A 57,671-nucleotide genomic window follows, 5' to 3' on the forward strand; every position below is an offset into this window, starting at 1 on the left:
GTAAACCACCTTCTGGAAAGGGAGGCCGATTCATGAAAAGTTCACGGCGCTGTCCCGCAGCGGCAACAATTTGCTGGCAAACGGAACGGAACATACGGGAGGCAATACGATGAATACTCGAAAAGCATGCGGTTTTCTTCTGTTGCTGGCACTATTCTGTCTGTTCCCGGGAAACGCTTCCGGCGCTTCCGTCACGCTGACCGGCGCCGGCGCCACCTTTCCGCTGCCGTTCTATCTGAAGGTCTTCGACCAGTACCACCTCCAGACCGGGGCTGAAATCCGTTATCAGGGCGTCGGCTCGGGCAAAGGCGTCCAGAAACTGCTGGCCCGGGAGGTGGACTTTGCCGGCACCGACATCGCTTCCTCCCGGGAAGAAGGGACGTCCGGCGACGCCTTCGTCCGGATTCCAACCTGCATCGGCGCCGTGACCATCGTTTACAATCTTCCGGGAAACCCCCGGCTCCGGTTCACGGCAGAGGTCCTGGCGGACCTGTTTCTCGGCGGGATTGCGGTCTGGAACGACCCGAGGATCGCCGCCCTCAATCCGAACGTTCCGCTCCCGGGCCTGCCGATCCAGGTGATCCACCGATCCGACGGGAGCGGGACGACGGACATCCTCAGCGAGTACCTGTCGAAAGCGAGCCGGGCATGGCGGGAGGCCATGGGTGCGGGGAAGGTCCTCCGCTGGCCCGTCGGGAGGGGTACCCGGGGGAACGCCGGCGTCGCCGGCCTGGTGAAGGAGATCTCCGGTTCCGTCGGATACGTGGAACTGATCTACGCCATGGGAAACGACATGACATTCGGACAGCTGGCGAACCGGTCGGGCCGTTTCGTCGCGCCGTCCATGGAAAGCATCGCCATGGCCGCCGAGACGGCAAAGCACACGAACGGAAACCGGTCCCTGACCGATACACCGGCTTCGGCGGGTTATCCCGTCGTCGGATACACCTGGATCGTGGTCTTCAAGGACCAGTCCAGCCGGGTCGGGATACAAAGGAAAACCGCCGAGGAACTCATCCGTCTGCTTTACTGGATAACCCATGAAGGGCAGCGGTATGCGGAGGAACTCCATTATGTTCCCCTTCCCAGAGCGGCGGTTCTGCAGGCTGAGGCGGACCTCCGGAAAATCACCTTTCAGGGCAGGCCCCTGCTCAAACGAAGACGGTAAAGCGGCCGGGTGGAGCAACCCCATCCTTCTCTTTGATCTAATTCTGAAATCTCCTCCGAGGAATGCCTTGTGAAACTGAGAAACATCCCCATTGGAATCCGTCTCGGCCTCGGCCTTGGGCTCATCGGCCTCATCCTGATCGTGCTCATCCTTCTCAGTGCCTGGATCATCAACCAGGATCACCAAACCATGGATTCGTTCGTGCAGAGGAATCACCGGCAGATCTGGTGCGCCAGCATCGTCAGCGATTCCGTCCACTCCGTCCGGGAAGCCCTGACTACGTATGTGCATTCGCGGGACGAGGGACAATGGAGCCTTCTGGGCGTTCAGCTCCTGACCGCCCGGGCTACGGCCGGCAACGCTCTGGAGGAAATCGAGAAGCTGGAAACAGCGGAACGGGGTCGGGAAATCCTTTTGCAGCTCAAGAAAAACCTGGCCCTGCTGGACCAGGAGAGCGAGCGGGTCATGAAGCTTCAGCGAAGGGGCGAAGAACGCCGCGCCCAGGCGGAGTTCCTGCGGCAGGTCCATCCGCTCCTCATTTCTCTCCACCAGCATTGCCGGGAGCTGATCACGCACCAGGAACAGCAGACGCTGCTGCAGCGGCGGGCAGTGGCGGACAAGCATGCCGACATAGAGGCTTCATTCCTTCTCTTTGCCTCCATCGCCATCGGAATCGCCGTCCTGCTGGGCGTTCACATGACCCGAAGCGTCACCGTACCGCTCCGGAACGGGGTTCACATCGCCGACCGCCTGGCGGAGGGCGATCTTTCCCTCGACATCCGGGTCGACCGGAAGGACGAGGCGGGGAAACTCCTGGAGGCCATGAAGAACATGGTGGCCCGCCTCCGGGAGACGAAGGACCTGGAGCAGCAGCTCCGCCAGTCTCAGAAACTGGAGACCGTCGGGCGGCTGGCAGGGGGAATCGCCCACGATTTCAACAATGTTCTCGGGGTCATCCTGGGAAGCGCCGAACTGATACGAACGAGCCGTCCCCTGGATGAAACCGTTGTGAGGCACAGCCGATCCATCGAAAACGCCGTCCGGAAGGCCTCGGGCTTCGTAAGGCCGCTACTCGCCTTCAGCCGGCAGCAGACTCTGAATCTGGAGACCGTAGACATTCACTCCGTCCTGGCGGAGTTTCACCAGATGGCGCAGAGAGTGATCGGCGTTCACATCGAGCTTTCCATGTCCCTCCATCCGGCCCCGCTGATGGTCCATGCCGACGTGTCCCAGCTGAACCAGGTCCTTCTCAATCTCCTGGTGAACGCCCGGGACGCCATGCCCGATGGCGGTGCGATCGTCTTTGAAACGTTTCCTCTGACCGTGGACGCCTCGATTCTTTCACCCTTTCCGGACGCCAAAGCGGCGGACTATGTCGTTCTGACCGTTTCCGATACGGGCGTCGGCATTTCCGCCGATATCCGGGAAAGAATCTTCGAGCCTTTTTTCACGACCAAGAAGGGCGGAACCGGCCTTGGTCTTTCCATTGTCTATGGAATCGTCAAACAGCATGGCGGGTTCATCGATGCCCGGAACAATCCGGGCGGCGGGACAAGCTTTCGGGTGTTCCTGCCGGCGATGCCCACCGGGGAGGAAAGCGTACTCGCATGCCCGCGCCAAGCGGCGGCAGAGCAGGGAAACGAATCCATTCTTCTGGTCGAAGATAACGAGGACCTCCGCAGGACCACAGAGGAGATCCTGACCATGCTGGGATACTCCGTCACCGTCGCCGCCGACGGGGTGGAAGGAGTGGAGGTCTTCCGCCGGGAGCAGGGGAAAATCGATCTCGTCCTGATGGACGTTATGATGCCCAGAATGGGCGGCCTGGAAGCGTACACCCGGATGAAGGAACTCCAGCCCGGATTGTCCACCCTCTTCGTGACCGGCTGCGGAGTCAGCGACCTTCCGGTCGATATCCGGGACGGCGGCTCGCTGGATTGGATCCAGAAGCCTTTCACCGTGGACGACCTTTCCTTCAGGCTCCGGGAAATCCTTCGCAGAAGGCAGATGAACGAGCCCGCGGGATTATTCGAAGATCGCCGTCAGCAGCAGATACAGGCCGGCGGATAGGACGCCCGAGATCGGGATCGTCAGAATCCAGGCCCAGATGATGTTTCCGGCGACGCCCCAGCGGACGGCGGATAATCTTTTCGTCGCTCCGACGCCCATGATTGCGCCGGTGATCGTATGGGTCGTGCTCACGGGAATTCCCGCCAGGGAGGCGCCGATGATGGACATGGCCGCGGCGGTTTCCGCACAGAAGCCGCCCATGGGCTGCAGCTTCGTGATTTTGGTCCCCATTGTCTTGACGATCCGCCAACCCCCCGACATGGTTCCCAGGGCAATGACGGTGTAGCAGGCAATGATCACCCAGTAGGGGATGTGAAACGTCGGACCGAGATAGCCGCCACTGAAAAGAACCAGCGCGATGATGCCGATGGTTTTCTGGGCGTCGTTCATGCCGTGGCTGATGCTGTAGACGGCTGCAGATACGAGCTGCAGCCTTCTGAACAGATGGTTGGACGTGCTCACGCTGCCGAAACGGGTGAGGTTCAGAACAACGACCATTAAAAAAAGTCCGAGGATCAGACCGATTACCGGAGAAAAAACGATAAAGCTTGCTGTTTTGATGATTCCTTTCCAAACAAGAACGTCGAATCCCCCCCTTGTGAGACCGGAACCGATCAGTCCTCCGATCAGGGCGTGGGAGGAACTGCTTGGCAGGCCGAACCACCAGGTCAATAAATTCCAGATGATGGCGCCTCCAAGGGCCGATATGATCAGCGTGTTGTTGACGATCGACGTGTTGATGATGCCGGTTCCGATCGTTTTCGCCACGTGTGCGTCGAACAGGAAAACGGCCACGAAATTGAAGAAGGCGGCCCAGATGACGGCCTGATGGGGCTTCAGGACCTGCGTCGATACGATGGTTGCGATCGAGTTGGCGGAATCATGAAATCCGTTAATGTAATCGAAGATCAACGCAATGATGATGATGGATATGACGATGGCCAGCGTCGGATCGATCATGTCGATTCGTTCTCATTGTCGGATTCGGGTTCGACAGGTTCGGGGGGAAGATCGTTGAGGATCGACCGGGCGTTGTAGATCCCGAAGCCGATGCCCGCCAGAACCAGGAAAATCAGGAAGGCGGAAAAGCTTTGGTATGCTTCCAGTCGTGTTTTGGCGAGTGTTTCAGCAGCATGCAGGCGGTTGTTCGCCTGAACTTTGAGCATGCCGACCATGGCATCGATTTTATCCGTCGGCTCGCGATCGATCCCCCGGACCATTTCATCCACAAGGACCGCGCTTTTCAGGTCGGAGTGCCTGTAGTGCTTCAGGGCGTCCCGATACCTGTGTCCCAGCTGCTGGTGGATGCTGATCGTTTCCGGGATCTCGGGAACGGACAGACCCATCGTTGCTGCCATGTTCAGCAATGATTGCAGATACTCGCTGACTTTCCTGTCCTCCTCGTCGAAGGCCCGCACGTGAAAGTCATAAAGGTGCGGATCGTTGCCGCGCAGGAGAAGGTTTTTCCACTCCTGGACCTGTCTTTTGAAGTGAACCTGTGCCTGCCGTCCGGCATCGACGGCTTTGATCAGCTCCTGCCCTTCCAATACGGTCGCATGAAGGCGCTGGTTGGTTTCCACGACGGCGATGAGGCCATACAAGCCGATCACGATGGTCATGACGACGAATATCCCGATCGCAATGACGACCCGCCGGCGAAGGGAAATATCCTGAAAAGAAGTATCCGGGACTTTCATGGAGATATTGCCTCTGATTTTAACCGGCTCTTGTATTTTATCCACGTTCCTTTTCATGCCTGGCAGGGGCTGTTTAAACAAAATATGTTACAGGAGGATGACAATGCGGTGAAAAAGTGATTACGTCTCCATGCCGCCATGGAATGAAGACCGCCTCTCCGTGTCCGGTTGACATGACGGGGCGTATTTGGATATGAGAGAAAACAAACGTTTACATACAAACGGCGAGAAGGAGGAGAGGAGCGGATGAAAAGATTCCTGTCGGTTGTGATCGTGCTCCTGTTGATCTCGGCGATGTCACTTCCCGTGTTCGCACGGGAAACACCCGATGACAGACCGGCGCCGGAGCCGCAAATGGAGGAGATTCCCGCCTTCATCGACGTTGTTTTCCTTCGCCCCGTCGGGCTTGTCGCCTGCGTCGCGGGACTGGCGGCGACCGTCCTGGCCCTCCCGTTCGCCCTGCCGAGCGGAAGCATGGACAAGGTCACCAAGGCCCTGATCAACGAGCCGTTCTATTTCACGTTCAAGAGACCCATCGGAGAGGGGGTGCGGCCGGCGGTCCTGGACTGAAGTAAAGACACGGATGAAATCCTGCAGCGAAGATGCGTTTCCCCTGCGCGGAAACCCGATTTTATCTTGTTCTTTTTTTACCCGGAGCTTATAAAAGCGGAAATTGTCGCCCCTATCCCGTACGAAATAATAAAAGAGGAAACCGCATGCGCATGCAGGGCCTGTTCGACTGGTTTTCCATCGAGAACAAGGGCCTGTATTACAAGCTATACGTCGTATTCGGTCTTTTCTTCCTCGTCCCGGTTTTCGGCTTCCTCTACTTTGCCGTCAAGTACGACATCCTCAACGACGAATTTATCCCCATCTATTTCATCACGCTCCTGCTCCTGTTCTTCTTCGGCTTTTTCCTGCTTCGGAAACTGGCGGATGACATCATATCCCTGTCACATCACGTGAACAAGACCCTGGCGGAGGATCTGAAGGGCAAGGCGCCGATGCCCGCTCACACGGACGAAATGAAGGGGATCATCGCCTCCTTTCATACCCTCGAGCAGGAACTCCGGCACAGCTTCCAGAAACTGGACAAGAAGAGCCAGGACATCACGACGCTGAAGGAACTGGCGGATCTGTGCTACATCACCTTCAATCCGGACGACCTGCTGCATATCACCCTCGAGAGGGCCCTCAAGCTCGTGGACGCCGACATTGGTTCCGTCCTGATCCTGGAGAGGCCACGCCGGGACGTTTTCCAGGTGGTCGCTTCCATCGGCCTCGGCGGCATGGTCAAGAAGGGAGACCGGATCTCCTACGCCGAGAGCGTCGCCAAGTACGCCGTGATCAACAGGACCCCCCTCGTGGTGGAAGATATCGAGAGCGATACCCGGTTCGGGCGGGTGTCCCGAAGACAATACGCGACGAAGTCGTTCATCTGCATGCCCCTGAAAACCATCCACGAGGTGATCGGGGTCGTCACGATTTCCCGGAGCCGGGCCGATGTGGCCTTCCGGCCGGAAGACGCGGAGCTCCTGAGTCCCCTCCTGAGCAACGCCGCGTTCACTTATGACAACATCCAGCTCATCCAGCGGAACGAAAGGCAGGACGTTCACCTGGCTTCCCTGGAGAACGTGATCAAGGCCATCAATTCCAGCCTGAAGCCGGCGGAGCTGGTGCAGATGATCCTGCACGAGGTCCACCAGGCCGTTCCGTATGACGTGGCCGTTCTCGTCATCCGGGACCGGTCTGACAAGGGAGGGCTTCTGATGAACGAAGTCCTTGCCTTTGCACCGACGAACCTCACCCCCGGGCCTCTTCCCGATATGGAGGGGTCCATCCTGGAGCGGACCCTGCGCATGGAAAACCTGGTGATCCTGCGGGGCGGGGACGTCTCGAACCACCCCCTGGACCGGCTCCTTTTCGGAGACGTCCCGGGAACTTTCTGCATCCTGGCCCCTCTGAGTGCGGAAGGAGGCTCCACCGGGGCTCTCGTACTCCAGAACGTCGCCGCGGATGCCCTCGCCAAGTTCAAGGATTACCTGGAGGCGATCACACAAGGCCTGTCCCTGGCCCTGGAGAAGCAACGGCTCATCCTGTCCGCCCTGAAGCGGAACCAGGAGCTCGACGCAATCCGGCAGATCGGCAGCGCCCTCTCCACGGCCACCTTCGACATGGAAAAAGTCTTGAACTACACGATGGACATGATCCGGGAGGCGATCAATGTAGAGGCGGGCACCCTGTTCCTCGTCGAGGGGGACGACCTTCGATTCCAGGCGGCCTTCAATATCGATCTCAAGTCCATCCCGGAGATCCGGATCAAGCTGGGGCAGGGGATCGCCGGCTACTGCGCCTCCCGGGGGGAGGCGATCATCTCCGAGGATGTCCGGAGCAACCCCCATTTTTATTCCGAGATCGACGGGCGGACGAATTTCAATACGCGGTCGGTTCTCTGCGTGCCCATGATCTCCCAGAGCCGCGTCATCGGCGTCATCGAGGTGATCAACAAGATCGGGGCGGCATTCGATGAAAGCGACAAGTCTCTGCTCCAGTCCATCGCCGCATCGGTGAGCATTGCCATCGAGAACGCCCACCTGTATCGGGAGACGCGGACCATGGCGGAGAAGGAGCGGAGCATCCGCAGCGTATTCCAGAAATATGTGCCCAAGGCCGTGGTGGACGAGATTATCCTGAGCACCGAGTCCGGGAGGTCACGCGTCGAGGAATTCAAGACGGTGACGCTGCTCAACATCGACATCCGCAACTTCTCCCTCCTCTCCCGGGACATGGGGCCCCAGAAGACGGTCGCCCTGCTGAACGACTTCTTCGCCGTCATGGGGGAGATCGTGTTCCGCCAGGGGGGAATCGTGGACAAGTATCTGGGGGACGGCTTCCTGGCCATTTTCGGAGCGCCCGTGTCCGGTCCCGCGGACGCGGAGAATGCGGTTCAGTCGGCCCTGGAGATGATGTCCCGGCTGGAAGACCTGAACGGGGAATTCCAGCGGCGCTTCTCGGCCAGCCTGGTCGTGGGCATCGCCGTCCATACGGGGGAGGTTGTCGTCGGCAACATCGGGTTCGAGAAGAAGATGGATTACACGGTCATCGGCGACGCGGTGAACGTCCTATTCCGGATCCAGGATCTCTGCCATGTCCTGCCGAATTCCATTCTTATGAGCGGGAGGACCCGCCGCTCGACCCAGTCCAATTACCAGGTCGAGGAAGTGACTCCGGCCGAGCCGACGGACGCCATGGGAAGCAACCGGGTATTCCGCCTCCTGGGGCGGCAGGAAACCGCCTGAGGCCGGGATGAAGAAGTTCCGGGGGCTGGCCTTCTCTCTGTTTTCCGCCGTCTGCTTCGCGTCCCTGGCCATCCTGGCGAAACTGGGCTACCGGGCCGGCCTGACGGACATGGCGCTCCTCCAGTACCGCTTTCTGTTCGGGGCGGCCCTCCTGTTCCTTTTCCTGCTCCTGAAGGATCCGTCCCTCCTGAAGATCCGTCCCGCGGCACTGGGAAAGGCGGCCTTTCTCGGCCTCGTTCTGTACGGCCTCCAGAGCACCTTCTTCTTCAAGGCCCTCAAGTACATCCCGGCGTCCACGACGTCACTCATCCTCTACATCTATCCGGTGACGGTGACGATCCTCTCGGCGGCCTTTCTCGGCCAGAAGGTGGGGCGGATGCTCATCCTGTCGCTTATGATCCTGTCGGCCGGCTCCTGCCTCGTTTTCTACGACGCCTTTCTCCGGGAAATGAATCTCCTGGGGCTTCTCTTCGCCTTCGGAACGACTCTGACCTTCTCCCTCTACCTGATCCTGGTGCAGGTCTTCATGAAGGGAGAGAGGCCCTTCACCGTGGCCTTCTACGTGATCGTCTTTACCGGGCTGGCTTTCCTCTTCTTCAACAACCCCTTCCAGATCCTGCGGATGAACGGAACACAGCTCCTGATCGCCGTTTCGCTCGGCTTGTTTCCCACGGCGGTGGCCATTGTATTCCAGTACCGGGCCATCGAGATGATCGGCAGCACCTACACGGCCGTCTTTTCGACCCTCGAACCGGCGGCGACGGTCGCCCTGGCCGCCGCGGTCCTGGGCGAGACGGTCGACGCCCTCCAATGGGCGGGCATGGGTCTCATCGTGGCGGGAATTGCCGCGCCCAACCTGAAGGCGATCCTGCGAGAGCGGCGCCTCAAACGGGACGTTCGGGCCGGCGGCTAAGGGAAAATCCGCATCTCCGGGGACGGAAACGGCGCGAGCAGGGACTGCAAAGCGGAGGGGGCCGGGGGAGATGGATCCAGCCAGCGGGCGGCGCCGTCCCGGTCCAGGATGACGGGCATCCGATTGTGGACGGGCCGGATCAGGTCGTTGGCCTCGGTGGTGAGAATCGTGCAGGTCGCGGCGGAAGGGTCCCCGGGCTCGGTTTTTCTGAATTCGTAGAGCCCCGCCAGGGCCATGGGGTGGTCTGTGCGCAGGCGGTACTGGACGGGACGTGCCGGCCGCACCGTCCGGTCCCACTCGAAGAACCCGTCTGCCGGGATCAGGCAGCGCCGTTTCCGGAAGGCGTCGCGGAAGCTCGGCTTGACGGCCGCCGTCTCCGAGCGGGCGTTGAAGAGGCGCCGCCCGACGGAGGGATCCCGGGCCCAGGAGGGAACGAGGCCCCAGTGGAAGAGGGCCGGCCGGAGGACCGGATCCCGGAGGATCGCCGCGACCGCCTGTCCGGGGAAACGCTCACCCGCGGGCAGGGAAAAATCGGGCGGGACCTCGAAACCGAAGTCCTCGGCGAGGGCGGCCAGGTCGGTCAGAAGAACGAATCGTCCGCACATGGTTCCGGCGGTTCAGACGAGCCTTCGGGCGGCCTCGTCGGGGGATGCGGCCGCAATCTCCAGCGACCGGGTGGTTGTTCCCGTCCGGATGCTCACCGCGACCGGACGGTCCTTCGGGGCGTCGCTGTAAAGGACGCAGAGGGATGCCGCCATGCGCAGACCCTCCTCGTTCCAGCCGGGCGACAGGGCCGTCAGGGGGCCCGGATGGCCGGCCATGCGGATGAGCGTGTACCCGTCTCCGGCGGTCCGCTCGATGGCCAGGTTGTCCCGGTGATTCCTGCCAACGACCGCCTTGATCCGCTCGTCGATCCGGAAGTGGCGCCCGTACTTGAGCATTTCCGCGTCCCGGACCGTGCAGCCGGGGATGTGCGAGAAAAGGTCCCTGAGGCGTCGGGAGAACATGGCGTCCGTCAGGAGGCATCCGCCGGCGGGGGCTTCGTAGCGGGTGATTCCCATGTCGGCGGCCATCTGCATCTGGATCTTTCGTCCCCGCCCCTGGATCGCCAGCAGCCGCTCCCGGTCGATCATGCCCTCCCGCTCCGGTGCCGTTTCCGGCAGGAGCAGGGCGCTCAGGGGACGGACGACCCGGTCGAGGTATCCCGAGTTCTTGGCCACCACGTACAGCGACTGCTTTCCCTGGGACATGGGGCGCTGCCCGAGAACCTCCCCGGTCAGGATGAGCGCCGCACCCGTCTCCTCCATGATCTCCCCGGCCTTGCGGAGCATCAGAGCATGGCAGTCGATGCACGGATTCATGTTCCTGCCGTACCCGTAACGGGGGGCCTTGACCATCTCGAGGTGTTCGTCGGCGAAGTCCACGACCCTGAGCGGAAGATCGATCTGCCGGGCCGCCTCCCGGGCCTTTCGGGCGCTGAAGAAGGGGGTTTCGAAGGTCACGCCCAGGACGTCGATGCCCTGGAGGCGGACGACCTGGACGGCCAGGATGCTGTCCAGGCCGCCGGAAAACAGGGCGACGGCGCGGACGGTCTCGGACTGCGTCAGGGAAGGGGAATAGGTCATGGGGTATGCCGAAACAGGCGGTCCTTTCGCTACGGACCTGGGGATCCGTTTGATTCGTGAAATATTCTGAAGGATTGACGTCGTATACCGGAAGCGGGGAAGGATGTCAAACATCCGCTTGGGCCGGGCCGGGCCGGGTGCGGATCCCGGAATAACGCCATTGACAAAGGGGGTTGCCCGGCTTATGGTGGCCCCATCACGCCAAGTCCGGCTGCTTTGCCGGCGGGAGGACCGATGCGGAAGCGAATCCTGTCGATCATGATGGTTCTGCTGGCTGTGCCGCTCCTGATGGGGCTGGGATCCCCGGGGGGCGCACCGGGCAAGATTCCCAAGCCGGACAAGAAGTTCGCCGCCACGTTCGTGGACCATATGGACGTCGTCACCGACTGCCGCGACGTCAGCATCGAGGGGACCACGTTTTTCGAGGGAAAACGGGGGGGCGGAATCCTCAACATCCCCTTCGAGAACATTACGTCGGTGCTGTTCCGGCTCAGCGGCGACAAGCTGATCGCCACGGTGCGGCTGACCGGCGGAAACACGATGGAGCTGACGGTGGAGAAGAAGAACCGTGCCTATGGGACGACGGATTACGGGACGTTCCAGATCCAGCTCATCGACCTGAAGAAGATGACCCTCCGCAAATTGTAGCCGGGACTTCCCGCCCATGCTGATGCTCACTCACACCTGGGTTCTCCGGGAGCTGTGCCGCCGTCTCGGGAAGTCTCCGCGGGAGAAGGACGCATATATTTTCAACGTCGCCCCGGATCTCCTGACGATCCACCCGGACATCTCCTCCGCCATGACCCATGCCGTTCCCCGTCTTGTCCCCATGCCGCCGGAAGACGCGAATGGAGCCTACGTCCAGTTCCATCTCCTGGTGGACGACATGGCCCACTACGGCCGGATCGGACTGGTTTCGCCCGGGGAATTCGATCCCGGAGCGGACGGCTATTCATACCGGCAGGGGCGATTCCTGGTCACCCTCCTGGAGGATTTCCACCGGCGGATCGGCCGGGAGGTTCCCCGGTCCGAGGCCATTTACCAGTCGCACATGATGGTCGAGATGGCCTTCGATCTGAACCTGCATCTCCGGGGAAACGGGGGCCTTCTGGATCTGTTTTTGGATTCGCTGGAGTACACGGCCGCGGAGGGGCTGGCCGGTTTTGCGGGAACGCTTTCCCGTCTGATGGGAATCGGACAGAATGTGGTCGCCGAGGCGTTGGTTCGCGGATGGAACACATACGACCGGCCGCGCATGGAAGCGTTTCTGAGCCCCGAGGGCCGGACGGCCGGCTTTATGGATAAATTTCGCCTGGATCGGGAAGATCGGGACACCTGCGAGGGCGTCTGGGCGCTGATGGAACGCGCGCTGGAGGCTACGAGAGACAGGGAAGGCTTCCTGGGATCCGTCCTGGAAGCCGTCGGGCAGACGGGGTTCCGCCTGCCCCTGTGACAGGAGGCGTCAGGAGGCCTTCTGGACGACGCCGGAGCGCAGACAGCGCGTGCAGATCTTCACGTGCTTGACGGCGCCGGTGCCTTTTTCCACGGCCCGGATCTTCTTCAGATTCGGATACCAGATCCGCTTGGTCTTGTTGTTGGCGTGACTCACGTTGTTTCCCACGACGGGTCTCTTCCCGCAGATGTCGCATACCCTGGCCATTTCCGTATTGCCTCCTGAAAGAATGGAACCGCGCTTCTAAACTATCCGCCCCGAAATAGCAAGGAAAAACTGGCGGCCCTGGAAAATGGCCGGATGCTTCGTTGCGCCGCGGCCTCGTCGGTGCGGCGTACCGGGAGTACGCCTCCCTCCTCGGTCTTTGCGCGCCTCGCCTGCGGCCATTTTGCAGGGTCGCCCGTGGGGTATTTGCCGTCGACCTCGGGAAAATGGCCGGATGCTTCGTTGCGCCGCGGCCTCGTCGGTGCGGCGTACCGGGAGTACGCCTCCCTCCTCGGTCTTTGCGCGCCTCGCCTGCGGCCATTTTGCAGGGCCGCCCGGGGGTATTGCCGTCGACCTCGGGGGAATGACGGGATGCTTCGTTGCGCTGCGGCCAGCGACGCATCAAGTGGCGGACAGATTTATGGTCCTCTATCAGGCCGGGACGTTCTTCATGGACGGCGGCTGGCCCGTGGATTCCAGGACGCGCATCCAGAGGTTCCCCGCCGGATCCACCCGCTTGCCCGATGTGACGGCCTTCAGGGGCAGGTGGACGAATTCGTCTTTCATGAGCCCCACGAGCATGCCCGTCTTGCCGGCCATGCCGGCATGGACGGCGTACTGGCCCAGGGCACCGCAGTAGATGCTGTCGCTGGCGCTGGCGGGAACGCTCCGCAGGGTATAGCTGGGGTCGATGTACTTCAGGTTGATTTCCAGGCCGGTGCTCTGGAAGTATTTCTCGATCCGTTCCTTCAGGAACAGGCCGATATCCAGGAGGCGGATGTTTCCCGAAGCGTCCGTTTCATGTTTTTCCCCGCTGTGGGGCACCAGGTCCTGACCGGCCCCCTCGGCCACGAGGATGACGCAGTGCTGCCGTTCCCGGAGGCGATGCTCGAGGGTCTTCAGAAAACCCCTTTCCCCGTCGAGGTCGAACGGAACTTCCGGGATCAGGACAAAATTGGCGTCGTTCTGGGCCAGAGCGGCCCCGACGGCGATGTGGCCCGAGAGGCGCCCCATGAGCTTCACCAGGCCGATGCCGAGGGGCGCTCCCTTGGCCTCCGCGTGGGCGCACTGGATGACCCGGACCGCCTCCGAAATGGCCGTGTCGTAACCGAAGGTCTTCTGGATCAGGTTGAGGTCGTTGTCGATCGTTTTGGGAATGCCGATGACCCCGATGTTCAGCCTCCGGCTCAGGATCTCGCACGTAATCTGTTCCGTGGCCCTCATGGTCCCGTCGCCGCCGATGCAGAACAGGATGTCCACGTTCATCCGCTTGAGGGCGTTCACCATCTCGCCCACGTCCTGGCGACCCCGGGACGACGACAGGAAGCTCCCGCCCATGGAGTGGATGTCCTTGACCACGTCCGGAGTCAGGTCCACCATGGCATGCCCGTACTTCGGGATCAGGCCCTGGAATCCGTAGCGGATCCCCTGAATGTTCCGGACGCCGTACCGGTGATGGAGTTCCATCACGACGGCGCGGATGACGTCGTTGATGCCTGGGCAGAGCCCTCCGCAGGTGACGATGGCGGCTTTCGTTTTCGACGGGTCGAAAAAGATCTGTTCCCGGGGGCCGGCGACTTCCACGGAGAGGGGCGATCCGTCCGGGGCCTTCCAGTCGGAGAATCTCACCGGATCGATATTGAAGAGGATCCGCCGGTCGTCCGGGGTGTAGTAGTTGACGATGACCGGGGAGGGAATCGTGCGTTCACCGAGGTTTTCAATGCTGAAGTTGTAGCCCGTCTCGTTCATGGAACCCTCTTCCTTCCGGATATTTCGGATGCCGCTGTCCCGGCATCGGCGTTCAGAAATTCGTGACGGGAGGATTGTGAAGAGACTCTTTCCCGCTCGCCGGATTGTCGACGACGACGACCCGCCGCCCCGCAATCCGGAGCCTGCCTTCGGCATACAGCTGAACGGCCTGCGGGTAGATTCGATGCTCCTGTCTGAGGATCCGTTCGGCCAGGCTGTCTTCCGTGTCGTCGTCCAGAACGGGGACGACCGCCTGGATGATGATGGGGCCGGTGTCGACGCCCTCGTCGGCGAAGTGGACCGTGCAGCCGGAGAACTTGACGCCGTGCAGGACCGCCTGCCGCTGGACGTGGAGCCCCGGAAAGGCCGGGAGCAGCGCCGGGTGGATGTTCATGATCCGGAAGGGGAATTCCCGGAGAAACCAGGAGGAGAGGATTCTCATGAAGCCGGCCATGACCACCAGGTCCACTTCGTTGTCATGAAGGAACGCCGCCATTTTCCGGTCGAAGGATTCCCGGTCCGGATAATCCTCGTGGCGGATCACCAGGAACGGAATCCCGTGTTTCTCGCAGCGTTTGAGCGCGAAGGCGTCCGGGTTGTTGCTGATGACGATGCGGATCCGGGCGTCCAGGGATCCCTCCTCGATGCGGTCGATGAGGGACTGCAGGTTGGAGCCGCTTCCGGAAACCAGGACGCCGATGGGCACTTTATTCATCTGGATTCACCGCCGGGTTTTCCCGCGGCGCCGGGAGGCCGGAACGGCGGCCCGGATTTCCCGGCGGAGCGTGCAAGGAGTGGGTCAGGGGGAGACCATCTCCAGCGGGGGCTGGTCGCCTTCCCGCCGGTCGATATGGCCGATCTGCCAGGCCGTCTCGCCGAGCTGCTGGAACCGGTTGAGAATCTCCGGAGCGTCCTGCCCCGGCACCACGAGGATCATGCCGATGCCCATGTTGAAGACCCGGAACATCTCCTGCTCCTCGATCCGGCCCGCTTCCTGGAGAACCCGGAACACCGGGGGGATGACCCAGGAATCCCGCCGGATCACCGCCCGGGTGGCTCCCCGGACAATGCGAGGGATGTTGTCGTAGAACCCCCCGCCGGTTACATGGACGAGTCCGTGGACGGAAAAGCTCTTGAGGACGTTCAGCACCGACTTGACATAGATCCGCGTTGGTTTCAGGAGCTCTTCGCCAACGGTTCCGTCGAGGCCCTCCAGCCGGTCGTGAACCGAAAGCCCGAGGCGGTCGAAGAAAACCTTCCGGGCCAGGGAATACCCGTTGCTGTGCAGGCCGGTCGAGGCGAGCCCCACCAGGACGTCGCCCACGCGGACGTCCGAGCCGTCGATCAGGCGGTCCTCCTCGACGGCGCCGATGCAGAACCCGGCCAAGTCATACTCTCCGTCGCCATAAAACCCGGGCATCTCGGCGGTCTCACCGCCGATGAGGGCGCATCCCGCGTCCTGGCATCCCCGGGCGATTCCTTCGACGACCTGGACGCTCACGGCCACGTCGATCCGGCCCGTGGCCAGGTAATCCAGAAAGAAGAGGGGCTCCGCGCCCTGAACGAGAACGTCGTTGACGGACATGGCCACCAGGTCGATGCCGATGGTGTCGTGCCGGTTCATCCAATGGGCGACCCGGAGCTTCGTCCCGACTCCGTCGGTGGAAGACACGAGAATCGGCTTCCGCCAGCGGGTCAGGTCCATCCGGAAGAGCGCCCCGAACCCCCCGATGCTGCTCATGACTTCCTTCCGGAACGTGTTCCGGACGATGGGCTTGATCTGTTCGACGAAAAGGTTGGCCTTGTCGATATCGACGCCGGCCTCCCGGTATGTTGCTGGATCGGTCATGTACACCCCCTGGAAATGGCGTCCTGTGTAACGTGAAACCGATGAAAAGTCAATCGGCCTGCATTCCCGCTTGTGATGGGGCCGCTCTTTTTGTTATCCACAAAAATCATGGAATCCGTGGAAGAAATTCTCAAGCGCATGGAAAGCCCGCTCCGGTTCGCCTCCCGGGAGGGGTACCGGCATCTGGCCCTCCTGCGCGACGTGGAGCCGCTCATGGCAGGCCACGTAGCGGCCCTGAAGGGGAAGGACTGGGAGGCCATATCTCCCGGACCGCCGCCGCCGCTCGATCTGCTGGATGCGTTCGGGGAGATATTCCTGGGATTCGACGTCCTGCCGGAGGAACAGAAAAAAGACCGCATGGCCCGAGCCATCCAGCTCTTCGATGAAATCCGGCGCTGGATCCCCCGGCGCACGACCGCGGTTCCCGACACGGCGCCCGCCTTGCCGGGGACGGAGGACGTCCGGGTCTCCCTGTACCAGCTGGCCACCCCCGCCCGCTATGTCCGGGGTGTCGGCCCACGGATTTCAGCCCTCCTCGAAAAAAAAGGGCTGGCGACGGTGGAAGACCTGCTTTACTTTCTGCCCCGGCGGTACGAAGACCGCCGGGAGATCCGCAAAATCGCCGCGGCGATCTTCGGACGCCGGGAGACCGTGGTGGGGAAAGTCGCCGCCGCAGGCTTCCGCCAGTACGGCCGCCGGCGGATCTTCGAGGCCGCCGTGGACGACGGGACGGGGACGCTCCTGTGCAAGTGGTTCAAAGGCGGAACGGCCTATCTCAAGCGGGTGTTTCAGGAGGGGAGCACGATCATCCTCACGGGAGAAGTCAGGGGGTTTCTGGGGGGCAAGGAGATGATCCACCCCGATTACGAGGTCCTCGATGACGAGGAGGGGGGAAACAGCCTCCACTTCCGGCGGATCGTGCCCGTTTATTCCGAGACGGAGGGGCTCTACCAGAAGGTTCTCCGGCGGATTCTCGCGGAGGTTTTGGATGAGTATGCGGCCAACCTGGTCAGCCCGATCCCGCCGTTCATTCTGCAGAGCCGCCGCCTTCCGGCGATGGCCGAAGCCGTCCGGGAAGTTCATTTTCCCGGGCCGGAGGCCGACCCGGAGGCCCTCAACAAGTTTTCCTCTCCGGCCCATCGGCGCCTGATCTATGACGAGTTCTTTTTTCTGCAGCTCGGCATGGCCCTCCGTCGGCGCGGCCAGGCTATCGAAGAAGGCATCGCCTTCCGGACCGGCGGGCCGCTTGTAAAGCGGTTTCTGACCTCGCTGCCGTTCCGGTTGACCGCCGCCCAGAAGAAGGTCCTGGGCGAGATTGCGGGGGACATGGGAAAGCCGCACCGGATGAACCGCCTGCTCCAGGGAGACGTCGGCTCCGGAAAGACCGTGGTGGCCTTCGCGGCGATCGTGGCGGCCTGCGAGAACGGCTGCCAGGCGGCCTTCATGGCCCCGACGGAAATCCTCGCCCGGCAGCACTTCCGGAACATCCTGAACTGGGCGGAGGAACTCGGCCTCAAGGTGGGGTTTCTGTCGGGCGGCCGGAAAGGAAACGAGCGGAAGGAGACCCTGGACGCGGTTGCCCGGGGAGAGGTGCAGGTCGTCGTCGGGACCCATGCACTGATCCAGGAAGGCGTAGAATACCGGCAGCTGGGGCTGGTCGTGATCGACGAGCAGCACCGGTTCGGTGTCCTCCAGCGGGCCACCCTGCGGGAGAAGGGGAGCAATCCCGACGTTCTGGTGATGACGGCCACGCCGATTCCCCGGACCCTGGCCATGACGGTCTACGGCGATCTCGACGTGTCGATCCTGGACGAGATGCCGCCGGGGAAGAAGCCCGTCGACACCCTCGTGGTGTACGAGCATCACCGGTCCCGGGTCTACGACACGATCCGCCGGGAGGTCCGCAAGGGGAACCAGGCCTTCATCGTCTACCCCCTCGTGGAGGAGTCGGAGGCCCTGGACCTCAAGGACGCCACCCGCATGGCCGAGCATCTGCAGAAGGAGATCTTTCCGGAGTTGCAGGTGGGACTCGTCACGGGCCGGATGAAGGGTTCCGAGAAGGACGCCGTCATGGCGGATTTCGCCGCCGGGAAAGTCCACATCCTGGTTTCCACGACGGTCATCGAGGTGGGGATCGACATCCCGGAGGCGTCGGTGATGGTCATCGAGCATGCCGAGCGCTTCGGCCTCTCCCAGCTCCATCAGCTTCGCGGCAGGGTTGGCCGCGGGGAGGCGGCGTCGATCTGCATCCTCCTGACGGGACACACCGGGTCCGCCGACGCCCGCCGCCGGCTCAGGGTGATGGAGGAGACCCAGGACGGATTCCGGATCGCCGAGGAAGACCTGGCGATCCGCGGCCCCGGCGAGTTTCTGGGAACCCGCCAGTCGGGCCTGCCGGACTTCCGGGTGGCCGACATCGTCCGGGACGGGAGGATCCTCGCCGAGGCCCGCGCCGACGCATTTGCAACGGCCGAGCGGGATCCCGGCCTGGAGAAGCCGGAGCATGCCCTCCTGAAGGAGGTGCTCCTGAAGCGGTGGCACGGCCGGCTCGAGCTGGCCCGGGTCGGATAAAACGGGAAGGGGACGGATTATTGTCTGTCCCCTCAGGCACGACTTTGAACAACCTGAAGGTGAGGATTGCAGATGATGGAAGCAGACTTGTTGATCTTTGACCTCGACGGCACGCTCGTGTCCTCCGGGGGAGACATCGCCGCCTCGGTGAACGCCACCCTCCGGCGCCTGGGCCTGCCGGAGAGGCCCGCCGGGGAGATTCTCCGGTTCGTCGGCGACGGGGTGCGCCTGTTGATCGAACGCAGCCTGGGCGGACTGGACGGCGGGCGTTTCGACGAGGCACTGGAGATTTTCGGCGCCCATTATAGGGAGCACATGCTGGACACGACCCGCCCGTACCCCGGCATCGAGGAGGCACTCCGCCACTTCGCGGGCAAGCGCAAGGTGATCCTGACGAACAAGCGACACGCCTTCGCCCGTCCCATCGCGGACGCCCTGGGGCTTGCGGAACATTTCGACGAGGTGATCGGTGCCGACAGTACCCCCTACACGAAGCCCGATCTCCGCCTGCTGGACCTGGTGACCCGGCGTTTCGGCGTCCTGCCGGGACGGACGGCGGTCATCGGGGACGGCGTCAACGACGTTCTCCTGGCCAGGAACGGCGGGGCCTTGAGCTGCGCTTACCTGAACGGCCTGACCCCCCGGGACTCGCTCCTGGCCCTGAATCCCGACTGTACTTACGAGGATCCGGCGGAGCTCGTGACACTGCTCCGCTGAGCACGCCGGCGGCCGATGCCGGCAAGGATGAGAGATGGACCCGTTCCTGCGCAGGATTTCCCGGACCATCGACCGCCATGCCATGATCGGGGATGGTGAGCGGGTTCTGGTGGCCGTCTCCGGCGGTGCCGACTCGGTGGCCCTCCTGGAGGCGCTCTGCCGTCTCGCCGGCCGCCGGAAATGGACGCTGTCGGCGGCCCACCTCAATCACGGCCTTCGAGGCATGGAGGCGGACCGGGACGAATCGTTCGTGAGGACCCTGGCGCACCGGACGGGGGTGCCCCTGGCCTGCCGGCGCCTGGAGCCGGGGAGCCTGCGGGAACGCCAGGGGCGGTCCCTCGAGGAAGCGGCCCGGGACGCCCGCTACGGTTTTCTCCGGGATGCCGCCGAATCGTCGGGCGCCGGCCGGATCGCCCTGGGCCATCACCGCGGGGACCAGGCGGAGACGGTCCTCATGAACCTGATCGGGGGAGCCGGCATCGACGGCCTGAAGGGCATGCTGCCCGTCCGGGACGGCCTTTATGTGCGCCCGCTCCTGTTCACTCCCCGGAGGGAGATCGACGAATTCCTGGAGAGGGAAGGACTCCCCTTCCGGGAGGACGCGACAAACCGGGACCAGCGGTTTCTCAGGAACCGGATCCGGCGGGACCTCCTGCCGCATCTTGCCGCCCGTTACAACCGCCGGACCGAGGAGGGGCTGGCCCGGCTGGCGGACATCGCCCGCCGGGAGAACGATTTCCTGGAGCGGGCCGTCCGGGAGGCTCTGGAGCGGCTCGGCCTGGAGCGAACCGGGTCGCCTGTCGAAATGGTCCTGGACGACCTGGCGGGCCTGCACCCGGCGCTACGGTACCGGATCGTGAAGACTCTCCTGGACGGCCTGGCTGCGGGTCGGAGGGTGGGCCACGGGCACGCGGAGGCGGTGCTGGCCCTGGCGGAAGGCCTCCGGCCCCAGGGGGTGCTCCATCTTCCAGGCGGCGTCACGGCCGTCCGGGAATACGGCAGGCTGCTCCTCTGGACCCGGGTTCCGGAAAACGCCGGATATGAATATCCCGTGGCCGTGCCGGGACGGATCGCCATTCCCGAGGCGGGATGCCGCCTCCATGTCTCACTGGCTGACCCTCCATGGGAGACGGGAACCGGCCGGGTTGCGCTGTTCGATGCGGAGAAGGTCGCCTTACCCCTGGCGGTCAGGGCCGCACGTCCCGGGGACCGCATCCGCCCCCTTGGGCTCGGGGGGACGAAAAAGCTCCAGGACGTGTTCACCGACCGGAAGGTTCCCCGGTCCCGTCGATCCGTCGCACCGGTTCTCGAGGATCGCGGGGGAATCCTCTGGGTGGCGGGCATCTGCCGCGACGACCGGGCCCGGGTGACGGAGGAGACGCAACACGCCCTCCGGGTGGAGATCGAGGAGACACCGCCGGATGCGCCGCCATCGCAAAGTGTTTGAAATGGCGAAACGGTTATTGTAAGGAAGGAGCAAATTCAGGGATGCGTCGGTGTGGCGCATCCATACTTTTCCCAAGGCCGGGAACGGCAAGAGAGGAACGAACCCTTTGAATCCCCTGCAGAAAAACATCGCCCTCTGGCTCATCATCAGCCTTGTCTTCGTGCTGCTGTACCACATGTTCAGCCAGCCCAAAGGCGGGCAGGAGACGCTGATCTATAGCCGCTTCATCGCCCAGGTGGACGCCGGCAATGTCTCCGAGGTGACCGTCCAGGGGGATAACATCACCGGCAAGTACAAGGACGGCAAGACGTCCTTCAAGACATTCGCGCCAAAGGATGAAAGCCTGATCCCCCGGCTCCAGGCAAAAGGCGTCCAGATCGCCGCGAAACCGGTGGAGGACTCTCCCTGGTACATGACGATCCTGATCTCCTGGTTTCCCATGATCCTCCTCATCGGCGTGTGGATCTTCTTCATGCGCCAGATGCAGAGCGGCGGTGGCAAGGCCATGGCCTTCGGCAAGAGCCGGGCGCGCCTGGTGACGGACAAGACGAAAAAGGTCACCTTCGCCGACGTGGCCGGCATCGACGAGGCGAAGGAAGAGCTCACGGAGGTGATCTCCTTCCTGAAGGATCCCAAGAAGTTCACCCGACTGGGCGGCCGGATCCCCAAGGGCCTGCTCCTGGTGGGCTCCCCGGGGACGGGCAAGACCCTGCTGGCAAGGGCCATCGCCGGGGAGGCCGACGTACCCTTCCTGAGCATCAGCGGCTCCGATTTCGTCGAGATGTTTGTCGGCGTCGGGGCCTCCCGGGTGCGGGACCTCTTCGACCAGGGGAAGAAGCACGCCCCCTGCATCATCTTCATCGACGAAATCGACGCCGTTGGGCGCCATCGCGGCGCCGGCCTCGGCGGCGGGCACGACGAGCGGGAGCAGACCCTCAATCAGCTCCTGGTCGAGATGGACGGATTCGAGTCCAACGAAGGAGTCATCCTGGTCTCCGCCACGAACCGGCCCGATGTCCTGGATCCGGCCCTGCTCCGGCCGGGGCGGTTCGACCGCCAGGTTGTGGTGCCGCTTCCCGATATCAAGGGGCGGGAGATGATCTTTGAGGTGCACACTCGAAAGACCCCTGTGGCCGACGACGTCGAATTCGCCGTCCTCGCCCGGGGAACCCCCGGTTTCTCCGGGGCGGACATCGAGAACCTGGTCAACGAAGCGGTTCTCCGGGCCGCCCGGCTGGACAAGGACAAGGTCTTCATGGTCGACTTCGAATTCGCCAAGGACAAGGTCCTGATGGGGACGGAGCGGAAATCCATGGTCATCAGCGACGCGGAGAAGCGCATCACGGCCTACCACGAATCGGGGCACGCCCTGGTGGCGAGGATGCTGCCGGGAACGGACCCGATCCACAAGGTGACCATCATCCCCCGCGGGAGGGCGCTCGGTCTCACCCAGCAGCTGCCCATCGACGAGAAGCACACCTATCCGCGGGCGTTTCTGCTCAACAGCATCGCCATCCTGCTGGGCGGGCGGGCCGCGGAAGAGCTCGTCCTCAAGGAGTTCACCACGGGCTCGGGGAACGACATCGAGCGGGCCACCAACCTGGCCCGGAAGATGGTCTGCGAGTGGGGCATGAGCGATGCCATGGGGCCGCTCAGCTACGGCAAGAAGGAGGAGCAGATCTTCCTGGGCCGGGAGTTCGCCACCCACAAGGATTACAGCGAAGAGACCGCCCGGAAGATCGACCAGGAAGTCAACCGGATCGTCATGGACGGTTACGAGAACACGCGGAAGCTGCTTCTGGACCACCTGGACATCCTGCACCGCCTTGCCGCAGAACTGCTGGAGAAGGAAGTCCTCAACGCGGTCGAGATCGACGGCATCCTGACAGAGTATGGTGTTTCCATCCCCGGAACCGGGAGCACGGTCGCGGCCACGGCCTGAACCGGACCCGGACGGTTGAAGAAGCGAGGCGGCAGGCCTTTATAGCCTGGCCGCGGTTCGTCCCCGTTCTCCTGCGGAATCCCCAGGAAGATAGCGGCATTCGAGTCCTGCAGGCCGTTTCCGAACGGCCTGCCCACGGTGTAACGTATGCGGAATCCCCGTATTCTCCATTGTCCGACGCCCGCAGACGCCCGGGAGATCCTCCGGCGCACGGGCTGCGATCCCTGGGGAATCGAAGCGATGGTGCACAAGATGACGGGGCTGGCCGTTCTCCTGGAAAAGCTGCCCTGCCGGGACGCCAACATCCTCAAGCAGGAGATGCTCTCCGTGGGGGGGGACGCGGCGGTGGCCCGGGGGACCGTCGCCTGCAGCCTGCCGTCCACGGACGTGGTCCTCATGGGGACCGTCAAGCAGCTCCGGCGGTTCGCCGAAAAAATGGGCTTCCAGCCTTTTGGCCTGAAAACGCTGGCGGACGAGATCCCGGCGCTCCTGGAGAGGCACTTCCGGGACCGTCACCTCCTCCGGGCCGGGAAATGGGAGATGACGCTGGGAGGGCGGACCCTCGTCATGGGGATCCTGAACGTCACCCCCGACTCCTTTTCCGACGGCGGGCGCTGCCTGGAGCCGGAGACGGCCGTGGCCCGGGCGTGGCAGCTGGTCGAGGAGGGTGCCGACCTGATCGACATCGGGGGGGAATCGACCCGGCCGGGATCGGAACCCGTTCTTCTGGATGAGGAACTCCGGCGGGTGATTCCCGTCGTCGAGGCCCTGGCGCGGCAGTTCCCCGTACCGCTGTCGGTGGATACGACAAAGGCGGAAGTGGCCCGGCGGGCCGTCGAGGCCGGTGCGGCCGTGGTCAACGACGTCAGCGCCATGACCTTTGACCGGGACATGGCCGGGGTCGTGGCGGAGACCGGTGCGGCGGTGTCGCTGATGCACATCCGCGGCGTTCCGAGGGACATGCAGTCGGCCTACGTACCCTATGAGTCCGTGCCGGGAGACATGATCGCATTTCTCCGTGAGCGGATGGAGGCGGCCGCCTCGGCCGGCGTCCCGGAGGAGCGGATCCTGGTGGACCCGGGGTTCGGTTTCGGCAAGAGCGATCGCGACAACTGGCGGATTCTCCGCCACCTGGAGGAATTCCGGTCCCTCGGCAGGCCCGTTCTGGTGGGAGTGTCCCGGAAGGCCTCCATCGGCCGGGCGACGGGAGACCCCCCGGCGGAGCGGCTGGAAGGGACCGCCGCCGCCGTCGCGGCGGCCATTCTGAACGGAGCCGCCATGGTCCGGGTCCATGACGTGAAGGCCATGAAGAAAGTCGCCGCCGTCGCCGACGCGGTCCGCCGGGAAGGCGCCGGGAACGAAACGGGAGATAATCCGTGATCGCCGGCATGGGCATCGACCTGGTGGAGGTCCGGCGGATCGACCGGCTCCTCGAGAAATGGGGGGACCGTTTCACGGGCCGGTTCTTTGCCCCCGGGGAGGTCGCCTACTGCGGCCGCAAGGCCCGCCCGGCCATCCACTACGCCGCTCGCTTCGCCGCCAAGGAGTCCTTCCTGAAGAGCCTGGGGATCGGTCTGGGGATGGGGGTGCACCTGCGGGACATCGAGGTATCCAGGGACCGGCGGGGGAAGCCGGCCCTGGTGCTGCACGGACAAGCCGCTTCCATGCTGGCGGAGCGGGGCGTCCGGGCCGTCCATCTGAGCCTGACCCATACGGCGGAGCATGCGGCGGCCGCGGTGATCCTGGAAGGGGGAGCAAAACGGAAGACGGAGCGAAAACAATATGTCCGGAAGTGACAGGCTGATCCTCGAAACGAAAAACGCAGACGTGACCCGTGCCCTGGGACGGCTGCTCGGCACGGTCCTGAAGGCCGGCGACGTCGTGGCCCTTACGGGGGAACTGGGAGCGGGCAAGACCTGCCTGACCCAGGGGATCGCCGAAGGACTGGGCATCTCCGGGGAATATCGCATTACCAGCCCCACGTTCACGCTGGTAAACGAATATCCGGGGCGCCTGACCCTGTATCACGTCGATGTCTATCGCCTGGCCGGTCAGGCGGACCTGTACGATCTCGGCTTCGACGAGTTTTCCGAGGGACGGGGGGTCGTCGTCATCGAGTGGGCCGAGAAAATCCGCGAATCCGTCCCCGAGGGAGCGCTCTGGATTTTCCTCTCCTATGTGGACGATGCGACGCGGCGGATCGAGATCGCCGCGCCAGAGGAAATCCCTTGCAAAAATGACCTTGTTGAACTATGTAACCGCACCCCCTGAGGGGGCATCAAACGGACTGCCGGAGGGCGTTTTTTGGTATGGGGCTGATCGTTCATAAATACGGCGGCACATCGGTGGCCGACCTGGAAAAAATCGAAAACGTAGCCCGGAAAGTAATCCGGACAAAAGAGACGGGGAATGAGGTGGTTGTGGTCCTCTCCGCCATGGCCGGGGAAACGGACCGCCTGATCGCCCTCGCCCAGAAGGCGGCGGACGAACCGGATCCGCGGGAATACGACTCCCTGATCTCCACGGGCGAGCAGGTCACGGTGACGCTCCTGGCGATGGTGCTGAACCGCATGGGATACCGCGCCAAATCGTTCCTGGGGACGCAGGTGAAGGTCCACACGGACCAGGCCTTCAAAAAGGCCCGGATCATGGAGATCGACCGGAAGGCGCTCAAGGACGAGCTGAAGAAGGGGACGATCTGCGTCGTCGCCGGTTTTCAGGGTGTCGATTCCGAGGGAAACATCACGACCCTCGGGCGGGGCGGCTCGGACACGAGCGCCGTGGCCCTGGCGGCCGCTCTCGGAGCCGATTTCTGCGACATCTACACGGACGTGGACGGCGTCTATACGACCGATCCGAACATCTGCCCCCAGGCCAAGCGCCTCAGCAAAATCTCCTATGACGAAATGCTGGAAATGGCCCGGGCGGGCGCCAAGGTGCTTCAGCCCCGGTCGGTGGAGATGGCGAAGAAGTACAATGTGCCCGTCTATGTAAAATCGACGTTCACGGACGAAGGGGGAACCCTGGTGACGAAGGAGGACAAGGACATGGAAAAGGAAGTGGTCTCCGGGGTTACGTACGACCGGGATCAGGCGAAGTTCACCGTGGTCCGCGTGCCCGATCGGCCCGGCGTTGCGGCCCGGCTGTTCACACCCCTGGCGGATAACAATATCGTGGTGGACATGATCATTCAGAACGCCAGTATCGAGGGCTTTACGGACCTGAGTTTCACCGTCTCCCGCAAGGAAGTGAAGACGGCCCGGGAACTCATCGAGAAGGCCGCCCGGGATGTCGGGTCGGAGCGGGTGGAAGTGGACGAGAACGTCTCGAAGGTCTCCATCGTCGGGGTCGGCATGATCAGCCATTCCGGTGTCGCCGCCAGGATGTTCGCCACCCTCGCCAAGGAAGGCATCAACATCGAGATGATCAGCACGTCGGAGATCAAGATCTCCTGCGTGATGCACGCGAAATACACGGAATTGGCCGTGATGGCGTTGCATGAGGCCTTCCAATTGGAGCAGCGCTCCTAGGGTGGGCGACCCTTGAAAAAGGCCGGATGCGTCGTTGTGCTTCGGCCCTCGTCGCTGCGACGTACGTGCAAAGTACGTCTCACTCCTTGGACCTCGCACGCCTCGCCTGCGGCCATTTTGAAGGGTCGCCGGGGCGCAGGCAAAAATAAATCTGATTTGAAATCAGATTTTATATTTGCGCGATTTACGCTCCTTGCCTGCGGGCATTTTGCGGAGCCACCCGGAGTGGGAAAGGCGCCGGCAAAACGACCAAATCTTGGCATCGCGACGTACGTGCAAAGTACGTCTCACTCCTCGGACCTCGCACGCCTCGCCTGCGGCCATTTTGAAGGGTCGCCGGCGGGACGGACATCAATCCGATTTCAAACCGGATTGATGTTTTGTCTGGCGTTGATTCATCGGATCAGCGCTTGTGACAACACGTCGAATCAGCCTCACGGAACCCGGTCTTCACCGGAGCCGGGAGGCCGTTATCTCCCCTTGCAACGATACAGCCGTTCCCGGAAACCATGCGTGTCTTGCGTATGCTCCGGAAAATTCTGGATATCCCGCTGACGGAAAGCCAGCGCGAAGGCTCGGCGGCGCTGTTCCTGCTGGCCGTGGCGGTCCTTCTCGTTTCCCGTTTTATGTCGCCCGAGCCCGCTCCCCGGGCAGTGCTCTCCGGAGACGAGCGCTCCGGTTCCGTCGTGGCGGTCGTCGACGGCGCTGATGGCGCGGCGGGGGTGTATTTCCTGCCGGAAGGAGCCACCCGTGGGGACTTCGGGAAGCGGGCCGGCATTCCGGCGGATGCGTGGCGGGACGGGACGAATCCGGACCGGGCGCTTGCATCCGGAACGGTCATCCTGTGGAAAGGCCGTGCTTCCGGCGAGGCGCCGCATTTTGTTTCCCTGGACGCTCCGCGGCGTCTGGCCCTGGGGCTGCCTGTCGACGTGAACCGCTCGACCGGGGAGGAGTTGGCGCTGGTTCCGGGCATCGGACCGCGGACGGCGGAGGCGATTCTCCGCTTTCGGGAGCAGCGGGGAAGAATCCATCGCCTGGAGGAGTTGAAATCGATCCGGGGAATCAAGGAGAAGCGGCTGCGGAAACTGCGGCCTTATCTGGCGGTTCTGCCGGAGGGGCGTTTGTAAAAAAGCGGCGGACCGCCTGCCGGGAGAGCGCCTTATTTGCGGTAAGTGTCCAGGTAGGAAAGGACCCGCTGCACGTACTGCTGGGTCTCCCGGTAGGGGGGAATGCCGCCGTAGCGCTGGACGGCTTTCTCGCCGGCGTTGTAGGCCGCCAGGGCCAGCCGGAGATCGCCGTTGAAGAGCTGGATCAGGTAGCGGAGATAGCGGACTCCGCCGTCGATGTTCTTTTGCGGGTGGAAGGAATCGTCGACCTGAAGCGATGAGGCCGTGGCTGGCATGAGCTGCATGAGGCCCCGGGCTCCCTTCGGAGAAACGGCCTGGTGGTTGAAATTCGACTCGGCTTTGATGACCGCCTTGATCAGTGCCGGGTCCATCCCGTGCTTCCGGGCCGACTGGGTGATGATCGGGTCGTACTTGGTGATGTCCCGCGCGATTTTGCGGTTGAAGAGAACCCGCGGCTCTCTCATGATCAGCGTATATTTTTTGTTTGTGTCGGTGGGAACGTTCGTGAGGTGAATAATCCCGGTCTCGTCCACGTATTTGTAGATGTCCGCCGCGACGTCGCCCGGCAGGGCAGGTAGAATAAGGAGCAGGGCAAGAACCATCCATCCGCCCCGCGTTACGTGCTTCGTTGCCGGCATATCCACCTCTCAAGCCCGGTATGTTAAGAGACCGCGGATGGGAATGCAAGCATTTTCAGGGGGATTACGGGATGATATCCTTCTTGACATATAAATTGATACTGAGTATAAGGTCACGCTCGATTATCAGCAGGTCCAGATCTCTCCACGTTTATCGGAATGTCGCAGCATCCATCCGTTGCAAACGAACACAAGAGGAGAAATGGGCCTTCCATCGGAAAGGCGGAATATGAAAGTGACCGTACGGCAAATCAGGCGCGTGATGATTGCGAACCGGGGGGAGATCGCCCTCCGGATCCTGAGGACTGCCAAAGAGCTGTCCCTGGATGTCGTCGTTGTTTATGAAAGTCCCGACAGCGAGGCGTATTACATCCGGATGGCCGAAGACGCCATCATGATCGGCGACGGGCCCAGGAAGGATTACCTGGACATTGATAAGATCATCTGGGCGGCTCGCAAGAGCGGTGCCGACGCGATCCATCCGGGTTACGGCTTCCTGGCGGAGAATCCCGATTTTTCGGCTGCCTGCGACAAGGCGGGAATCATCTTCATCGGCCCCCCTCCCGGTGTGATCAGCAACCTGGGCAACAAGGTCGTGGCCCGGCAGATCGCCATGAAGGCCGGGATTCCCTGTGTTCCCGGAACGTCGGATTTGCGCCGCGGCGAGGCAGGCGTCCGGGAGGCCGTCGATTTCGGGCGGATGCACGGATACCCCCTGATGCTCAAGGCGTCCGCCGGCGGCGGCGGCCGGGGCATCCGGAAAGTGATCGACGAAGCCGACCTTCTTAAGCAGATTCCCCAGGCCCGCGCGGAGACGCTGGCGGCCTTCAACGATGAGAACATCTACGTGGAGAAGTGCATCGAGGCGCCGCGCCACGTGGAAGTGCAGATCCTGGCGGACAAACACGGCAACGTGATCCACCTGGGAACGAGAGACTGCTCGATCCAGCGGCGTCATCAGAAGCTCCTGGAGATCGCACCGGCGGACCTGCCGCCGGACGTCCTCGAGGCGATGTGCGATTGCGCCATCCGCTTCTCCCGCGAGTCGGGCTATGTCAACGCCGGGACGGTGGAATTCCTGGTCGACTCGAAGACCAACGAATTCTGGTTCATGGAGATGAATACCCGGCTACAGGTGGAGCACACCGTAACGGAGGAGCTCTCCGGGGTGGACATCGTCCGGGAGCAGATCCGTATCGCTGAGGGCCACGTCCTTAGCATTCCCCAGGAGTTGGGGCATCTCCGGGGGAAGGCCATTCAGGTCCGGATCAACGCCGAAGACCCGAAAAACAACTTCATGCCCGAGGGCGGCAAGAGGCTGGAGGTATACCAGTCCTCCGGCGGACCCGGCGTCCGGCTGGACGGCGTGGTCTACCAGGGATTCAAGATCCCCACGGAATACGACTCGATGATGGTCAAGATGACCGTCCGGGGGCTGAACTGGGAACAGGCCATCCAGCGGCTGAAAAGGGCCCTTCAGGGATTCCTCATCGTGGGGCCCAAGACCACGATCCCATTCTACCTGTCCATCTGCGACGAACCCGACTTCCAGGCGGGCCGGTTCGATACGAGCTACCTGGAGACGCATCCCGGGATCTTCGAATACCCGGAGCCGGAGCGCGAGGTGGCGAAACTGGCGGAACTCATCGCGGAGATTCACGCCCGCAAGATCAACCCTTACGCATACTGAGTCTCCCGGTTCCGGCGGTGGGAAACCGCAGCGGCCGGCCTGAAAAGGGAGACGGGGAGGAACCATGCTGAACAATATTTCCCAGAACCTGCTCGACGAGCGGATTTCCCCGCAAGACCTCCGGGAACGAGGAGTCCGGTTCGTGCTGGACAAGATCCGGCAGGCCGAGGGTTACTATCTGACCAATACCGAGAGGGACCAGTCCCAGTCGGATTTCAAAAACCGGATCATGCCCCATACCCAGCTCCTCGTGGCCCGGCCGCGCAACGACGCGGGCTACCTGTCCCTCGAGATCACGGGCGGGGCCTCGGTCCATGTGGACATGCTGCGCAAGCAGATCAATCCCCTGGAGAAGCTCCAGGTGTTGAGCGAGCGCATGCCCGAGACCATGTTCCAGACCCTCTGCCGGGGGATCAACCTCTTCGGTTACCGTCCCTATCCGGAAAACGTGGTCCGCCTGACGGTGCGGACCTTCGCCCGCTATGTCCACGTCTGGCGCGTGTTCGACTTCCTCAACTACATCCCCAACATGCGGGCGGTATTCGAGGAGGTGCAGGCGTCGGGATGCATCCTGGAGCCGTCCATCTGCTTCTCCACCGGACCCGAGCACACCGACGAATACTACGTGGGCAAGGTGGGGGAGATCCTCGACGTGACGGGGCCTGACATCCTCCTGTGCATCAAGAACCACGGCGGCCTCGGGACGTCGAAACGCATCGGGGACCTGGTGCGGGCCATCCTGGACCGGTACCCGGACCTCATCATCCACTATCACGGCCACAACACCGACGGGAACGACATCGGGCGGATCGTCGAGGCGGTGCGCAACGGGGCGAAAATCGCCGACGCGGCGGACCACGCCTTTACCGGCTTCTACGGCCCACCGCCGCTCCTCACGGTGATCGAAACCCTGGAGGAATACGGCCATCGGGCCATGGGCATCGACAAGCAGTCCGTTCTCGACACGTCCAGCATGCTCCGGCCGGAGCGCGAGTTCTACAAGGATCTCGAGTCCCAGTTCCTGGGGTTCGATCCCTCCGTCCAGGTGCACAAGCTCCCCGGCGGGGCCACGGGTTCCAGTTTCGAACAGGCCGTCAAGGGTGGCTTCCTCCACCGGATGCCGGAGATCCTCCAGCGGGAGCTTCCCCGCGTGCAGACCGAGCTGGGAAACTGGTGGAGCGTGACGCCGGGCTCCCAGATCCTCTGGACCACGGCGGTGAACAACGTCCTGAAAGGCGTCCGTTACAAGGACGCCAACGACGACCTGAAGAGCCTGATGCTGGGACGATACGGCGATCTCCCGTTCTACTGGCCCTCCGACGAAATCTACCGGGCCGTATTCGGTCCCGACTGGAAGCAGATCCGGGAGTGCGACACCTGTTACCAGCGCATCGACGACGTGGACCTCGACGTGGAGAAAAAGGTCCTGGAAAAGCGCCTGGGCCGTCATGCCACGGAAGACGAACTGGTGCTCTACCTGCAGCATCCGAACGATGCCGTCAACTTCCTCAAGTTCGAGACGAAGTTCGGGAAGACGTGGGTCCTGTCGCCGAAAATCTGGTTCAACCGGGGAGGTTTCTCGCAGGGCGAGAAGTTCGATTTCCCGGACGCTTTCGGCCGGCTCCATACCATCGAGATCGGACCGCAGCGGAAAACCAAGGCGGGCGACATGGTCACCTACATGGTCATCGACCACCACACCGAGCCCGTCCTCACCGTCCTGGAGGAGGAGGGGAACGAGCAGGCGAAGAAAAAGATGGTCCTGTCGGCCAAAGAGATCAGCGAGCTGGCCAAGAAGGGCGATATCCGGTCCCATATCAGCGGGACGGTCAGCGAGATTCCCGTTACGGAAGGGGCGGAGGTCGAGCCGGGACAGGTCCTGATCATCCTGGAGGCCATGAAGATGCTCAACAATGTGGCTTCCGACCTGAAGGGGCAGGTGGTGGAGATCCGGGTGTCCCCGGGCGACAAGGTCGAAGTGGGAGATCCCCTGATGACCGTCCGGAAGGAATAGGGCGACGGCACTCCTCCGCGGACGTGAACGAGGGGATCCCGCCCGAGAGAGCAGTCGGTCGCCGGTCCTGTTTCCGGGATTACGGACGAGGGCGCCGCACCGGGCTCCGATCACCGTTTTGTTTGAACGCAACCAGCTGAAAAAAGGGGAGAAACGGACGGATCCGGGATTTCGGTCTTGACTTTCCCGGCATCCGTGGTAACGTGGCGAACCCTTTGCAACCAGGTATCCGTCGGTTCCAATCTCATCCCGTTCGCGCTTCGGTGATCCGCCCGCATCCAACCCGAAAGAGGATGTTCAGCCTCCTCCGGGCGACGACCGGAGGGGACGCGGAATGGCAAGGAGTCAGGATGGCGAAACGCGGCTTTACCCTCTTGATCATTCCCCGAAGGGACGGTCCCGTCCATACCTTCGGGATTCCGGGTTCTCTCCTGACAGGGCTGGCCGCGGTCCTGGCAACCGTTGTTCTCCTCTCCCTCTACTTGGCCTACGACTATATCTCCATCCGCCGGGATGCCTCCGAACTGGCCCGCCTGCGGGCGGTCACGGGAAATCAGGAGAAGCAGATCGTCGACCTTGCCGGCCGCCTGGAGCGGTATGGTGCCAGGATCGACGAGTTGAAGGAGTTCGACCGGAAGATCCGGATCGCCGCCAATATCGAGAGCAACCGCGACAAACAGGAGATCCTCGGGATCGGGGGCACCGTACCGGACGAGCGGCTCGTTCCGTCGCGCCTGGATGGAGACCGACAGGCCATCCTGAAGGAGGTCGTCCGGGGTGTTGACCGGCTGGAGCAGGATGCGGCCGCACAGGAGAAAAGCTTTGTCCAGATCCTGAAGTTCCTGAACCGTCAGCGGTCGGTTATCGCGTCAACCCCGTCCCTCTGGCCGGTACGGGGGCTCGTGACATCCGAATTCGGCACCCGCTCCTCCCCCTTCGGTGGGGGCCGGGAGCATCACGACGGCATCGACATCGCCACGCAGCAGGGAATGCCCATCCGTGTGCCCGCCGACGGGGTGGTGCTCGAAGCGGCGCGGCAGAGCGGTCTGGGCAACATGGTCAAGGTCGACCATGGCCGGGGGCTCTCCACGACCTATGGCCACATGTCCCGGATCGCCGTCCGGCAGGGAGCGATCGTCCGCAGGGGGGAAATCATCGGATATGTCGGGAACACCGGCCGCAGCACCGGTTCCCATCTGCATTACTCGGTCCATTTCAGCGGGGTTGCCGTGAATCCCCGAAGTTATCTGCGCCCATAGGAAGTATGCCCTTCCGTCCTCACTTGGGCGGCCGAATGTCTGACACCGGTGTGACGCCGGTTTTTTTATTGGATAACCAACATGTTTGAAAACATCCTGAAAAAAATCGTGGGCAGCAAGAACGACCGCGATCTCAAGCGCCTGTCCTTCCTTCTGGAGGAAGTCAACGACCTGGAACCGGCCATGCTGGCCTTGAGTGACGCCGAGCTACGGGCGAAAACCCCGTATTTCAAGGAGAAACTGGACAACGGCGCCTCCCTGGAGGACATCCTGCCGGAGGCCTTTGCGGTCGTGCGGGAGGTGTCCCGGCGGACCCTGCTGATGCGCCCCTTCGACGTGCAGGTCATCGGCGGCATCGTTCTTCACGAGGGGAAGATCGCCGAGATGAAGACCGGGGAAGGAAAAACCCTGGCGGCGACCATGCCGATGTACCTGAACGCCCTGGCGGGCAGGGGCGCCCATTTGGTCACGGTGAACGACTACCTGGCCCGTCGCGATGCCTCGTGGATGGGTCCTGTCTACAATTTCCTCGGACTGACCGTGGGCGTTATCGTCCACGGCATGGACGACGCGGAGCGCAGAAAGGCCTATCTGTCCGATATTACATACGGAACGAACAACGAGTTCGGGTTTGACTATCTCCGGGACAACATGAAGTTCACCCTGGACGACTACGTCCAGAGGGACTTCAACTATGCCATCGTCGACGAGGTCGACAGCATCCTCATCGACGAGGCCCGGACACCCCTCATCATCTCCGGGCCCTCCGACGAATCGACGGACAAGTACTACCGGATCAACCAGATCATCCCGCGTCTTCACAAGGACACGGACTACACGATCGAGGAAAAGAGCAAGACCGTGGTGCTGACCGAGGAGGGCGTCGCCCGGGTGGAAACCCTCCTGAAGGTCCAGAACCTCTACGAGCCAAGGAACATCGAGATCGTCCACCACGTGAACCAGGCCCTCCGTGCCCACACCCTCTTCAAGCGGGACGTGGACTACATGGTGAAGGACGGCGAGGTCATCATCGTCGACGAGTTCACCGGCCGGCTCATGCCGGGGAGGCGTTACAGCGACGGCCTGCATCAGGCCCTGGAGGCGAAGGAGAAGGTCAAGATCGAGCGGGAAAATCAGACCCTGGCGTCCATCACCTTCCAGAACTACTTCCGCATGTACGACAAGCTGGCGGGCATGACCGGTACCGCCGATACGGAGGCGGAGGAGTTCAAGAAGATCTACGGCCTCGAGGTGGTGGTCGTCCCGACGAACATGCCCATGATCCGGAACGACGCGGGAGACGTGGTCTACAAGACGGAAGTGGAAAAATTCAATGCCGTCATCGAAGAGATCAAGGAGATGCACCGGAACGGACGGCCCGTCCTGGTGGGCACGATCTCCATCGAGAAATCGGAGCACCTGAGCAAGCTTCTTTCCCGTTCGGGAGTGAAGCACCACGTTCTCAACGCCAAGCAGCACGACAGGGAGGCGGAGATCGTCGCCCAGGCGGGCCAGAAGGGCATGGTGACCATCTCGACCAACATGGCGGGGCGAGGAACCGACATCAAGCTGGGAGACGGCGTCGCGGAGCTGGGGGGCCTCCACATCCTGGGGACGGAGCGCCACGAGAGCCGGCGGATCGACAACCAGCTCCGGGGCCGGTCGGGACGCCAGGGGGACATGGGGTCTTCCCGATTCTACCTGTCCCTCGATGACGACCTGATGCGCATCTTCGGGGGTGAAAAGATCTCCGCCATCATGGACCGAATCGGCATTGAAGAGAACCAGCCCATTGAGCACCGGATGATCTCCAAGGCGATCGAGAACTCGCAGAAGCGCGTGGAAGGACAGAACTTCGAGATCCGGAAACACCTCCTGGAATACGACGATGTCATGAACCGCCAGCGGCAGGTCATCTACGAGCAACGCCGCAAGGTGCTCCGGGGAGGCGAAGGCCTCTGGTCGGACCTGGAGGAGATGCTGGGGGACGTCCTGGACGATCTGATTCCGGATTTCATTGACGAGAAGGGCCACGCGGAGGAAGGGGATCTCAAGGGGCTGGAGGACATGGTCTTCAAGCAGTTTTCCCTGAAAATGAACTTTTCCGATCGGGAGGACCTGCGGCCCGCCGTGATCCAAGAAGAGATCCGCGAAGCGGTGATGGGACTTCTGAAGGGGAAGGAAGCGGAATTCGGGACGGAGCTGATGGAATATCTCCTCCGGGTGATCATGCTGAACGCCATCGATACCCAGTGGAAGGACCACCTGTTGGCCATGGACCACCTCAAGGAGGGGATCGGCCTCCGGGGATACGGCCAGAAGGATCCGGTCCGGGAATACCAGAAGGAAGGGTACGACATGTTCATGGAGATGATCGAGCGGATCAAGATGGACAGCCTGGAGAAGCTCTGTATGGTCCGAATCCAGCGGGAGGACGAGGTCGAGCGGATCCAGCGGCGGCAGGAGCAGGAGTACGTCATGAGCCGGGGAGGAGACGGAGCGGCCGCTGCCCCGGTGAAGCGGACCGGTGAAAAGGTCGGGCGGAACGATCCCTGCCCCTGCGGGAGCGGAAAGAAATACAAGAAGTGTTGTGGCGCAAATTGAGAAAACGGCCGCATGAAGCGTTCCCGGTGCCGTGTTGCGGTGGGAGAAGGCTGAAGGATGAGTAAAGACGAAAGTTTAACCGTCCCCGGTTTTCGGGCGGCGGGGATCGCTGCGGGGATCAAGGAGAACGGGCGGAAGGACCTGGCCCTCATCGTCTCGGACGAACCGGCCGCGGCGGCCGGCCTGTTCACGACCAACACCTTCAAGGCCGCCCCGGTGATCTTGGACATGGAGCGCATCCGGTCCGGCCGGGCCCAGGCCATCCTGACCAACAGCGGAAACGCCAACGCAGCAAACGGTCCCGAAGGGGTTGAGGACGCCCGGGCTTCATCCCGGGCCGTCTCGGAGGCGTTGGGCATTCCGGATGACCTGATCCTGGTGGCCTCCACGGGGGTTATCGGCCGGCGCCTCCCGGTCGGGAAGATCCTTGCCGGCATCCGGCCGCTCGCAGGATCCCTCCGGCCGGACGGAATGGAAGATGCACAGGAGGCGATCCTCACGACGGACCGCTTCCCCAAGATGGCCGTGCGCGTGGAGAACATCGACGGCAGGCCCGTGACGGTCCTCGGGATGGCCAAGGGAGCGGGCATGATCCAGCCGAACATGGCGACTCTACTTTCCTACGTCCTCACCGACGCGGCCGTCGATGCCCCTCTCCTGGAAGACCTGCTCCGGGAGGGCGTGTCCCGCAGCTTCAACGCGATCACCGTGGACGGCTGCATGAGCACCAACGACACGGTCCTGATCCTGGCGAACGGCCGGGCGGGAAACCGTCCCTTCCGGAAGGGCGGCCGGGACGGCCGGATGTTCCGGAGCATGCTGTCCGCCGTACTGGAGGAGATGGCCCTGGCCATGGTCCGCGACGGGGAGGGGGCGACCAAGATCGTCACGGTCGAAGTCTTGGGAGGAAGAACGAAGGCGGAGGCCCGGAGAGTGGCCTATGCCGTGGGGAACTCGAACCTGTTCAAGACGGCGTGTTTCGGGGGCGATCCCAACTGGGGACGGGTGATCCAGGCCGTCGGGGCTTCCGGCGTATCCGTGGATCCCGATGCCGTCGACGTGTCCTTCGGCGGTGTGACGGTTTTCTCCGGCGGGCGGGGCATTCCCGCGGCAGTACCGGAACTGGCCGGGATCATGGCGGCCGACCGCATCCATGTCCGGATCAACCTTTCCGTGGGCAGGGGAACGTTCAGCCTTCATGCGTCCGACCTGACCTTCGATTACGTCAAGATCAACGCGCATTACACGACCTGAGCGGGAATTCCATTTGTCGGGGCGCGGGGGCTGTCACTCCCGCGGCAGGATCGAAAGGAGACCGGGTTTTCCCTTGCCAAGGGAATCCCTTTATGCTAATGGCCACCAGATTTCGCACATCCCCGGACCGGCAGGGGGTTGCTTTTCCTTGGAAAAGTTCCCTGGCGGGGTGATGGGGGTGGAGGAAAAAACAAAAGGAGAAAGACTATGGCAGCATTGATTTCCATGAAGCTCCTGCTTGAGGCGGGAGTCCACTTCGGTCACCAGACCAACAAATGGAACCCGAAGATGAAGACCTACATCTTCGGCGCCCGGAACGGCATCTACATCATCGACCTCCAGCAGACCGTCGAGATGTTCCACAAGGCCTACGACTTTGTTGTGAACACCGTGGCGAACGGGGGTACCATCCTGTTTGTGGGAACGAAGAAACAGTCCCAGGAGTCGATTCGCGAGGAATCGGAGCGGTGCGGCATGCCTCACGTGAACCAGCGTTGGCTCGGCGGGATGCTGACCAATTTCGTCACCATCAAGAAGAGCATCGACCGCCTGAACATGCTGGACAAGATGTTCCAGGACGAAAGCGTCCGCGCATTTCCGAAAAAGGAGATCATGAAGCTCCAGAAGGAGCGGGACAAGTTGATCAAGGTCCTCGGCGGAATCCGGACCCTCAAGGGGCATCCGGGAGGGCTGTTCATCGTGGATCCGAAGCGGGAGGACATTGCCGTTCAGGAAGCCCGGAAGCTCGGCATTCCCATTACGGCCATCGTGGATACGAACTGCAACCCCGACCTGATCGATTACGTCATCCCGGGGAATGACGACGCCATCCGGGCCATCAAACTCTTTTCTTCCCGCATCGCCGACGCGGTCCTGGAAGGAAAGAGGCGCTACGAGGAAAAGCTCCAGGCAGAGAGCGACAAGAATGCCCCGGCGGAGACACCCGTCGAGGAGGCCGAGCCGGATGTTCCGGAGAGCGTAGAGCGGAAGGAAAGTCCCGAGGCACAGGACGGGGCGGCGGAAGTAAGTGCATAATTCCACAGATACAAGGATGGAGGTTTGAGCATTGGAAATTACATCCGGAATGGTAAAAGAGCTGAGAACGAAAACGGGCGCCGGCATGATGGACTGCAAGGAGGCCCTTCAGGCCTCGGATGGCGATTTTGAAAAGGCCATCGACTTTCTGCGCAAAAAGGGCATGTCGGCGGCGACCAAGCGCTCTTCCAAGGCCGCCAAGGACGGCGCCGTCGGTTCCTACATTCACATGGGAGGAAAGATCGGCGTCCTGGTCGAGGTGAACTGCGAGACCGACTTCGTGGCGAAGACGGACAATTTCACCGCTTTCGTCAAGGACATCGCCATGCACGTGGCGGCGTCGAATCCCCTGTACCTGAACAGCGAAGAGATCCCCGAGGCCGATATGGAACGGGAGAAGGCCATTTATCGCGATCAGCTTGCCCAGGAGAAAAAGCCCGAGAAGATCTGGGACAAGATCATCGAGGGGAAGCTCCGGAAGTACTATGAGGATGTGTGCCTCCTGGATCAGAAGTTCATCAAAAACACAGACATCACGGTGAAGACGCTTCTGAACGAGATGATCGCCAAGACGGGAGAGAACATCATCATCCGTCGCTTCGCCCGGTTCCAGCTGGGAGAAGAGTTGAAGGGCTGATTTGGAACGGCCGGTCTATCGCAGGGTTCTGTTGAAACTCAGCGGCGAAGCCCTTGCCGGCGGCAAGGGCTTCGGCTTCGATTTCGAGGTGATCGAGGGGATCGCCCGGGAACTCAAGTCGGTTGCGGCGTTGGGAGTCCAGATGGGCCTCGTCATCGGCGGCGGCAACATCTGGCGTGGCGGTGTCGCCGCTGCCCGAGGCATGGACCGGACGGCGGCGGACTACACGGGAATGCTGGCCACGGTCATCAACTGCCTGACCATGCAGAGCGCCCTGGAGGCCCAGGGGGTTCCGGCCCGTGTCCTGTCCGCCCTGGACGTCAAAGGGGTGGCCGAACCCTACATCCAGAGGCGAGCCATTCGTTACCTCGAGGAGGGGCGCGTTCTTCTGCTGGCGGGAGGGACGGGAAACCCGTTTTTTACCACCGACACGGCGGCGGCACTCCGAGCCGTCGAGATCAAGGCCGATGTTCTCCTGAAGGCCACGAAAGTGGACGGCGTCTATGACCGGGATCCCGTCAATCACCCGGAAGCGGTCTTTTTCGAACGCATCGGCTATGCAGATGTCCTGGTGAAGGACCTGAAAGTGATGGACGGCACGGCCGTTTCTCTCTGCCGGGAGAACGGCATGCCGGTGATCGTCTTCAACCTCCAGAAGAGTGGGAACATCAAGCGGGTACTCTGCGGGGAACCGGTAGGGACCCGGTTAGGAGCGTAAATCATGAAAGAAAAGGTATTTGCCACGCTGAAGGAAGATATGGACCGGTCTATCGGAGCCTTGGAGAAGTCGTTCAGCAAGGTTCGAACGGGACGTGCCTCCCTGGCGCTCCTGGACGGGATCAAGGTCGATTACTACGGGGTGCCCACGCCGCTGAACCAGGTGGCCAACCTTTCGATTCCGGAGAGCCGGATGATCCTGATTTCCCCCTGGGACATCAGCGTCATCGGCGCTATCGAAAAGGCGATCCAGAAGGCGGACATCGGCCTTACCCCCACCAATGACGGCAAACTGGTGCGTCTGGCCATTCCGGCACTTACGGAAGAGCGCCGGAAGGAGCTGGTCAAGGTCGTCAAGAAGATGACCGAGGAAAGCAAGGTCAAGCTGCGGAACGCACGCCGCGACGCCAACGAGGAGTTCAAGACCCTGAAGAAGGACAACAAGATCTCCGAGGACGAGATGTTCACGCAGCAGGAGGAAGTGAAGAAGCGAATGGACAAGGCCATCGAGAAAGTGGATGACCTTCTGGCGGCGAAAGAGAAGGAGATCATGGAAATCTGATGGGGCATGTCGATATCATCGCTCCGAAACAGGTTTCCGGCGATCATGGATTCAAAGGTATTCCGGCCCCGCGGGGCCGGCAGGGGAAGGGAGCGGAAGCTCCCTTTTTTTTGTCAGGCTGTTGATGAGGGGCTGACTGCGGCGTTTCCCTCGTCACTCAGCCGCTCAACGTAACATGAAGTGCGCCGCGCGGCTCAGGACTTCGGGAGCCTGGTATCCAACCCCTTTTGAGCGGTCTGGAAAGCTGATGGTGCTCCTGCCGGGACGGGCGTTTGCATTCGAACTAGGGATGTGTTAGGGCCGGAAGCAGGGGGAGAGTCTATCCGTGAGCGATTTCAACGGGATCGATCCGAAAAATCTGCCCCGGCACATTGCCGTCATCATGGACGGCAATGGGCGCTGGGCGAAAAAGCATGCCCTGGGAAGAATCGCCGGCCACCGGAAGGGGGCCGAGGCCGTCCGGACGACCGTGCGGACCTGCAGACAGATCGGCATTCAATACCTGACGCTGTACGCCTTTTCGGTGGAGAACTGGATGCGGCCGGCCCGGGAGGTATCGGCCCTGATGGACCTGCTGGTCGACTATCTACAGTCCGAGTCCCGGGAGCTTCAGGAGCAGGGGATCCGCCTGCAGACGATTGGAAACACCGCGGCGCTCCGGGAACCGGTGAAGCGTTTTCTCCGGGAGACGATGGAAGCCACGAAGGAGAACCGGGAGATGGTCCTGATCCTGGCGCTGAGCTACGGAGGCCGGGACGAGATTCTCGAAGCGGTGCGGGCCATGGCCGGAAAATGCGCGACCGGACTCCTTGCTCCTGAGGACATAGCAAGGGAAACGTTCGAGGAACACCTCCAGACCACCGGAATTCCCGATCCGGACCTGCTCATCCGGACGAGTGGAGAATTCCGGATCAGCAATTTTCTCCTCTGGCAGATGGCCTATACGGAGTTCTTCTTTACCGACGTCCTGTGGCCCGATTTCGATCGCAACGAGCTCCTGAAGGCTATTACCGCCTATCAGCAGCGGGAGAGAAGGTTCGGGTTGACGTCCGAACAACTCTAATGGGCGGGCTGTTGAAAAACGCTCGCCTGCATCTCGGTATGACTGTGGGACGGTGAATCGGACTCGTTCCCCGTGGAAACATCCCGGCTCGATGCACGGGATCGCCGGCAAGGAACGGAGGATTATTCGCCCATCGGTAAACAGCGGAATAGGTATTCAACCGGGCTGTTCAAAAATGCCCGGATGCAAGGCCCCCGAAATCCTGAGCCGCGAGTCGTTCCCGTTCGTACGTCGAGTGGCGAAGGATGAGGGAAACACAGCAGACGGGCGTTTTTCAACAGACCGGAGGTGTCATGGCGAGTTCACACTTACAACGCTGGCTCACAGCAATCGTCGCTGTGCCGATCCTGTTCGCCCTGGTTCTTTTCGGGGGGGAGCTCTTGTTCTTCCTCCTGATCCTGGCCGTCGTCCTCCTCGGGATGGAGGAGTACACCCGCATGTCCTTCGGGGAGGGGCATCCCTGGGAGCGGTGGGAGGGCCTCCTCTTCGCCGGCGCGGTCTGTCTCGCCGCCCGAACCGGCGATGCCCGTATCCTGATGGCCGTGGTCGCCTTTTCGGTCCTGATCGTCTTCATGACCTACCTGCCCCGGATCCGGGAGGAACGTTTCGACATCCTGCCGGTGCAGAAACTCGTCTTCGGCATCCTCTACATCCCCCTGATGATGTCCCACATCATCATGATCCGGCAGGCACCGGACGGGGTCCTGTGGATTTTTTTCGTTCTTGTCCTGGCGTTTTCGGGTGATGTGGCGGCCTTTTACGTGGGCAGGACCTTCGGGCGGAACAAGCTGCTTCCCCTGGTGAGTCCCGGGAAGACTGTCGAGGGGACCCTGGGCCTCTTCGCCGGAAGCCTCCTGTTCTGCCTCATCTACCGGTACTTCTTCCTGCCGGACCTGCCGGTGGGACACACGGTGGCCCTGGCCCTCGCGGGGAGCGTCATCGGGCAGCTCGGCGACCTCTGCGAGTCGGCCCTGAAGAGGGCCTCGGGGACGAAGGATTCGGGAACACTCCTCCCGGGCCATGGAGGGTTCCTGGACCGCCTGGACTGCCTCATCTTCATCGGGCCGTTCGTCTACTATTACAAACTTTTCCTTCTTCCATGAGAAAACTCTCGATTCTCGGATCCACCGGTTCCATCGGAACCAGCGCTCTGGACGTGGTGCGGCGGAACCGCTCCCGCTTCGACGTGGTCGCCCTTGCGGCGGGACGAAACCTGGACCTGCTGATAAAGCAGATCGAGGAGTTCAACCCGGAAGTCGTTTCGGTCATCGACGAGGAGCATGCCCGTCGACTCCGGGAGATGACCGGCCCCGTCCGGGCGGACATCCTCTACGGGACGGACGGCTATTGCCTTTGCGCATCGGCGAAAGGTGCGGACATGGTCCTGTCGGCCCTGGTGGGGGCTGCGGGGCTCCTCCCGACGCTGGCGGCCATCGAGGCGGGGAAGGACATCGCCCTGGCCAACAAGGAGACCCTCGTCACGGCGGGGTCCCTGGTCATGGAGCGGGTCCGGGCGAAAGGGGTCCGGCTTCTTCCCGTTGACAGCGAGCACAGTGCCGTCTTCCAGTGCCTCGAGGGGCAGCAGCGGGGTGCCGTGCGGCGCATTGTGCTGACGGCCTCGGGGGGGCCGTTTCTCCGCCACGGCCGGGAGCAGATGGCAGCCGTTACCCCCGCAGAGGCTCTGAAGCACCCGAACTGGACCATGGGGCGCAAGATCACCATCGACTCGGCCTCCATGATGAACAAGGGGCTGGAGGTCATCGAGGCGCGGTGGCTCTTCGATGTCGATTACGACCGGATCGACGTGGTCATCCATCCCCGGAGCATCGTCCACTCCATGGTGGAGTTCCGGGACGGCTCCATCCTGGCCCATCTGGGCGTGCCGGACATGCGGATCCCCATCGCCTATGCGCTGACCTGGCCCGAGCGGATCCCGCAGCCGGGCTCGCTCCTGGATCTGACCCGGGCGGGCATCCTTGAATTCCTGGAGCCGGACCGGGATCGCTTCCCGAGCCTGGATCTGGCCTACGGGGCCGGGAGAGCCGGAGGAACCGCCCCGGCGGTCCTCAACGGGGCCAACGAAGTCGCAGTGGAGGCCTTCCTCGCCGGAAAAATTCGCTTTACAGACATGGCGGCGACGATTAAAGAGGTTCTCTCCCGCCACACGAAGGAGGACATCCGGACCGTCGAGGACGTTCTCCGGGCGGACCGCTGGGCCAGGGAAGAGGCCCAAACCATCATCGAGAGGCAAGGCGCTTGATCGGCATCAGCATCCTATCGGTCATTGTTCTCCTGGGTGTTCTCATCTTCGCCCATGAGTTGGGGCATTTCCTGGCAGCCAAATGGTCCGGAGTCGGAGTCCTGAAGTTTTCCCTGGGCTTCGGCCGGAAGCTCTACAGCCGGAAAATCGGGGAGACGGAGTACCTGCTCTCCCTCATCCCCCTGGGGGGATACGTGAAGCTCCTGGGAGAATCGGAGGCGGAACTTCTCCCGGAAGAAGAGCGCCATCGCTCCTTCTCGAACAAGTCCGTCTGGGTCCGCATGGGCATCGTCCTGGCCGGCCCGGTCTTCAACTTCATTCTGGCCATCCTGATCTTTACCGGCATTTACATGGCCGGCGTGCCGACCCTGACCAGCACGATCGGGACCATCCAGGAAGGCTCGGCGGCCATGGAGGCGGGGATGCGGCCGGCGGACACCGTGGTGGCCATCGACGGGAAGCCGGTCCGCAAATGGGAGCACCTGGCGGAGATCATCGGGGCCAGCGGCGGCAAAGCGCTCCGGATCGCGGTGGACCGGGGAGGGCAGCGGCAGGACCTTTCCGTCACCCCCCGTTCGATGAAGGCAAAGAACCTCTTCGGGGAGGAGGTCGACGCCTGGAAGATCGGCGTCAGTCCGGACCCGAAAATCGTGACGGAGCGACTGAATCCGGCCGAGGCGTTCTGGGTCGGCCTGAAGAAAACTTGGTACCTGAGTGAGCTCACCCTGGTGAGCATCGTCAAGATCTTCGAGGGGGTCATCTCCCCGAAGACCCTGGGAGGCCCGATCTTCATCGCCCAGCTTGCCGGTGCCCAGGTCAAGGAAGGATTCGTTCCCTTTTTCCTCCTGATGGCGCTGCTGAGCATCAATCTGGGAGTTCTCAACCTTCTGCCGATCCCGATTCTCGACGGCGGGCATCTCCTGTTCTACGTCATCGAAGCGGTCATTCGGCGGCCGGTGAGCATGAAAATTCGTGAAATCGCCCAGCAGGTGGGTTTTGCATTTCTCATTCTCCTGATGATCTTCGTGTTCGGGATGGACATCGATCGGCTCCTGGGGGATAACCCGATTTACGAAGGCTTTGTGCGATTCTTTACCGGTAAATAATGAAGATCCTGGCTTTGGACACGGCAACAAAAACGGCCTCCGCGGCCCTCCTGGAGGATGAAAAGATCCTGGTGGAGGGGTACGCGGACCTGGGCCGTCATCATGCAACGGTCGTTCTTCCCTTTGTCCAGTCCATCCTCGATCTGGCCGGCATCCGTATCGAAGAGATCGATCTCCTGGCCGCGACAGGCGGGCCGGGTTCGTTCACGGGCCTGCGCATCGGGGCGGGAACCATCAAGGGACTTGCACTGGCCACGGGGAAACCGATCGTTCCCGTTTCCACCCTGGAGGCCCTGGCCATGAACGCCGCCGGATCCGGCATCCCCGTCTGTCCGCTCCTCGATGCCAGAAAAGGTCAGGTCTATGGGGCTCTCTACCGCTTCGACGGAACCGGCCTTCCCCAGGCCTGGATTCCCGATGCGACAGTGTCCCTGTCGGAACTTCTGGGTTCCATTCAGGAGCCGGCCCTCTTCATCGGTGAAGGGGCGGTTGTCTATGCGGAGGCGATCCGGGAAAGGCTCGGAGAGAAAGCCCGTTTTGCCCCCGCCCCGTTGAACGGCATCCGGGCCTCCGCCGTGGGATGGCTGGCCTGGCACTATTATCGGGCGGGGCGGTTTGCAGACCCGCTGACCTTTGTTCCCGCCTATCTGCGGCAGTCCGAGGCGGAAACGAAACAACCCCCGCCGGGTCAGGGGACGTAGCAGAGCCGGCTTCCCGAATGACTGCAACGGCAAGGCTCGCCGTCCCGGAACCCGTTGACATCCGGCACGATCTCGGATAATAGGGAAATCATAATCCGGGCTTGGCCGTCGCTTCTCGGGAGAGTGAATTCATGAGCCGAAACAGCATCATCGTGCCGGAAGGCATTCCGTTTATCGCCGTCCCGGCCGTTTTTGCCGTTACGTCCTGGCTCGCCGGTTATCCCGTCTCCGCAACACTTCTCACGCTCATCACGGCTTTTGTCCTCTGGTTTTTCCGGAATCCCGAAAGGAAGACCCCCGAAACGCCCGGTCTGGTCGTTTCTCCCGCCGACGGCAAGGTTATCTTCGTGGGAGAGGCCGAAGAGTCCGATATTCTGAAAGGGCGGGCGAAGAAGATCTGCATTTTCATGAATGTCTTCAATGTTCATGTGAACCGGATTCCCTGCTCGGGAACGGTGGAAGGGATCCGCTACTACAAGGGGAAGTTTCTCGTTGCGAGCCTGGACAAGGCGTCGACCGACAACGAGCGCAACGCGGTCCTGATCCGGACCGATGATGGAAAGAAAATCCTGACGATTCAGATCGCCGGGCTGGTGGCCAGAAGGATCGTCTGCTGGCTGAAAGAAGGCATGACCGTAACCCGGGGCGAGCGTTTCGGCCTCATCCGATTCGGCTCGCGCCTGGATGTCTTCCTGCCTGTGGAGTCCACGGTCTCCGTCAAAGTCGGAGACGTGACCCGGGCCGGGGAGACCCCCCTGGGGGTGCTGCATTGAACGAAAAAACCGGTCGTATGCGCGACGGCATGAAGAAGGGAATTTACGTCCTGCCGAACTTATTCACGACGGCCAGCCTGCTGTGCGGCTTCTACTCGGTGGTTGTCTCCACCCACGGACAGTTTGAAACGGCCGCCTGGGCGATTATGGCGGCCCTTGTTCTGGACGGCCTGGACGGCCGGATCGCCCGGATGACAAACACGACCAGCAAGTTCGGAGCCGAGTATGATTCCCTGGCGGACCTGGTGGCCTTCGGCGTGGCCCCATCCATCCTGGCCTACACCTGGTCCCTGTCTTCCTTCGGCAAGTGGGGATGGCTCGCAGCCTTCCTGTTCGTCACCTGCGGAGCTCTGCGGCTTGCCCGGTTCAACATCCAGATCGGCATCATCGAGAGCAAGGTGTTCAACGGGCTGCCCATTCCGGGAGCGGCCTCCGTCGTCGCCACGGGAGTGCTTCTGTACCACTATCTGGGCTTCCAGGGTGCTTTCCCGCATGCGGGAGTCCTGATCGGCGTTATCTGCCTGTCGCTGTTCATGGTGAGCAGCATCAAGTACTACAGCTTCAAGGATCTGAATTTCTTCGCGCGGAAGCCCTTCATCTCCTTCGTGCTGATTGTGCTCGTCCTGGTCATTGTCGTTGCGGAGCCTCAGATCATGGTGTTCACATTCTTCGCCGGATACAGCGTTTCCGGCCCGGCATGGTTTGCCTATAAGATGTTCCGGAAGGCGATCTACGGCGCGGAAGCCAAAAAAAAGGGGCCCGCCGAGCCCCGGCAAGCCGTGAAGAAGTAAGCGAAGCGAAGGAAGGGTAGGCGCACGGAAAGCGGACGCACACCACGCTCCAGTGCTCTACCCTTTCAATTTGTTCGGAAGAGGTTTTTTTATGAGAACATGGAGTGTAGCAGTAGTCGGCGCCACCGGCGCCGTCGGCAATGAAATGATCCGGATCCTGGAGGAGCGCAACTTTCCCGTGGGCCAACTGAAGCTGCTGGCCTCGGAGCGATCTCTGGGCAAGTCCCTCGAGTTCCGGGGGAAGTCTTATCCCGTGGAGGTCCTGAAGGATGATTCCTTTGGCGGTGTCCAGATCGGACTCTTTTCAGCCGGGGGGAGCATCAGCGAGAAGTTTGCCCCCATCGCGGCCCGGGCGGGCTGCGTCGTGGTGGACAACACGAGCGCCTTCCGTATGGTGCCGGATATCCCCCTGGTCGTGCCGGAGGTCAACCCGGAGGCGATCTCCCAGTACAGGAACCGGGGAATCATCGCGAACCCGAATTGTTCGACCATCCAGATGGTGGTCGCCCTGAAGCCGATTCACGATGCGGTTCGGATCAGGCGGATTGTCGTCTCCACCTATCAGGCCGTTTCCGGCACCGGCAAGAAGGCCATCGACGAGTTGGAGCAGCAGACCCGGGCACTCCTGGCCTGCCAGGAGCCGACCGTGAAGGTCTATCCCCACCAGATCGCCTTCAACTGCCTGCCCCAGATCGACGTCTTCATCGAGAACGGCTACACCAAGGAAGAGATGAAGATGGTCAATGAGACGAAGAAGATCATGGACCCCTCCATCGCGGTGACCGCCACAACGGTCCGGGTGCCCGTGTTCTACAGCCATTCGGAATCGGTGAACATCGAGACGGAGAAAAAGATCACCGCCGCCGAGGTGAAGGCCCTCCTCGCCGAAGCGCCGGGAGTGAAAGTGGTGGACGATCCCGCAAACCGGCAGTATCCCCTGGCCATTCATGCCGCCGGGAAGGATGACACCTTCGTGGGGCGGATCCGGGAGGACGAGTCGATCGCCAACGGGATCAACCTCTGGGTCGTTTCGGACAATCTTCGGAAGGGCGCGGCCCTCAACGCCGTCCAGATCGCCGAGATCCTGATCCGGGATTACCTGTGAACAACCGGGTGGACCGCCGGATAGACCGGGGCGGCGAGCCCGGCAACTCCGGACGACCGGAGAGGCGGTACGGATGAGGGTGATCGGGGGCATTTCCCGCGGAAAACGGCTCTTCGTCCCGAAAGGCAGCCGGGCAAGGCCCACTTCCGACCGGATCCGGGAAGCCCTGTTCAACATCCTTCAGGATGTCCGGGGATTTGCCTTTCTGGATCTCTACGCCGGCTCCGGGGCCGTTGGTATCGAGGCCTTGAGCAGGGGCGCCGCCAGGGCGGTGTTCGTTGAGCAGGATCCTCGAATGGCGGAGTGCCTGCGGAGAAATGTCCGGGATTGCGGATACGACGGCGCAGCGGAGATCCTGGAAACCGATGCCTCCGACGGCGTCAGACGGCTCTCCCGGAGGGGAGAACGCTTCCACTTGGTTTTTGCCGACCCCCCCTACGCCGGGAACCGGGTTGGTGAAATCCTGAAGGAAACGGCCGAGTGGCCGCTTCTGGACGGGGAAGGCCTGCTGGTGATTCAGCATTCGGCAAGGGAGGAACTGACGGAGCCGGCGGCGGAGATCTGGCGCTGCTCGGACAGAAGACGGTACGGGGACACCATGATCTCCTTCTATGAACTCACTGCGCGCGGAGAAAATTACGCATGAAAAAGATAGCGGTTTATCCTGGTTCTTTTGATCCCATCACGAACGGCCATATCGACATCATCGAAAGGGGCCTCCGGATTTTCGACGAACTCGTGGTCCTGGTCGCATACAACCCCAATAAGGCCTCCCTCTTCACCGTGCAGGAACGGATGGACCTGATCCATGAGGTACTCAAGGACACGGTGCACGACTGGGAGCGGGTCCGGGTTGACAGTTTTGCGGGACTGCTGGTGGATTACGCCCGCAATACCGGAGCCGGCGTGATCCTGAGGGGGCTCCGTGCCGTGTCCGACTTCGAGTACGAGTTCCAGATGGCCCTCATCAACCGCCGCCTCAACCGGGATGTGGAGACGGTTTTCCTCATGACGGGCTACAAGTGGTTCTATACCAGTTCCAACCTCATCAAGGAGGCGGCGAGCCTCGGCGGGTCCGTCCGGGGCCTGGTGCCGGATCTCATTCACAGGAAACTGCAGGAGAAATTTACCAAGAAATAGGAAACGAAAACCATGAAACTGTCACCTCGAGCAACACTCATCAAACCTTCTCCGACCCTGGCCGTGACGGCGAAAGCGGCGGCTCTCAAGGCGGCCGGACGGGATATCCTCGGGTTCGGGGCCGGGGAACCCGATTTCGACACACCGGAGCACATCAAGCAGGCCGCCGTGGAGGCCATCCGGGCCGGTTTCACGAAATACACCCCCGTGGGGGGGATCGATGACCTGAAAGATGCCGTCATCGCCAAGCTGAACCGCGACAACGGACTGACCTACAGCCGTCCCGAGATCCTGGTTTCCTGCGGGGCGAAGCACAGTCTCTACAATCTGGCCCAGGTCCTCTTCGGCGATGGGGACGAGGTGATCGTCCCGGCACCCTACTGGGTGTCCTACCCGGATCTCGTGGTCTTGGCCGGCGGCACGCCGGTGATCCTCCCGACGGAAGAGAAGGACGGCTTCAAGGTCGGGCCGGAGGCGCTCCGGAAGGCCCTTACGGGACGGACGAAGGCCCTCATTCTAAATAGTCCTTCCAACCCGACGGGGTCGGCCTATACGGAGACGGAACTGAAAGCCCTGGCGGAGGTCGTTCTGGAGACGGATATTCTTGTGATTACCGACGACATCTACGAGAAGATCCTCTACGACAGCCGGAAATTCGCCAACATCGTCAGCGTCGACGGGCGGCTGAAGGAACGCGCCTTCGTCGTGAACGGCGTTTCGAAGGCCTATGCCATGACAGGCTGGCGGATCGGTTATGCCGCGGGTCCACGGGAGGCCATTGCCGCGGCGACGGACCTCCAGAGTCAGAACACCTCCAATCCGACTTCCATCGCCCAGAAGGCCTCCGTGGCGGCCCTGAACGGCGAAGAATCCGTCGTAAGCGCCATGGTCGTGGAATTCCAGAAGCGGCGCGACGTCATCACGTCCGGGCTGAACGCGGTTCAGGGCATCTCCTGCCGCCTTCCTGAGGGTGCCTTCTACGTGTTTCCGAACGTGGAGGGGCTCTTCGGACGCCCGTGGCGCGGGAAAACCCTCGAAGGATCCACCGGTGTGACGGAATTCCTGCTGGAGGAGGCGAACGTGGCGGTGGTGCCCGGGATCGCCTTCGGCGACGACCGGTTCATCCGCCTCTCCTATGCCACCTCCATGAAAAACATCGAGGAAGGGCTGCGCCGGATCGCGAAAGCCGTCGCGAGCCTGGGCTGAACAAAAGTCGGGGGACAGGCGTTCGCCTGTCCTCCGCTACCTTTCCCCTCTTTTTTCTCCCTTCCAGACGCAGGCATTCGCCAGGAGCATTGTGTAACTCAGTTCTACTGTTCCCTTGTGTTTTTCCTTGCTTTGAGCGTCGTGTCACGGGGGCTGTCACGGGGGTTCCCGCCGTCGCGGCCATTTTTCCGCAATCCGCCGTTGACGACCACTCAGGCAGGAGGGATGGAAAAATGTCCTAATCGCTCCTCTGGGAACCCCCGGCCGCGCCCCCGCGGATGGCGGGGAGTGGGGCTTCCCGGAGCGCGAATAGAGGCTTTTTCGGGGCACCCTGCCGTCGCAGTGCAGCGCCCGCAAAGTCATCTGTCTGAGCGCCGCCAGGCGCGAGTTATGACTTTGCAGCGGAGCGAGACGCTGCAGGGTCGAAAAAACTCTTCTGAGCGCGAGGGAAGCCTCTCTCCAGAGTGACCGACAGAAGGCGATCCGGCTGGTGGGGGAGAAAAGGAATAAGGAAGGGGGCGGATTCGGAAATCCGCCCCCTCGGAAAAGGCAGGGAACAGGCTCCCGCCTGTCCCCTCAACGAGTTAGATGCCTGCGTCCTTCTTCAGCTTCTTCGCCAGGTCCGTCTTCTCCCAGCGGTAGTTGTCCATGAACAGGGTCACGGGAATCTTCCGGTAGACGTTCCCGTTGAGGAGGTCAAAGCGCTCGATCATCCCGGCAGGAGTGAGGTCGAAATTGGCCTCGACGAGTTTTTCCAGTTTCCTGGCCGGAACTTTTCCCGTTCCGAAGGTGTCGATGTAGATCGAGAAGGGCTTCGCGATGCCGATGGCGTAGGCGAGCTGGACGGAGCACTTCGCGGCCAGTCCGGCGGCTACGATGTTCTTGGCCACGTAGCGGGCGCCGAATGCGGCGGAGCAATCCACTTTCTCGGGCGACTTGTTCACTACGGAGCCGCCGCCCAGCTGGGCCCCCGGATATCCGCCGTAGCACTGAACCACGAGCTTGCGGCCCGTCACGCCCGAATCGGCGGCGCTGCAGGAGTTGATCGCCTGCCATTCCCCGGTGGGGTTGAAGAGAAATTCCGTCTTCTTGTCCACCCAGTCGGCGAGGCATTCGAAGGCGATCTTCTTCGCCCTGGTCTCCACGGCTGATCTCTTCCCCTTCACGAAGCGGTAGTCGATGGCGTTGGACATCAGGACCTTGGCAAGCCGCTTCGGCTTCCCCGTCTTGTCGTCGTATTCGACGGAGACCTGGCCCTTGCCGTCGGGAGCGAAAATGGGATCGTTCAGCGCCTCGAAGGTACGCATCATCCGGCTCACCAGGACATAGGGAAGGGGGAGCAGGTCCGGTGTCTCGTCGCAGGCGAAGCCGTACATGATCCCCTGGTCGCCGGCACCGATTTCCTTGTGTTTACCGAGGTCTCCCCGGGTGCCGATGTTGATGTCCGGAGACTGGGGAATGATGGCGTTCAGGATGCCCATCGAGTTTCCGTTCAGGCCGACGGCCGCGTCGTTGTATCCCAGGGCCAGGACGGTCTTGCGGACCACCTTATCGATATCGATGTACACGCGGGTGCTTACCTCGCCCCCGACGACGCAGAGCCCCTTGCCGATAAACACCTCCACCCCGCAGTGAGGCATGGTGTTGATGTCCATCTTCTTTCTCTCGTGTTCCGCGTCCAGGATTTCCGCGATGATGTGGGCGGCGATCATGTCCGCAACGATGTCGGGGTGTCCAACCTTGATGCTTTCCGATGAAATCTGCATGCTTTCTTTCCTTTCTTCTGTCAGGTTCCGTAGTTCCCAAACCAATGAGCCCGCGGGGCTTTTGTCCGATGGATAAAAAAACCCGCGCCGGAAGCGCGGGTTGAAACGGACGGATCGGTTCGGCGCTTTAGCACATTTGTATAGCGGAGCAATTTACCTTTTAAATTCCCGCTGTGGCGGATGCCGTATCGCACAAGGGTGGACGTGTCAAGGAAAAAGTGACATCCCTGGTGGAAAATGGCCGGTTGATCGCTGCACCCCTTCGTGTTATAAGAAAACCCTCCTTCATTTAGGCAGTTTCATTCCCGGAGTCCGTCCTTGGAGAGATCCGTCAGAAGAAGGCAAACCCGTCCCGTCGTGATCGGCGGTGTGCAGATCGGCGGCGGTGCGCCGGTGGCCGTTCAGTCCATGACCTCAACGGATACGCGGAACGTGGAAGCCACAGTCCGGCAGATCCACGCCCTCGAGGAAGCGGGGTGCGAGATTATCCGGGCGGCCGTCCCGGACGAGGAGGCCGCCCTGGCTCTGAAAGCGATCAAAGAGCGGATTTCCCTGCCCCTGGTCGCGGACATCCATTTCGATCACCGTCTTGCCCTTTTGTCTATCGAGAGAGGTGCCGACGCCATCCGGATCAACCCGGGCAACATGAAACGGGAGAAGCTCCCCGAGGTCGTGCGGGCCGCCGGGGAGCGGGGGATTCCCATCCGCGTCGGAATCAACGCCGGCTCCCTGGAAAAGGACCTGCTGGAGAGGTACGGCGGACCCGCGGCGGAGGCCCTCGTGGAAAGCGCCCTCCGGAATGTCCGCCTCCTGGAGGACCTGGGCTTTACAGCCATCAAGCTGTCCCTCAAGTCCTCCGATGTGCCGACCATGATCGAGGCCTACCGGGAGGTATCCCGCCGAACGGACTATCCGCTCCATCTGGGCGTCACCGAGGCGGGGACGCTGCTCAACGCCGCCGTCAAGTCCGCCGCCGGCATCGGGACACTGCTCTACGAGGGGATCGGCGATACGATCCGGGTGTCCGTCACCGGGAATCCCGTACCGGAGGTCGGCATCGCCTACGGAATCCTTCGGGCTCTGAATGTCCGGGCCGTGGGCCCCGATATCATCGCCTGCCCCACATGCGGACGCTGCGAGATCGACCTGCTTGCCGTTGTCGAAGAGGTGGAGCGCCGGCTCGCCGGCATGCGGGAACCGCTGAAGATCGCCATCATGGGATGCGTCGTCAACGGCCCCGGCGAGGCGGCGGAAGCGGACATCGGTATCGCCGGGGGAAAGCGGGCCGGGATGCTCTTCAAGAAGGGAAAACCCGTCCGGAAGGTCGCCGAGGGCGACCTGGTGAAAGCGCTGCTGGAGGAAGTGGACGCCATGACCGGCCGTCGGCCGCGCTGACCGCATACGTTCTTTCGTGCCGCGGCACAACCAACCATACGAGGAGGATTCATGCGTTATTCCGAGATGTTTCTGCCCACGGTCCGGGAGGTCCCGTCCGACGCGGAGGTGATCAGCCACCAGCTCATGATCCGGTCGGGAATGATCCGCAAGCTCACGAGCGGCGTTTACACGTATCTTCCCCTTGGTTATCGCGTTATCCGGAAGTTCGAGCAGATCGTCCGGGAGGAGATGAACCGTGCGGGGGCGCAGGAGGTCTTCATGCCCACGGTGCAGCCGGCGGAGCTCTGGCAGGAGTCGGGCCGCTGGGTCCATTACGGGAAGGAGCTTCTCCGTTTCCGGGACCGCCACGACCGGGAATGCTGCCTCGGGCCGACCCACGAAGAGGTCATCACCGACCTGGTGCGGAACGAGATCAAGACCTACCGCCAGCTTCCCCGGAATCTCTACCAGATCCAGACGAAGTTCCGGGACGAGATCCGTCCCCGCTTCGGCGTCATGCGCTGCCGGGAATTCGGCATGAAGGACGCCTACAGCTTCGACGTGGACAGCGAGACGGCCGAGACCAGCTACCAGAAGATGTTCGACGCCTACAACCGGATCTTCGCCCGCTGCGGCCTGAAATTCCGGCCCGTCGAGGCCGACTCGGGGAGCATCGGCGGAAGCTTTTCCCATGAGTTCCTCGTCGTCGCCGATACGGGCGAGGACGGAATGGTCTACTGCGAATCCTGCAACTATGCGGCGAACCTCGAGAAGGCGGAGATCGCGCGGCCGCCCGAACCGGCGCCTGCGGCCTCGACGAAGGCCGTCGAGGATGTCCACACGCCTGACGTCCGGACCATTGAGGAAGTCTGCGCGTTCCTGAAGGTGACCCCCCAGGAGGTCGTCAAGACCCTGATCTACAGCGCCGACGACAAACCCGTGGCGGTCCTGATCCGGGGCGACCACGAGGTGAACGAGATCAAGGTGAAGAATTTCCTGGGGTGTGACGTACTGGAAATGGCCCTGGAAGACGTGATCGTCGAGGTGGCGAATGCCCCCAGGGGCTTTGTCGGGGCCGTGGGCATCCGGTGTCCCGTCTACGCCGACTATTCCCTGATCGGGATGACCGACTTCGTCATGGGAGCCAACAAGGAGGATTACCACGTCCGGAACGTCAACATGGGGCGTGATTTCGCCGTGAAGGCCTTTGCGGACTTCCGGGCCATCCGAGAAGAGGATTCCTGCCCGCGGTGCGGAAAAAAGCTCCACTTTGCCCGGGGGATCGAGGTCGGACACGTCTTCAAGCTGGGCCTCAAGTACAGCAAAGCCATGCGGGCCGTCTACCTGGACCGGAACGGCAAGGAGCAGTACATGGTCATGGGCTGCTACGGCATCGGCATCGGCAGGACGGTGGCGGCCACGATCGAGCAGAACAACGACGCCGCGGGAATCGTATGGCCCATGCCGCTGGCGCCCTACCAGGTGATCATCACGCCGACGAACGTGAACGACAGCGCCCTCGCCGGGGCGGCGGAACGGCTCTACGAAGCCTGGAAGGACCGGGGGATCGAGGCGGTTCTGGACGACCGGGACGAGCGGGCGGGAGTCAAGTTCATGGACGCCGACCTCGTCGGCATTCCCCTCCGGGTTACGGTGGGGCCGAAACGCCTGGCCGAGGGAAAGGTGGAGGTCCGGATCCGCCGGACCGGCGAGGTTCACGTCCTGCCCCTGGACGAGGCGGTGGAGTTCGTCGACCGCACCGTCCGGGACGAAATGAAGGTTCCGGAGTGAGCCGCCGGGACGGGAACGCAAGAGACGAAAGGATCGGAGTGAGCGGTTCATGATCCGCATCACCGACATTCTCGACCGGGCCCAGGCCTACATGACGCCGGAAGAGCAGGAGCTCATCCAGAAGGCCTACGTCTTCTCCGCCAGCGTCCACCAGGGACAGGTCCGCCTTTCGGGAGAGCCTTACCTCATCCACCCGATGGAAGTGGCGGGGATGTTGACGGACATGCGGCTCGACTGCTCGACCGTCGTGACGGGACTGCTCCACGACACCGTGGAGGACACCCTGGCCACGCCCGAGCAGATCGGGGAGGCCTTCGGCAAGGACGTGGCTTTCCTGGTGGAGGGTCTGACGAAGATCAGCCGGATCACCCTGGGCAGCCGGGAGGCACTGCAGGCGGAAAACTTCCGCAAGATGATCCTGGCCATGTCGGCGGACATCCGGATCCTCATGGTGCGCCTGGCGGATCGGATCCACAACATGCGGACCCTCCAGTACCACCCCCCGGACAAGCAGAAGTACATCGCCCGGGAGACGCTCGATCTCTACGCCCCCCTGGCGAACCGCCTGGGGATCTACTGGATGAAAGTGGAGCTGGAGGACCTCGCCTTCCAGTACCTCGAGCCCCATGCCTTTAACGAGTTGGGCTTCCGTGTCTCGGAGAAGCGGGAGAAGCGGGAGCACTACACCGAGGAAGTCACCCGGATCATCCGGGAGGAGCTCAGGAAGGCCGACCTCGTGGCCGATGTGGAGGGGCGCGCCAAGCACCTCTGGAGCATCCACAAGAAGATGCAGGCCCAGCATATCGAGTTCGACGAGGTTTACGACCTGATCGCATTCCGGATCATCCTGGCGTCCGACACGGTGCGGGAGTGCTATGCGGCCCTCAGCATGATCCACTCCCTGTGGAAGCCGGTTCCGGGACGCTTCAAGGACTACATCGCCATCCCCAAGGCCAACAACTACAAGTCTCTTCACACGACCGTCATCGGCCCCTACGGGGAGCGCATGGAGGTCCAGATCCGGACCCGGGCCATGCACGAGTGGGCCGAAGAGGGGATCGCCGCCCACTGGCGGTACAAGGAGCGGCGCTCCACCGACGGCGGGGAGGACGAGCAGATCAAGAGGCTCCGGGAGCTCCTGGAAGTCCAGCAGGAGGTGGACAATCCCAGGGAGTACATGTCCACCCTGAAGATGGCCCTCTTCCCCGACGAGGTGTACGTCTTTACACCCAACGGCGACGTCCGGGCCTTCCCGAAGGGGGCCACGCCCATCGACTTCGCCTACAGCATTCATTCCGACGTCGGCCACACCTGCATCGGCGCCAAGGTGAACCGCAACATCGTCCCCCTCAAGTACCAGCTCCAGAACGGGGACCGGGTGGAGATCACCACGCAGGCAGGGCACCACCCCAGCAAGGACTGGCTCAAGTATGCCGTTACGTCCCGGGCCCGCTCCAAGATCAAGAACTGGGTCAACACGGAAGAGAGGAACCGGAGCATCGTTCTGGGCCGCGAGCTCCTGGAGAAGGAGTTCCGCAAGCACGGCCTGAAGTTCAGCCTTCTCGGCAAGCCGGAGGCGCTCAAGAAGATCTACGAGGAGAACCAGGTCCGTTCCCAGGACGACCTGATGGCGGCGGTGGGCTACGGGAAGCTCTCGCCGAAGCATGTCGTCCAGTATTTCGTGCCGGAAGAGCCGAAAGCGGAAGAGCCCGTTCCCGAGAAGGCGAAGAAAAAGATGCACGAGGTGTCCACCGTCGGCATCTCCCTGACGGGGATCGAGGACGTGATGGTGCGGTTCGCCAAGTGCTGCACGCCCATCCCCGGGGACGAGATCGTGGGCTACATATCCCGGGGACGGGGGATCGTCGTTCACACAAGCACCTGTCCGAACACCCGGGACATGGAGGCGGACCGCCTGGTGGACGTGGAATGGAACGTGAAGGAAAGGCACACCTATCCCGTTCATATCCGCGTTGTCTGCCGGGACCGCAAGGGAGTGCTGGCAGACGTGAGCAGCGCCATCTCCGCCCACGACGTCAACATCAGCAACGCCCAGGTGGACACGAACAACCCGGACATGCAGGCGGTCTGCGACTTCAAGATCGACGTCAACGACCTGAACGAACTCAACAAAGTGGTAACGGCCATCAAGAAGCTGGATTGCGTGATGTCGGTCGAGCGCCTCCGGCAGTTGTGAAAGATCGTTGAAACCTGCCCGTTCGCCGCGTTTCCCCCGCCGCCGCCATTCGAGGCATCTGGAAAACGGGAGATTTCGGGAGACGGTGCTCGAGCGTTTCCCGGTGGCCTTTCCGGCAGGCTCTTTCTGCAAACACGTTGCGGGACATCCGCGCGGTTGCCGGTTGACACGGATGTTCCCCCTGCGGTATGAACCCGCAGCCTGTTCCAAGGGTATTTCCAACAAGGGATGAATGATGAAGCGGCTGTTCCTGATGATGTTCGTTGCGATTCTTGCGGTGACGCTCCTTTCCGTTCCGATTTCCGCGGAGGCCCAGTCCGCCCGTCGGGTCGTTCTCATCGACCCGGGACACGGGGGATCGGATGCGGGCGTGCAGGTAGGGGAAAAGACCGCCGAAAAAGACGTCACCCTGGCGGTTGCGCTCCTGATGAAGAAGGCGCTGGCCGGCGGGGGAATCGACGTGCTCCTCACGAGAACCGCCGATACCTCCCTGTCCCAGGCAGACAGGGCGAAGGCAGCCGCGAGCGCGAAGCCGGACCTTGTCCTTTCGCTCCACGTCAATGCCGGCTTCGACAAGAAGGCCCACGGATTCGAGGTCTGGTTCCCCGGCTTCCAGGCTGCGGC

At 62.2% G+C, this 57,671-nt stretch carries 51 protein-coding genes (2 of these 51 cut by a window edge); 41 read left to right on the forward strand and 10 right to left on the reverse strand.

From position 1 onward, the window contains the following. The 3 genes from HPY65_08690 to HPY65_08700 all read left to right on the forward strand — a co-directional run. A protein-coding gene (locus tag HPY65_08690) for an alpha/beta fold hydrolase (protein NPU84555.1) crosses the window boundary here: on the forward strand, nucleotides 1-36 show its end. The gene continues 936 nt to the left of window position 1, outside the view; the window shows 36 of its 972 coding nt (coding positions 937-972); the start codon falls outside the window, past its left edge; its stop codon occupies nucleotides 34-36. A gap of 73 nt (nucleotides 37-109) precedes the next feature. Beyond that, the gene (gene pstS, locus HPY65_08695; GenBank protein NPU84556.1) at nucleotides 110-1,168 is read left to right on the forward strand and encodes a phosphate ABC transporter substrate-binding protein PstS; all 1,059 of its coding nucleotides are present in this window, start codon (nucleotides 110-112) and stop codon (nucleotides 1,166-1,168) included. A 69-nt stretch (nucleotides 1,169-1,237) separates the two neighbouring features. Beyond that, entirely contained in the window at nucleotides 1,238-3,238 is a 2,001-nt protein-coding gene (locus HPY65_08700) for a response regulator (protein ID NPU84557.1), read from the forward strand. Here HPY65_08700 and HPY65_08705 read toward each other — a convergent pair. Together HPY65_08705 and HPY65_08710 are read right to left on the reverse strand one after the other, a co-directional pair. Then, the gene (locus tag HPY65_08705) at nucleotides 3,194-4,195 is read right to left on the reverse strand and encodes an inorganic phosphate transporter (GenBank protein ID NPU84558.1); all 1,002 of its coding nucleotides are present in this window, start codon (nucleotides 4,193-4,195) and stop codon (nucleotides 3,194-3,196) included. The two genes, HPY65_08700 and HPY65_08705, sit on opposite strands and share 45 nt — an antisense overlap. Further along, complete coding sequence (locus tag HPY65_08710; protein NPU84559.1) at nucleotides 4,195-4,935, reverse strand: hypothetical protein; 741 nt, start codon at nucleotides 4,933-4,935, stop codon at nucleotides 4,195-4,197. Before HPY65_08710 ends, HPY65_08705 begins: the two co-directional genes overlap by 1 nt. 246 nt (nucleotides 4,936-5,181) lie before the next feature. On the opposite strand from HPY65_08710, the gene HPY65_08715 reads away from it, so the two are divergent. The 3 genes from HPY65_08715 to HPY65_08725 all read left to right on the forward strand — a co-directional run bounded on the left by HPY65_08715 (nucleotide 5,182) and on the right by HPY65_08725 (nucleotide 9,147). After that, nucleotides 5,182-5,505 carry a hypothetical protein gene (locus HPY65_08715; protein NPU84560.1) on the forward strand — a complete coding sequence of 108 codons (324 nt, stop codon included), beginning with the start codon at nucleotides 5,182-5,184 and terminating at the stop codon, nucleotides 5,503-5,505. 146 nt (nucleotides 5,506-5,651) lie between these two features. After that, nucleotides 5,652-8,234 carry a GAF domain-containing protein gene (locus tag HPY65_08720; protein ID NPU84561.1) on the forward strand — a complete coding sequence of 861 codons (2,583 nt, stop codon included), beginning with the start codon at nucleotides 5,652-5,654 and terminating at the stop codon, nucleotides 8,232-8,234. A gap of 7 nt (nucleotides 8,235-8,241) precedes the next feature. Next, on the forward strand, nucleotides 8,242-9,147 hold the full coding sequence (locus HPY65_08725) for a DMT family transporter (GenBank protein ID NPU84562.1): 906 nt from the start codon (nucleotides 8,242-8,244) through the stop codon (nucleotides 9,145-9,147). Here the strand turns inward: HPY65_08725 and HPY65_08730 are convergent. Both HPY65_08730 and HPY65_08735 read right to left on the reverse strand, forming a co-directional pair. Beyond that, nucleotides 9,144-9,752, reverse strand: a complete 609-nt coding sequence (locus HPY65_08730) for an SOS response-associated peptidase (GenBank protein ID NPU84563.1) — start codon at nucleotides 9,750-9,752, stop codon at nucleotides 9,144-9,146. The genes HPY65_08725 and HPY65_08730 overlap by 4 nt on opposite strands. Nucleotides 9,753-9,764: 12 nt before the next feature. Then, nucleotides 9,765-10,772 carry a tRNA 4-thiouridine(8) synthase ThiI gene (locus HPY65_08735; protein NPU84564.1) on the reverse strand — a complete coding sequence of 336 codons (1,008 nt, stop codon included), beginning with the start codon at nucleotides 10,770-10,772 and terminating at the stop codon, nucleotides 9,765-9,767. A 234-nt stretch (nucleotides 10,773-11,006) separates the two neighbouring features. On the opposite strand from HPY65_08735, the gene HPY65_08740 reads away from it, so the two are divergent. Together HPY65_08740 and HPY65_08745 are read left to right on the forward strand one after the other, a co-directional pair. Continuing rightward, the gene (locus HPY65_08740; protein NPU84565.1) at nucleotides 11,007-11,420 is read left to right on the forward strand and encodes a hypothetical protein; all 414 of its coding nucleotides are present in this window, start codon (nucleotides 11,007-11,009) and stop codon (nucleotides 11,418-11,420) included. A 16-nt stretch (nucleotides 11,421-11,436) separates the two neighbouring features. Further along, entirely contained in the window at nucleotides 11,437-12,225 is a 789-nt protein-coding gene (locus HPY65_08745; protein NPU84566.1) for a hypothetical protein, read from the forward strand. Between the two features lie 9 nt (nucleotides 12,226-12,234). On the opposite strand, the gene HPY65_08750 is transcribed toward HPY65_08745, so the two are convergent. The 4 genes from HPY65_08750 to HPY65_08765 form a co-directional block, all read right to left on the reverse strand. Beyond that, complete coding sequence (locus HPY65_08750; GenBank protein ID NPU84567.1) at nucleotides 12,235-12,432, reverse strand: 50S ribosomal protein L28; 198 nt, start codon at nucleotides 12,430-12,432, stop codon at nucleotides 12,235-12,237. 429 nt (nucleotides 12,433-12,861) lie between these two features. Beyond that, on the reverse strand, nucleotides 12,862-14,178 hold the full coding sequence (locus HPY65_08755; protein ID NPU84568.1) for an ATP-dependent 6-phosphofructokinase: 1,317 nt from the start codon (nucleotides 14,176-14,178) through the stop codon (nucleotides 12,862-12,864). Nucleotides 14,179-14,230: 52 nt separating this feature from the next. Continuing rightward, nucleotides 14,231-14,893: a phosphoribosylglycinamide formyltransferase gene (locus HPY65_08760; protein NPU84569.1), complete on the reverse strand. Its 663-nt coding sequence runs from the start codon at nucleotides 14,891-14,893 to the stop codon at nucleotides 14,231-14,233. Nucleotides 14,894-14,977: 84 nt separating this feature from the next. Then, nucleotides 14,978-16,027: a phosphoribosylformylglycinamidine cyclo-ligase gene (locus HPY65_08765; protein ID NPU84570.1), complete on the reverse strand. Its 1,050-nt coding sequence runs from the start codon at nucleotides 16,025-16,027 to the stop codon at nucleotides 14,978-14,980. Between the two features lie 108 nt (nucleotides 16,028-16,135). On the opposite strand from HPY65_08765, the gene recG reads away from it, so the two are divergent. From recG to HPY65_08810, 9 genes are all read left to right on the forward strand, one after another. Next, complete coding sequence (gene recG, locus HPY65_08770) at nucleotides 16,136-18,598, forward strand: ATP-dependent DNA helicase RecG (protein NPU84571.1); 2,463 nt, start codon at nucleotides 16,136-16,138, stop codon at nucleotides 18,596-18,598. 72 nt (nucleotides 18,599-18,670) lie between these two features. Next, on the forward strand, nucleotides 18,671-19,315 hold the full coding sequence (locus tag HPY65_08775; protein NPU84572.1) for an HAD-IA family hydrolase: 645 nt from the start codon (nucleotides 18,671-18,673) through the stop codon (nucleotides 19,313-19,315). Between the two features lie 34 nt (nucleotides 19,316-19,349). Beyond that, nucleotides 19,350-20,762, forward strand: a complete 1,413-nt coding sequence (gene tilS, locus HPY65_08780; GenBank protein NPU84573.1) for a tRNA lysidine(34) synthetase TilS — start codon at nucleotides 19,350-19,352, stop codon at nucleotides 20,760-20,762. A gap of 106 nt (nucleotides 20,763-20,868) precedes the next feature. Then, on the forward strand, nucleotides 20,869-22,704 hold the full coding sequence (locus HPY65_08785) for an ATP-dependent metallopeptidase FtsH/Yme1/Tma family protein (GenBank protein ID NPU84574.1): 1,836 nt from the start codon (nucleotides 20,869-20,871) through the stop codon (nucleotides 22,702-22,704). Nucleotides 22,705-22,851: 147 nt separating this feature from the next. Then, the gene (gene folP / locus HPY65_08790) at nucleotides 22,852-24,084 is read left to right on the forward strand and encodes a dihydropteroate synthase (GenBank protein NPU84575.1); all 1,233 of its coding nucleotides are present in this window, start codon (nucleotides 22,852-22,854) and stop codon (nucleotides 24,082-24,084) included. Next, entirely contained in the window at nucleotides 24,081-24,500 is a 420-nt protein-coding gene (gene acpS, locus HPY65_08795; protein ID NPU84576.1) for a holo-ACP synthase, read from the forward strand. Before folP ends, acpS begins: the two co-directional genes overlap by 4 nt. Further along, on the forward strand, nucleotides 24,487-24,975 hold the full coding sequence (gene tsaE / locus HPY65_08800; GenBank protein NPU84577.1) for a tRNA (adenosine(37)-N6)-threonylcarbamoyltransferase complex ATPase subunit type 1 TsaE: 489 nt from the start codon (nucleotides 24,487-24,489) through the stop codon (nucleotides 24,973-24,975). The genes acpS and tsaE overlap by 14 nt, the downstream gene beginning before the upstream one ends. A gap of 38 nt (nucleotides 24,976-25,013) precedes the next feature. After that, entirely contained in the window at nucleotides 25,014-26,234 is a 1,221-nt protein-coding gene (locus tag HPY65_08805) for an aspartate kinase (protein NPU84578.1), read from the forward strand. A gap of 509 nt (nucleotides 26,235-26,743) precedes the next feature. Then, nucleotides 26,744-27,361, forward strand: coding sequence for a helix-hairpin-helix domain-containing protein (locus HPY65_08810; GenBank protein NPU84579.1), 618 nt, complete (start codon nucleotides 26,744-26,746; stop codon nucleotides 27,359-27,361). A gap of 32 nt (nucleotides 27,362-27,393) precedes the next feature. Here the strand turns inward: HPY65_08810 and HPY65_08815 are convergent, their stop codons facing one another. Beyond that, on the reverse strand, nucleotides 27,394-27,963 hold the full coding sequence (locus tag HPY65_08815) for a lytic transglycosylase domain-containing protein (GenBank protein ID NPU84580.1): 570 nt from the start codon (nucleotides 27,961-27,963) through the stop codon (nucleotides 27,394-27,396). 265 nt (nucleotides 27,964-28,228) lie between these two features. Here HPY65_08815 and HPY65_08820 point away from each other — a divergent pair, with 265 nt between their 5' ends. The 20 genes from HPY65_08820 (at nucleotide 28,229) to HPY65_08915 (ending at nucleotide 49,916) form a co-directional block, all read left to right on the forward strand. Next, nucleotides 28,229-29,689, forward strand: a complete 1,461-nt coding sequence (locus HPY65_08820) for an acetyl-CoA carboxylase biotin carboxylase subunit (GenBank protein ID NPU84581.1) — start codon at nucleotides 28,229-28,231, stop codon at nucleotides 29,687-29,689. A gap of 64 nt (nucleotides 29,690-29,753) precedes the next feature. Next, the gene (locus HPY65_08825) at nucleotides 29,754-31,703 is read left to right on the forward strand and encodes a biotin/lipoyl-binding protein (GenBank protein ID NPU84582.1); all 1,950 of its coding nucleotides are present in this window, start codon (nucleotides 29,754-29,756) and stop codon (nucleotides 31,701-31,703) included. 350 nt (nucleotides 31,704-32,053) lie between these two features. Next, a complete protein-coding gene (locus HPY65_08830; protein ID NPU84583.1) occupies nucleotides 32,054-32,962 on the forward strand; it encodes a M23 family metallopeptidase in 909 nt (302 codons plus the stop codon). 81 nt (nucleotides 32,963-33,043) lie between these two features. After that, on the forward strand, nucleotides 33,044-35,566 hold the full coding sequence (gene secA / locus HPY65_08835) for a preprotein translocase subunit SecA (protein ID NPU84584.1): 2,523 nt from the start codon (nucleotides 33,044-33,046) through the stop codon (nucleotides 35,564-35,566). Nucleotides 35,567-35,623: 57 nt separating this feature from the next. Next, the gene (gene argJ / locus HPY65_08840) at nucleotides 35,624-36,820 is read left to right on the forward strand and encodes a bifunctional glutamate N-acetyltransferase/amino-acid acetyltransferase ArgJ (protein NPU84585.1); all 1,197 of its coding nucleotides are present in this window, start codon (nucleotides 35,624-35,626) and stop codon (nucleotides 36,818-36,820) included. Nucleotides 36,821-37,027: 207 nt separating this feature from the next. Beyond that, entirely contained in the window at nucleotides 37,028-37,855 is an 828-nt protein-coding gene (gene rpsB, locus HPY65_08845; protein ID NPU84586.1) for a 30S ribosomal protein S2, read from the forward strand. Nucleotides 37,856-37,886: 31 nt separating this feature from the next. Then, on the forward strand, nucleotides 37,887-38,492 hold the full coding sequence (gene tsf, locus HPY65_08850; GenBank protein ID NPU84587.1) for a translation elongation factor Ts: 606 nt from the start codon (nucleotides 37,887-37,889) through the stop codon (nucleotides 38,490-38,492). A gap of 1 nt (nucleotide 38,493) precedes the next feature. Beyond that, nucleotides 38,494-39,210 (forward strand): UMP kinase, encoded by a 717-nt coding sequence (locus HPY65_08855; GenBank protein ID NPU84588.1) that lies wholly within the window; start codon nucleotides 38,494-38,496, stop codon nucleotides 39,208-39,210. Between the two features lie 3 nt (nucleotides 39,211-39,213). Then, nucleotides 39,214-39,771 (forward strand): ribosome recycling factor, encoded by a 558-nt coding sequence (gene frr, locus HPY65_08860; GenBank protein ID NPU84589.1) that lies wholly within the window; start codon nucleotides 39,214-39,216, stop codon nucleotides 39,769-39,771. Nucleotides 39,772-40,153: 382 nt separating this feature from the next. Next, entirely contained in the window at nucleotides 40,154-40,834 is a 681-nt protein-coding gene (locus tag HPY65_08865) for an isoprenyl transferase (protein ID NPU84590.1), read from the forward strand. 293 nt (nucleotides 40,835-41,127) lie between these two features. Continuing rightward, the gene (locus HPY65_08870; GenBank protein NPU84591.1) at nucleotides 41,128-41,937 is read left to right on the forward strand and encodes a phosphatidate cytidylyltransferase; all 810 of its coding nucleotides are present in this window, start codon (nucleotides 41,128-41,130) and stop codon (nucleotides 41,935-41,937) included. Further along, the gene (locus HPY65_08875; protein NPU84592.1) at nucleotides 41,934-43,094 is read left to right on the forward strand and encodes a 1-deoxy-D-xylulose-5-phosphate reductoisomerase; all 1,161 of its coding nucleotides are present in this window, start codon (nucleotides 41,934-41,936) and stop codon (nucleotides 43,092-43,094) included. Before HPY65_08870 ends, HPY65_08875 begins: the two co-directional genes overlap by 4 nt. After that, on the forward strand, nucleotides 43,091-44,200 hold the full coding sequence (gene rseP / locus HPY65_08880; protein NPU84593.1) for an RIP metalloprotease RseP: 1,110 nt from the start codon (nucleotides 43,091-43,093) through the stop codon (nucleotides 44,198-44,200). Before HPY65_08875 ends, rseP begins: the two co-directional genes overlap by 4 nt. 14 nt (nucleotides 44,201-44,214) lie before the next feature. Then, nucleotides 44,215-44,901: a tRNA (adenosine(37)-N6)-threonylcarbamoyltransferase complex dimerization subunit type 1 TsaB gene (tsaB, locus tag HPY65_08885; GenBank protein ID NPU84594.1), complete on the forward strand. Its 687-nt coding sequence runs from the start codon at nucleotides 44,215-44,217 to the stop codon at nucleotides 44,899-44,901. A 131-nt stretch (nucleotides 44,902-45,032) separates the two neighbouring features. Next, nucleotides 45,033-45,674: a phosphatidylserine decarboxylase family protein gene (locus tag HPY65_08890; protein NPU84595.1), complete on the forward strand. Its 642-nt coding sequence runs from the start codon at nucleotides 45,033-45,035 to the stop codon at nucleotides 45,672-45,674. Between the two features lie 17 nt (nucleotides 45,675-45,691). Then, nucleotides 45,692-46,465: a CDP-diacylglycerol--serine O-phosphatidyltransferase gene (gene pssA / locus HPY65_08895; GenBank protein ID NPU84596.1), complete on the forward strand. Its 774-nt coding sequence runs from the start codon at nucleotides 45,692-45,694 to the stop codon at nucleotides 46,463-46,465. Between the two features lie 91 nt (nucleotides 46,466-46,556). Then, nucleotides 46,557-47,570 carry an aspartate-semialdehyde dehydrogenase gene (locus HPY65_08900; protein NPU84597.1) on the forward strand — a complete coding sequence of 338 codons (1,014 nt, stop codon included), beginning with the start codon at nucleotides 46,557-46,559 and terminating at the stop codon, nucleotides 47,568-47,570. Nucleotides 47,571-47,643: 73 nt separating this feature from the next. Continuing rightward, complete coding sequence (gene rsmD, locus HPY65_08905; protein NPU84598.1) at nucleotides 47,644-48,216, forward strand: 16S rRNA (guanine(966)-N(2))-methyltransferase RsmD; 573 nt, start codon at nucleotides 47,644-47,646, stop codon at nucleotides 48,214-48,216. Next, a complete protein-coding gene (gene coaD, locus HPY65_08910) occupies nucleotides 48,213-48,710 on the forward strand; it encodes a pantetheine-phosphate adenylyltransferase (protein ID NPU84599.1) in 498 nt (165 codons plus the stop codon). The genes rsmD and coaD overlap by 4 nt, the downstream gene beginning before the upstream one ends. A 12-nt stretch (nucleotides 48,711-48,722) precedes the next feature. Beyond that, nucleotides 48,723-49,916 (forward strand): pyridoxal phosphate-dependent aminotransferase, encoded by a 1,194-nt coding sequence (locus HPY65_08915; protein NPU84600.1) that lies wholly within the window; start codon nucleotides 48,723-48,725, stop codon nucleotides 49,914-49,916. A gap of 584 nt (nucleotides 49,917-50,500) precedes the next feature. Here the strand turns inward: HPY65_08915 and HPY65_08920 are convergent. Further along, entirely contained in the window at nucleotides 50,501-51,682 is a 1,182-nt protein-coding gene (locus tag HPY65_08920) for a methionine adenosyltransferase (GenBank protein ID NPU84601.1), read from the reverse strand. A gap of 318 nt (nucleotides 51,683-52,000) precedes the next feature. Between HPY65_08920 and ispG the strand changes: the two genes are divergently transcribed. The 4 genes from ispG to HPY65_08940 all read left to right on the forward strand — a co-directional run. Beyond that, nucleotides 52,001-53,077 carry a flavodoxin-dependent (E)-4-hydroxy-3-methylbut-2-enyl-diphosphate synthase gene (gene ispG, locus HPY65_08925; GenBank protein NPU84602.1) on the forward strand — a complete coding sequence of 359 codons (1,077 nt, stop codon included), beginning with the start codon at nucleotides 52,001-52,003 and terminating at the stop codon, nucleotides 53,075-53,077. A gap of 51 nt (nucleotides 53,078-53,128) precedes the next feature. After that, entirely contained in the window at nucleotides 53,129-54,850 is a 1,722-nt protein-coding gene (locus tag HPY65_08930) for a proline--tRNA ligase (protein ID NPU84603.1), read from the forward strand. Nucleotides 54,851-54,899: 49 nt separating this feature from the next. After that, the gene (locus HPY65_08935) at nucleotides 54,900-57,047 is read left to right on the forward strand and encodes a bifunctional (p)ppGpp synthetase/guanosine-3',5'-bis(diphosphate) 3'-pyrophosphohydrolase (GenBank protein NPU84604.1); all 2,148 of its coding nucleotides are present in this window, start codon (nucleotides 54,900-54,902) and stop codon (nucleotides 57,045-57,047) included. A 232-nt stretch (nucleotides 57,048-57,279) separates the two neighbouring features. Beyond that, a protein-coding gene (locus HPY65_08940; protein NPU84605.1) for an N-acetylmuramoyl-L-alanine amidase crosses the window boundary here: on the forward strand, nucleotides 57,280-57,671 show its 5' portion. Its footprint extends 295 nt past the window's final position; only the first 392 of its 687 coding nucleotides appear in the window; its start codon is at nucleotides 57,280-57,282; the stop codon falls past the right edge of the window.

This window comes from Syntrophaceae bacterium (assembly GCA_013177825.1).
Lineage (GTDB): Bacteria > Desulfobacterota > Syntrophia > Syntrophales > PHBD01 > PHBD01.

Excerpts from the sequence above, each read along its gene's own strand:
- HPY65_08825 (NPU84582.1), top strand. The coding sequence starts at position 29,754 with ATGCTGAACAATATTTCCCAGAACCTGCTCGACGAGCGGATTTCCCCG.
- pstS (NPU84556.1), top strand. The coding sequence starts at position 110 with ATGAATACTCGAAAAGCATGCGGTTTTCTTCTGTTGCTGGCACTATTC.
- HPY65_08870 (NPU84591.1), top strand. The coding sequence starts at position 41,128 with ATGGCGAGTTCACACTTACAACGCTGGCTCACAGCAATCGTCGCTGTG.
- HPY65_08725 (NPU84562.1), top strand. The coding sequence starts at position 8,242 with ATGAAGAAGTTCCGGGGGCTGGCCTTCTCTCTGTTTTCCGCCGTCTGC.
- HPY65_08935 (NPU84604.1), top strand. The coding sequence starts at position 54,900 with ATGATCCGCATCACCGACATTCTCGACCGGGCCCAGGCCTACATGACG.
- tsaE (NPU84577.1), top strand. The coding sequence starts at position 24,487 with ATGTCCGGAAGTGACAGGCTGATCCTCGAAACGAAAAACGCAGACGTG.
- HPY65_08875 (NPU84592.1), top strand. The coding sequence starts at position 41,934 with ATGAGAAAACTCTCGATTCTCGGATCCACCGGTTCCATCGGAACCAGC.
- rsmD (NPU84598.1), top strand. The coding sequence starts at position 47,644 with ATGAGGGTGATCGGGGGCATTTCCCGCGGAAAACGGCTCTTCGTCCCG.
- argJ (NPU84585.1), top strand. The coding sequence starts at position 35,624 with ATGAGTAAAGACGAAAGTTTAACCGTCCCCGGTTTTCGGGCGGCGGGG.
- tilS (NPU84573.1), top strand. The coding sequence starts at position 19,350 with ATGGACCCGTTCCTGCGCAGGATTTCCCGGACCATCGACCGCCATGCC.
- HPY65_08775 (NPU84572.1), top strand. The coding sequence starts at position 18,671 with ATGATGGAAGCAGACTTGTTGATCTTTGACCTCGACGGCACGCTCGTG.
- HPY65_08930 (NPU84603.1), top strand. The coding sequence starts at position 53,129 with ATGCGTTATTCCGAGATGTTTCTGCCCACGGTCCGGGAGGTCCCGTCC.
- HPY65_08720 (NPU84561.1), top strand. The coding sequence starts at position 5,652 with ATGCGCATGCAGGGCCTGTTCGACTGGTTTTCCATCGAGAACAAGGGC.
- HPY65_08735 (NPU84564.1), bottom strand. The coding sequence starts at position 10,772 with ATGACCTATTCCCCTTCCCTGACGCAGTCCGAGACCGTCCGCGCCGTC.
- HPY65_08810 (NPU84579.1), top strand. The coding sequence starts at position 26,744 with ATGCGTGTCTTGCGTATGCTCCGGAAAATTCTGGATATCCCGCTGACG.
- HPY65_08830 (NPU84583.1), top strand. The coding sequence starts at position 32,054 with ATGGCGAAACGCGGCTTTACCCTCTTGATCATTCCCCGAAGGGACGGT.
- HPY65_08900 (NPU84597.1), top strand. The coding sequence starts at position 46,557 with ATGAGAACATGGAGTGTAGCAGTAGTCGGCGCCACCGGCGCCGTCGGC.
- HPY65_08760 (NPU84569.1), bottom strand. The coding sequence starts at position 14,893 with ATGAATAAAGTGCCCATCGGCGTCCTGGTTTCCGGAAGCGGCTCCAAC.
- HPY65_08730 (NPU84563.1), bottom strand. The coding sequence starts at position 9,752 with ATGTGCGGACGATTCGTTCTTCTGACCGACCTGGCCGCCCTCGCCGAG.
- HPY65_08715 (NPU84560.1), top strand. The coding sequence starts at position 5,182 with ATGAAAAGATTCCTGTCGGTTGTGATCGTGCTCCTGTTGATCTCGGCG.
- HPY65_08915 (NPU84600.1), top strand. The coding sequence starts at position 48,723 with ATGAAACTGTCACCTCGAGCAACACTCATCAAACCTTCTCCGACCCTG.
- secA (NPU84584.1), top strand. The coding sequence starts at position 33,044 with ATGTTTGAAAACATCCTGAAAAAAATCGTGGGCAGCAAGAACGACCGC.
- HPY65_08805 (NPU84578.1), top strand. The coding sequence starts at position 25,014 with ATGGGGCTGATCGTTCATAAATACGGCGGCACATCGGTGGCCGACCTG.
- HPY65_08740 (NPU84565.1), top strand. The coding sequence starts at position 11,007 with ATGCGGAAGCGAATCCTGTCGATCATGATGGTTCTGCTGGCTGTGCCG.
- frr (NPU84589.1), top strand. The coding sequence starts at position 39,214 with ATGAAAGAAAAGGTATTTGCCACGCTGAAGGAAGATATGGACCGGTCT.
- HPY65_08755 (NPU84568.1), bottom strand. The coding sequence starts at position 14,178 with ATGAACGAGACGGGCTACAACTTCAGCATTGAAAACCTCGGTGAACGC.
- HPY65_08815 (NPU84580.1), bottom strand. The coding sequence starts at position 27,963 with ATGGTTCTTGCCCTGCTCCTTATTCTACCTGCCCTGCCGGGCGACGTC.
- HPY65_08865 (NPU84590.1), top strand. The coding sequence starts at position 40,154 with ATGGACGGCAATGGGCGCTGGGCGAAAAAGCATGCCCTGGGAAGAATC.
- HPY65_08750 (NPU84567.1), bottom strand. The coding sequence starts at position 12,432 with ATGGCCAGGGTATGCGACATCTGCGGGAAGAGACCCGTCGTGGGAAAC.
- HPY65_08890 (NPU84595.1), top strand. The coding sequence starts at position 45,033 with ATGAGCCGAAACAGCATCATCGTGCCGGAAGGCATTCCGTTTATCGCC.
- coaD (NPU84599.1), top strand. The coding sequence starts at position 48,213 with ATGAAAAAGATAGCGGTTTATCCTGGTTCTTTTGATCCCATCACGAAC.
- HPY65_08820 (NPU84581.1), top strand. The coding sequence starts at position 28,229 with ATGAAAGTGACCGTACGGCAAATCAGGCGCGTGATGATTGCGAACCGG.
- rpsB (NPU84586.1), top strand. The coding sequence starts at position 37,028 with ATGGCAGCATTGATTTCCATGAAGCTCCTGCTTGAGGCGGGAGTCCAC.
- folP (NPU84575.1), top strand. The coding sequence starts at position 22,852 with ATGCGGAATCCCCGTATTCTCCATTGTCCGACGCCCGCAGACGCCCGG.
- recG (NPU84571.1), top strand. The coding sequence starts at position 16,136 with ATGGAATCCGTGGAAGAAATTCTCAAGCGCATGGAAAGCCCGCTCCGG.
- HPY65_08710 (NPU84559.1), bottom strand. The coding sequence starts at position 4,935 with ATGAAAGTCCCGGATACTTCTTTTCAGGATATTTCCCTTCGCCGGCGG.
- HPY65_08920 (NPU84601.1), bottom strand. The coding sequence starts at position 51,682 with ATGCAGATTTCATCGGAAAGCATCAAGGTTGGACACCCCGACATCGTT.
- pssA (NPU84596.1), top strand. The coding sequence starts at position 45,692 with ATGCGCGACGGCATGAAGAAGGGAATTTACGTCCTGCCGAACTTATTC.
- HPY65_08765 (NPU84570.1), bottom strand. The coding sequence starts at position 16,027 with ATGACCGATCCAGCAACATACCGGGAGGCCGGCGTCGATATCGACAAG.
- HPY65_08745 (NPU84566.1), top strand. The coding sequence starts at position 11,437 with ATGCTGATGCTCACTCACACCTGGGTTCTCCGGGAGCTGTGCCGCCGT.